This is a genomic window from Robertkochia aurantiaca, assembly GCF_020166495.1.
GTDB classification, from domain to species: Bacteria; Bacteroidota; Bacteroidia; order Flavobacteriales; family Flavobacteriaceae; genus Robertkochia; species Robertkochia aurantiaca.
This window is the reverse complement of the sequence record NZ_JAINZS010000005.1, coordinates 288,358-346,028: the sequence shown is the minus strand read 5'-3', so window position 1 is coordinate 346,028 and position 57,671 is coordinate 288,358. Positions and strand designations below refer to the sequence as shown.

Sequence of the window (57,671 nt, the reverse complement as noted above, 5' to 3'; positions counted from 1 at the left end):
CCGAGGTGGTTGTCAGCTCCCAGGAGATCGGAAAGCTGGTGGAAGGACTGGCCGGTGAAAGGATATTCATTCATTCCTGTATTCCGAACATAGATATTAACCTTTTATTCGAACGTCGCGTATGATGCGCTCCTTATTATGGGCCGAAACCTACAAACTCTTTAAACAGGAGCGAACCTGGTATGCCGTGGTTGCCATCTTTATCATTGAGGTGATCGTACTTATCGGTGCCTACTACCAGGGTAGTAACATTATCGATATCTTGTTAGACAATCTTAAGGAAAGCTTTTATTTCGAAGGAGAGCTGCTTAATGGAAATCTGCTGATCTATCTGATCCTTAATTCGATGTGGTTTAATTTTCCACTCATACTGATGATCGTGATCAGCGGCCTGTTGACCACCGAATACAAAGACAATACCCTGCAAGCCATTTTGCTGCAACCGGTCAGTAAAAGAAAACTGATCCAGGCAAAGTATATCATTGCCACCCTCTTTACGGTCGCAATGGTACTGTTTCTCTGTGTCAGTGCTTTTGCTCTTTCGTATCTCTTTTTTGGTTTTGGAGATCTGGTGGTGTATCTCGATGAGCTGAATTTCTTTACTCATCAGGAAGCCAGGAACCGGCTCATAAGTGCCTTTATCGCCGGCATGTTCCCTATGGTTTTCTATTCACTCAGCAGCCTTACCATTGCTGTCTTTTTAAAAGATACGCTCAAAACCTGGATCGTTTCGGTGCTCTTTCTGATCATATCAAACGTATTGCTTAAATTCGATTTCAAGGTGTCTGTGTTGAACAGGTTCTTCTTTGCCAAACTCAATGATACCTGGCAGTATTTTTTTCTGTACGAGATACCTCACTTGAAGATTTGGGTGAACTGTCTTGTATTAAGTCTTTACATAGCAGCACTGTCGTTTATTGGTATTCGTACCTTCATAAAAAATGATATAGGATGAAACGGTTGTTTTATTTTTTCATGTTCATGTGTTCAGTTACGACGCTTTCCCAGGAGATCGATAAAGATCTCTTAAAGGTCAGAGAGCGAATGACTGATATTTCCGGCTTTTCAGCAGAAGTGAAAATGAAGGTTGACATCAGTTTTATCAATATGCCGGAAAAGCAGGGCACACTTCATTACAGCAGGGGGAAGCCGGTTACCTTTGATTCAGATGACTTTATAATGATACCGAAGCGGGGGTTCGATTTTTCTTTGGATGCCTTGTTCAGTTATCCCTTTATCACGGTTGACCGGGGAGAAGAGATTCGTGATGGGCGTGCATTGAAACATATCAACGTTATTCCAACAGACGACAGGGCCGACTTTTCCATCGCCTCTCTTTTGATCGATACAGAAAGGCATCGTATCGTAGAATCTACCATAAACACCCTGAAAGAGGGAGCTTTTAAAGTGGAGATGCAATATGCCGATAATGAAGCGGTTTTACCCCGGAATGTAGTGGTATCATTTGAGGTTGAAAAAATTCGGATTCCCTTGAATTTCATGGGTCGTGATACCGAAATCGATCGTAAATCGATGAGACAGGACGGGCCTAAAGAAGGTAAAATATTTCTTGAATTCACCTCCTATGATATAGAGGTCAGGCCCTGAAAGGGGAAAAACCGCTATCGCTCAGGCCCGATCTGAATTCCCTGATTCCGCCGTATGAAGGGTGTCTGATAGCTAAATGATAAATGCCTGCTTCCTGCAGGGCTTCACTGGATTTTTTTCCTATGGTGATCACAGTTTTTATTTCGAAGATTTTCAGCAGCTCTTTACAAACGGTAAGGCCCTTTCTCAATTCGCTTTTCATAGGGGACCTGTTGCTTGATTTATTACCCTTTCGATAAGGATGAAAAGGAAAGATGTTCCATAAAAGGGGCAGTTTCTCATACCGGTTGAGCTCATTCCATACCACGCTGGCAGTGCGTTCTCCGGTGGGAAGTACCGGCTTCTTTCTTTGTAATGCGAGAGGAATAAAGAACCTGTGAGTCTTCAGTATTTCCGGACTGGTAAAGGGAATTCCTGTCAGGGCTGCACCTTTATACCCCGGGGCCTCCCCGATAAGCAGGGTGTCTGGATTCAGCGGATACATCTGTATGAGGTACCATTCCAGGTTTTGCAAGCGTTCTTTTGCTGACATATCACCTTGATATATCAGGTTAACCCGGCTTAATCCTTTTCCCTGTTTCTCAAGCTGTGAGAAAAGATCACTGAATGATTCACGCATATCTTAAAAGATACACAAATAATGGGCAATGCGTGTATAAAAAAAGGCAACCGCGAGGTTGCCTTTATATACTTCTCCGGATTTTTTACCTGTTGCCCACCATAAACAGGGCATTGGTGAATATGAGTTTTCCGTTTTCCCAGAATCCTCTGAAAAGCGGATTGTCGACCAGGTAGATCATCTGACCACTTCCCAGGCGCTCAGAACCATAAATAAGACTGTTCTTTTGCAGCTTTTGGGCTTTGTGACCTGCAAAGCCTGAAAGAGGGATCTCTGTTTTGTCGATATAAACAGCATTGTTCCCTTCAAGATATTCGTAGGCTCCTCCGCTGAGCTTAAGACTGTAGTAGGCGTCATCATAACCATAGGCAAGCGGATCGGTATTATCAACCCTGGCTTTGAATATGGCGCCCGTGATCATATTTTGAATGTAATCGCGTCGGCCTGAGTTATAGGCTGCCGGTTGCATAATACTATCGGCAGACTCCTCATGTTCTTTAGTCTTAATGCTCAGGCCGTCGGTGTCTGTGAAAAGACCAGCCGACCGACCGATAGTGATCAGTTTTCCACCGTCTTTCACCCAGGAGATCAGTTTGTCTTTGACTCCATCCTCCAGGCTGTAAGCCTCAGGAATAACGATTACCTGGTATTTGTGCAGATCGACTTCCTCGAAATATGACAGGTCGAGAACACTTACAGGGAATTCCAGCTGCTGTTCAAAGAAGTGCCACACCTCTCCGAAGTTCAGAGTAGATACAGAACCGCCGGCAAGTACTGCGATCCTGGAATCCGGAATCATTTTTACAGATTCAGAACCAAGGTCATGACCTTTATCTACAAAACCGGTACGGGCAGAATAGATGCTCTTACCAAACTCATTGGCTGCTTCTTCCAGCAATACCTGAAAGTCATCAATATTTCGATTGTCAAGTCTGGTGATAATCAGCGACCCTCGCCCGAACTCTTTTTCATTAAGAGTAAAAGGCTCTTCGTTATACCTCACCCTTAATCCTTCTTTCATTAGAAACGCCAGGAATCGAGCATCTTTCATGCTGTTCCAGTCTGTGATATAGGCATAGGCATCGCTGTCTATCTGAACATCAGCTTCAGGCAGAGATATATCAGAGCCGACATCGATAAGGCGTTCGCTTGCCACGGCATTTAATCCGTAAGCATAGGGCAGCGACCAGGCGGTAATATCATAGGTAAGAGAATCACTTAATTTGGTTTGTGGCTCAAAAAGAACCTTGACCAGGGTTCCATGTGGCTGATCTGTGCGAACTACCAGTTTCAGATCATCACCTTGCAACCTGCTGTCGGTACGGGTGTCAAAGGAAAATCCGCGTACGTTATCACTGTTGGTAAAGCCGTATTTGATCTCATGCTTATCAAGCAGGGAAGTAAGTGCCTCCAGCTTGTCTGAGTCTCCCTGCATGACATAACTTTTATATTGGTAGTTATCCTTTTCACGGTAGAATCGGTTGAACTCTTCATTGAGCCTTCCTGCATTCTGAGATGAGACCTCTACGGTAGATAATCCGGTAGTGTAATGATGGGCGATCCGGTCTTTCAGGGTCAGGGTATCACCATAAGAGGTAATAATTCCCAGTCCGGCCCTTCCGCTGCCTCCCTGCTCATAGGTCATGCCTATTCCACCGTTATAGGTAGGGTAGGTATCGCCATAGCTCGGGTATAGCAGGTCGAAAACTTCCTTGGTAAAATAAAACCAGCCCTTTTCGTCAAAGTAACGGGCATGATTCTTTCCTATGGTTACCTGGAATTCGCGTTGCCAATCGGTAATGACTTCGTGAAGGGGTTCTGCTGCCGGTGCAAAATAATAGGGTTCATTGACGCCCTGTTCATGGAAGTCAACGTGTATGTGAGGCAGCCACTGCCTGAAGAGTTGCAGTCTTTGCTGGCTTTCCACCTGAGTAAGCCAAACCCAATCCCGGTTAAGGTCAAACATATAATGATTCGGTCTGCCGCTCAGCCATGGCTCGTGATGTTCCTTGCTGTTGGGGTCGGTTTGGTATGGGTGGTTTCTGAACTGTTTGTACCAGTTTACATAGCGGTCACGCCCGTCAGGATTAATACAGGGGTCAATAACAACTACCGTGTTTTCAAGCCATTCGCTTTTTCCGGTAAGGAGTTCGTAGGCGGTGATCATGGAGGCCTCTGTACTTACACTTTCGTTTCCGTGAACATTATAGCTGAGCCATACGATTGCTTTATCTGAAGCGCTGCTGCCCTCAAGTGCCTTCATGTGTTCAGTACGGATGTCTTCCAATTGGTCCATGTTTTCAGTACTTGAGATAAACACGGCCATAAGCGGTCGCCCCTCGTAGGTTTCGCCATAGGGGACGAGCTTCACCATTTCCGGAGCCTGTTCTGCCAGGTGTTCGTAGTAGGAAGTCACTTTGTGATGACGGGTGAATTCGGTTCCCAGTTCATAACCGAGGAACTCGGCCGGACTTTGAAGTTGCTGTGCCTGAGAGCCTGCGGTGATTACCAGTAAGAAAAGGAATAAAAGTCTTCTCATGTGTTTGTTATTTGTTAGCCTTTCAAAACTACTAATAAATTTTTCTTGACTTTTATCTTAACGAATTTTTAGCAAGACATCTGATCGAAGGACAGTATCTTTAAAATTTTTATCAGGCCGGGGCACTCGCTGAAATACACCAGAAACCTTATTTTTGACCTCACCGAAGTGTGACCTGAAAAAGGCCCCGTCAACTATAAGCTGTAACGCTATGTCAAAAACCTTTATAGATCCCTGTAAAACGGGCTATTTTTCCAAACTGATCTGTGACTATATAGAGGAGAAGGACTCATTAAAGCCTTTTTATAACCGTTTCCCGGTGCTTTCCGGCTTCAGGCAGCAAATCGAAGAGAAACGGCAGAATTTCGACCATGCGAACAGGAAGGTGCTGGTGAGGGTGCTTAGGAATCAGTACAGTCACCTGGACCTGTCAGAAGCTACCGATGCCAACCTTGAAGCACTCCTGCAGGATAATTGCTTTACCATCACTACCGGACATCAGTTAAATCTTTTTACCGGCCCCTTGTATTTCCTGTATAAGATTGTCTCTACCATTAAGCTCACCGATCAGTTGCAAAGGGAATATCCCGATCAGCGTTTCGTACCGGTATACTGGATGGCGACCGAGGATCATGATTTTGAGGAGATCAATTTTTTTAATTTCCACGGAAAGACTTTCAGATGGAGCGGCCCGGGTACAGAGGAGGAAGGAGGAGCCGTTGGGCGACTCCCAACGGAAGGACTGGATAAGGTCAGCGAATTGCTTCGTCAGGAGCTTGGAAAAGGAAGTTCAGCCGAAAAGCTACTCGATTTATTCGAACAGGCATATATCAAACACTCGAATCTTGCTGATGCTACGCGTTTTCTGGCAGATGCGCTTTTCGGGGAATACGGTTTGGTAATAATCGATGCCGACAACAAAGAACTTAAATCGCTCTTTGAACCCTATATGGTAAAAGAGCTGAAAGAGGAGGTGACATACAATTCGGTCTCAGAGACTATTTCTGAGCTACAGAAGACCGACCCTGATTATACCATACAGGTAAACCCCAGAAATATCAATCTATTCTACCTGGAAACCGGTCTCAGGGAGCGGATTTTTCATGACGGAGACCGCTATGGTGTAACTGATACCGAAAAGGCCTGGAAGGAAGATCAGTTGCTGAAGGAAGTTCATGAGCATCCCGAGCGCTTTTCTCCCAATGTTCTCATGCGTCCTTTATATCAGGAGGTGATATTGCCCAATCTTTGCTATATCGGTGGTGGGGGAGAGCTGGCCTACTGGTTGCAGCTGAGGCACGCATTCAATGCCTTCGAGGTGACCTTTCCGGTATTGTTGCTCAGAAATTCGGCGCTGATCATGACAGATAAACAGCGGGATAAATTGAAGAAGCTACAGATCGGAGACCAGCAATTGTTTTTAGATCATCATGCCTTTATCAACAGGAAGGTGAGGGAGATCAGCGATATCAATATAGACTTTACGCCTCAGAAAGAACATTTGATCAAACAGTTTGAAGAGTTGTATTCCCTTGCCGAGAAGACCGATAAATCATTTTTGGGTGCGGTTAAAGCCCAGGAGGTAAAACAGCTGAAGGGTCTTGCCAAGCTTGAGAAACGGTTGCTCAAAGCCCAGAAACGTAAATTGTCTGACCAGGTGGAGCGAATGACCGAACTCAGAAATGAATTATTTCCGAATGGCAACCTTCAGGAACGATCTATAAACTTTTCGAACATTTATCTTGAACATGATCAGGAATTCATCAGGATACTGTTCAGAGAGTTGGAGCCATTGAAAAAGGACTTCACTATACTGTCCTTATAAAACCGGACAGGCGCCATAATAATACAGGAATTAAGGTACCATGAAGCTGCTTTGCCAGTCTTTGGTCGACTCCCGGTTAAATTGCAGTCGTATGTGATTGGGCCTCTTTAGCTGCAGGTATTCCAATTTTTTTGCCTTGATATACATGATGGTGAAATGATTGGTGTTCTCCAGGTATTCCACATTGTCAGGGTTGTCAATCTTGGTTCCCGGTTCCTTGCTGGTAATATAATCTTTCCGGCTTTTTTCTGAAATCGACTTCCATACCCGGGCTATCTTTTCTTTATCCTCTTCAAGGTAGGCGATACCTTCAATTTTGAGCTGTAGCAGCTCGTCGTGTTTGTAGAACAGCAGACATACCTCATTGTGTTCCTTGATATGGGTTACTTTGCGGGATCGTTTGTCGGTATAAATGGTGAATTTCAATTCGTCACTGACCTCTCGGAGCACCACCGTTCTTAACCTCGGAGTCTTGGTGATCCCTGTGGTTCCAAGGGTGAAATACCGAAAGGGATGGTCGTTGTTTTCGGTAGCTTCCTTCAATTCTGAAACAACTTTTTTAAAGAAATGGTCAGTCACGATAGTACTTTTTATAAAGATAAGAAATAAGCTAATAAATACATAAAATCATACCTTTGTCGGAAAGCTTCAGAATATGCATAATATCGATATAGATTTGGTTGAAATGACCCTTGATGTCATGAAGTATGCCATTAACAGGATCACCAATACCGCACCTGAACTGGGCCAGCCGAAAAAGGAGCAGGAATTGCAGAAACTGGTGGGTGAAACCATCACTCCTGAGGGTATCGGAGGTGAAAAAGCATTCCAGTTATTTCGCGATGTACTCATTAAAGCGACGGTCCCCATAGATCACCCACGGCATCTCGCTTTTGTGCCGGCATCTCCCACCCGGGCTGCCGTTATGTTCGATCTGGTTACTTCTGCTTCAAGTATACATGGGGCTTACTGGATGGAGGGTGCCGGAGGTATATTCTGTGAGAACCAGGCTATGAAGTGGTTGGTTTCACTGACCGGACTTCCTGAAGGAGCCTTTGGAGTTTTTACAAGCGGGGGAACGGCCGCCAATCTTTCCGCTATGGTTACCGCCAGGGAAAACTGGAGAAAAGACCCGGCAAATCGCGGTGAAAAAGGTCTTATTATCACCTCTATAGGGGCGCATTCCTCTATAAAGGCCATGGCTAAGGTGATCGATGCTGATGTTTTGCTGGTTGATACAGAAGATCGCATGACACGAGAGCTGCTGGCAGAAAAGATAGAGTCTCTCGACGACCATCAAAGAAAGCGCCTGTTCGCGGTGGTGGCTACAGGTGGCACCACCAATGCAGGGATCATCGATCAGTTAGACGGGGTAGCTGAGGTCTGTGAGCAGGAATCACTCTGGTTCCATGTGGATGCTGCTTATGGAGGAGGGGCATTGGCGGCTGATTCTGTCAGGCACCTGTTTAACGGGATAGAAAGGGCTGATAGTATTACTATTGACCCGCATAAATGGTTGTTTTCACCTTACGATTGCGGAGCCATCATTTATAAAAAACCGGAACTGGCCAAAGAAGCACATTCACAGGAAGGTTCTTACCTTGAGATATTTAAAGATGAAGGAGCGCAGGGATTCAATCCGTCTGATTATCAGATACAGCTAACACGACGGGTTCGTGGGCTGCCATTGTGGTTTTCCCTGGCCATGCATGGTACCGATAAATACAAATGGGCGATAGAACGGGGAATCGAACTGGCCGGTCTGGCAGGGGATATTATTCGCCGGGACGATCATGTAGAACTGGTTCGGGATCCCAGTTTATCGTGCGTGCTTTTCAGACGAAAAGGCTGGACCCCTGAAGATTATCGTGAATGGACTTACCGCAACCACCGTGATGGTTTTGCGCTTGTAACTCCGACCAAATGGAGAACGACTTCAGGCTATGAGACCGTGGCGCGGTTTTGCTTTATCAATCCAGACACCACCACTAAAGATATTGAGGCGATCATCTCATCGATGAAATAGCTTGCATCGGGATTAAAAATTATCTGGTTGGGATTATTGTTCCTTTTCAGGAGTTATCTTAAAGAGCTCTCCCAGACTGATGTTTAATCCGAGCAGGAATCTCCATCGTGCATTTTTGATGGTGAAAGAGTTTTGTGGTAGAAGATTGCTCAGAAAGGGAACATCCCGTGCCGGTTCGAATATCTGGCGTCCTACGCTATGTACCAAACCCAGCACGACATCCAGATTATTGAATCTGAAGTTCATTCCTCCACCAAAGTGATAATTGTCGAAAGCTATTGCATTCGAGATTCCGATTCCGCTTTGGTCACCAAGCAATTCATCTGCTTCCCGCAAAGGGGAAAAATCTGTGGAGAAGCTCAGGAAACCTGATGTCTCTTCGTTGAAAAAAATCTCAGCACCAGTGCCAAAATTGATTACCGTTCTTCTTTTTTCCCGGAAAAGGAGAACGGCATTGTTTCCCGTTTCACTACCGAGTACCGGAATATCGATCCGGTCGTAAATCTCCACAGGAGCATACCAGCTTGCATTGAGATGAAATTTATGCCGTTTCCATGGTATTCCTGCGCCTATGTTTATACTGAGAGGTGTTTTATGGCGACTTGAAAGATCGGCCAGGTCATCTATGATAATTCGATCTTCACCTTCGGTATTACTAAGAACTTCGTCAAAATAAAAGCTGCTCTTTTCATAAATCTCGAGATAAGGAAGATCGAGATTTATTCCTAATTCCCAGCCAGGTAAAATCCATGCAGCGCCCACTTTACCATAAATGCCATATGATCTCTGCGAAAAGTTCATGTTAGATTCGTATACAGATACCTGGTTATCCTGGTTTTGCCTGACCAGACGCAGAGCATCACCTCCGCTATAGCGATAAGAGGAGGCAAAGAGGGAGAAACCTATAGCGACATTTTCTGAGATAGGGTAGGCCCAGGTCAACCCAAACCAGTCTTCACGTAACTTGTTATTTAGACTCAGGGAAAGACTTTCCTGGTTGTCTTCGGGTAGGATTTCCTGGGCTTCGGTTTTTAAGAGCCCGGAATTGTAATTTAATGAAAGGTCTACGCGGTTTCGGGATATGGAAGAGTAATAAAAAGTGGTCCCTAAGATATCTATGCTTCCTGCCAGCATACCCGGCAATCCGTTAAAGTTAGAAGAGGTGAACCGCTGTTCCGGCACCAGATTTTCAATAGTGAGGTTGTTCCATTCATAGAGTTTTCCTTGTATTAAAAAGCCCGGATTTTCTATCAACGCCAGACGAGCAGGGTTATAATAAACGGCTCCCAGGTCATCAACACTGCCGGTGACATTGCCATTGAGCAATACAGATCTGTTTCCGAAATTCTCGTATTCGTAGCCTCTTTGAGCTGAAGCTCCCACTATGAATAACAAGAAGGTTACCAGGATAACCGATGTGGCAGTTCTTTTATAGTTATACATGCACCTTATTAAGTTGTCAGGAAGGCTAGAGCCGGAAAGAAGAGAGGGCAAGTGTTAAACGAGGATAAACTAATCTAAATACTTTATTGGTTTCACATGCGACGTCTTAACATGTCGTGTTACGGAATTGATAATCATAAATGTAAGAAAAACAAGCGAGTAATCATAAGGGTCAATTCGCTACCGGAATATTAAAGGCAATTAAAAATCTCCATCGGTCCACATCTACCCGAAAGCTACCATCACTTTCAATTGGGGCTGCGATAGGCCGTGATATCACTCTCTCGAATGTTTCGCTGGCAATGGTATATACCATCCCCAGACTTAATTCCACTATTGATGTTTTAATGATGAACCCGCCTCCGAAATGATAGTTATCAAGGGCCAGTATATTGGCTTCTCCCAGATTATTTCCGGTATTTATCAGATCATCAGAACTTTCCACTGGAGAATAATCGGTAGTGAAACTGAGGTGTGAAACCAGGCTGGGTGAAAGATCAATTTCAGTACCCACTCCAAAATTCAGGACATTTTTTAATTCGTCGATCAATTCTATATCAGTTGGTGGTTCGGTAGAAATGTTTATGGTTGGTATTTCTATTTGCTGATATGCGTCTATGGCTGCATGCCAGTCAATGTTCAGGTGAAGCTTGTTTTTTCCAATGGCATATCCGGCACCTGTATTAACCCCAAGAGGCACTTTATGTCTTGCCTGTAAGCCGCTGAACTGGGAAACGGTAAACTGGTCTTCCGAATTCTCTCCCGAGGTGCTGAACAATTGCAGGTTATACTGTACTTCACTGGAGGTTTCCAGATAGGGAAGGTCAAGGGTGACTCCAAGTTCTAGTTTTTTTTCTTTGTATGCAGCTGAAAGTTTTCCGTAGAAACCTCTTGATTTTTGCTCAAAGCCGGCCTCTCCCTGCCCGAAGATCCACTGGTTTTCGCTTAAAAAGGCCAGACTTAGCCTGTCATTCCCCGAATAGTTATAGGCAGAATAAAATAGTGAGGCCCCCAAGACTGAATTTCTCAGAAAGTTTCTTGGCCCAGCTTAATCCGAACCATTCTTCTGATAACTGTAAGTCAATATTTGCTTCAGTATTAAAGACATTTCCTGCGGTAAGAAATGGGTTGTTGTTAGCATCCAACAAACCTGTTTCAAAAGTAGTGCTGACATTAATGCTGTTTCTTGTAAGGAATGAATAGTAAAAACGCTCTTCCCCAAGCTTGAAAACTCCAGCCACCAATCCCGGTAAACCGTTAAAACGAGGGTTTTTCGATATTTATACCATCGCCCAGAAAATCCTGTATTTTCACATTCGACCTCTCGTAGAAGCGCCCCTCCACAGGAAATTTTGGGTTTTCTACCAGAGCCAACGGCCGGATTATAAAAAAAAAACGCTCCAGGATCACTTACGCTGCCGGTAACACTTCCATTCAGTAGAACGGATTTATTGCCGAAATTCTCTTAACGATAACTTCTTTGTGCCGGGAACAGGGGCGATGACAACAGGAAGGTAATAAGAAAAGTAAGCGCCGGGGTTTTCTGTAATCTCATCATAAGATGTTAGATAATCTAGGTAAATCATGCTTGTTATTTATGAAACACAGGAATTTCCGTTTTGAGTTAGCAGGGGCAGGAACCAAATAATTCCATATATTTCATAAATATAGCGGAATCTGCCTTTTCTTAAATTCTCAAATTATTATTTTTGCGCATGCAAAATAACGTACTCATTCTAGACTTCGGTTCGCAGTACACCCAGTTAATCGCCAGAAGGGTTCGCGAACTCAATATTTATTGTGAAATTCATCCCTACAATCATCTGCCTGATGATTTGTCTGAATTCAAGGCTGCGATTCTGTCAGGGAGTCCTTTTTCAGTTCGTTCAGAACAGGCGCCGCACCCCGATCTGAGCAATATCAGGGGCAAAATCCCGGTACTGGCTGTATGCTATGGTGCACAGTACCTGGCGCATTTTGGAGGTGGAAAAGTTGCACCTTCGAATACCAGGGAGTTTGGTCGCGCGAATCTGTCTTATATTAAAGATGATGAGAGCTTTTTTGAAGGGATAGCTGCCGGAAGCCAGGTTTGGATGAGTCATAGTGACACCATACAGGAACTGCCTGAAGGTGCCGTTCGTTTAGCGAGTACCGATGATGTAAAGAATGCGGCTTACAAGCTTAAAGGAGAAACCACCTATGGGATTCAATTCCATCCCGAAGTGTATCATTCGGTCGATGGGAAACAGCTTCTTGAAAACTTCCTTGTGAATATTGCTGAGGTTCCTCAGACCTGGACACCTGATAATTTTGTTGATATGACCGTTCAGAATCTGAAGGAACAGATTGGAGACGGGAAGGTTGTACTGGGGCTCTCGGGAGGCGTAGACTCTACTGTTGCAGCGGTGCTGCTCAACAAGGCCATTGGAGATAATCTGTATTGTATTTTTGTGAATAACGGTCTCTTACGAAAGCATGAGTTCGAAAGCGTTCTCAAACAATACGAGGGTATGGGTCTGAATGTGAAGGGAGTCGATTCTTCGGCACGTTTTTTGGATGCACTTGCCGGTATAGATGACCCGGAGGAAAAACGAAAAACGATCGGAAGAGTTTTTATCGAGGTTTTCGATGACGAGGCTCATGAAGTAAAAGATGTTGACTGGCTTGGCCAGGGAACCATTTATCCCGATGTGATTGAATCGGTATCGGTAAAAGGACCCTCGGCTACTATAAAAAGTCACCACAACGTGGGTGGCTTACCCGATTTTATGAAGCTCAAGGTGGTGGAACCACTGAATATGCTTTTCAAAGACGAGGTCAGAAGAGTAGGAGCCAGCATGGGGATCGATGCTGAATTGCTGGGAAGACATCCGTTTCCGGGCCCCGGACTGGCCATCAGGATACTGGGAGATATTACCGCTGAAAAAGTACGAATACTCCAGGAGGTAGATGATATATTTATCGGCGGCCTCAAAAAGTGGGGACTATACGATAAAGTATGGCAGGCAGGAGCTATATTGCTGCCTGTTAATTCAGTAGGTGTTATGGGAGATGAGCGAACCTATGAGAAGGTGGTTGCCCTCAGGGCTGTTGAAAGTACAGACGGGATGACTGCAGACTGGGTGCACCTGCCGTATGAATTTTTACAAAAAACATCTAACGATATAATAAATAAGGTTAAAGGCGTTAATAGAGTAGTGTATGACATCAGTTCCAAACCGCCTGCAACCATAGAATGGGAATAAATTATATGAAGCAGCTTGCCCTTACAGTAGTATTTTCAGTTTTTTTCAGCGTATTGACCTATGCACAGAATTTTAAAACACATGCGGTCAAGGAAGGTGAAACTCTTGAAAGTATTGCTCGTCAGTATAGTATTACCCCTTATAATATCATCAGGTTAAATCCCGAAGCGAAAAACGGGGTGAAACCCAATACCATACTGATCATACCCGGTGACAACCAGGCCGGCCTGAGCCGGGAGGAAAAGCAGGAAAAGGCAGCTCAACCTGAGCCCCAGGAAAAAAAGGTGGAACGCTTTATCAACCATAAGGTCAGGAGGCAGGAAACTTTATACAGCCTGGCTCAGAAATACGATATCACCGAGGCCGAAATCAAAAGATACAATAAGGAGCTCTACAGCAGACTGCCTCAGAAGGGAGAGAAGCTTCAGATTCCTGTTTACGAAAAGGTCACAGCTGAATCTGACGAGATACCCGTGTTTGGGGAAACTGTGCCATATTATGTGAAGCCGGCCGAAGGTACCTGGCGAATTGCGTACGAGCATGGTATTTCAGAGCAGCGGCTGAGAGAACTGAATCCTGATATGAATGATGTTCTGCAGGAAGGAGATACCCTGATGGTTCCCTTTGTTCCGGGGAATGATAAAAAACTGGTTGAGAAAGATCGCTACAACTATTACACCATCAAACCCAAAGAAGGTTTTTTCAGGCTGAATAAAAAATTCGGATTAACCCAGGAAGAGATTGAGCAGTTGAATCCGGAGGTAAAGGCCCTTGGGCTTCAGGCTGGAATGATCATCAAGCTTCCAAAAGAGATGACCGGTGATCTGAAGGTGACCGATGGTCGATTGGTAGAGCCATTTTCGCTGCTAGACAGCATTAATCGCGCTGAACCTGCCACTTTAGCCGTGGTCTTGCCATTCAGACTGGAAAAAATGGAGTATGATTCCCTCGAGCTTGCTCAGAAGATCCTCGACAGGGATCGTTTGGCAAGTGTGTCCCTTGATTTTTATACCGGGGTATTGGTAGCGGTCGATTCGGTAAAGGAATTGGGACTCTCTGTTAAACTTAAGACCTTCGATACCGACGGAGACTCTGATCGTGTTTTCCAGATCCTGGCAAATGAAAAGCTAAAAGACGCCGACGCGGTAATCGGGCCCATACTTCCTGACGCATTTAACCGTTTGGCCAGATATGCTGCGGTAGACCGGATCCCGGTTTTTGCGCCTTTTTCAAACAAGGGTATCGATCTGAAAGATAATGTTTTTCAGACCTTGCCTCCTGATGATTTGTTGCGTTCACAAATGATCTCTTATCTGGAATCGCATGCAGCCGACAAGAATATTATACTTATTTCTGATAATAAGAACGTACCGGTACGTAATCTCTTGCAAACGCGTTTTCCCGGGGCTAAAATCATTGCTCCTGAGGAAAGGGAATTTATCAGGCTTGACGATATCAATCCTTTCCTTTCTGCAGAAAAGGAGAATTGGGTGATCGTCGAATCGAACAGTGTTCCTTTTTTGAGCAATGTCACCGGGGTGGTGAACTCTGCCGTCACCGACGAATACGATATTAAATTACTCACTACGCTTAAGGGTAGTGCTTACGAAAGTGAGAACATATCAAACATGCATTTATCGAATCTTGAGTTTCGTTTTCCTACCGTAGATAAGGGGTCTGATGTGAGTAACCCTTTCAGCCGACGCTATGAAAAGCGGTTCAATACCACGCCGAACCGCTATGCTACCAGAGGTTTTGACCTGGCAATGGATATTCTCCTGCGTCTGGGCTATGACAAGAACCTTTACTACGTGGCATCTCGTGTGAGTGAAACCAGTTACATAGAGAATAAGTTTGATTATGTCAGAGATATGGAAGGCGGTTTTTACAACCAGGCCGTTTACCTCGTGAAATATGATGATCTTACCATTAAAGAAATAGAAAACGATGCCAACCTCCAAAGTGAAGTATCTGGGCAATCTTCGAACGGAATGCCTACACCTCAAAAGCGGTAATACCTTTATTACAGACGCACCTGTTGATAACAACGGAAAAGGCGAAGCTTTTTCACCTACCGACACTGTAGCCACAGCCCTTGCCAGTTGCATGCTTACCGTGATGGGAATCAAGGCTGCTGACCTCGGGGTGGACCTGAGCGGGAGTGAAGCAGAAGTTGAAAAGATCATGGCTTCAGGGCCCCGGCGAATTTCAGAGATCAGAATACAACTTGTTCTTCCCGAGGAGATCAATGATAAAAACCGAAAGATTCTGGAGCATACAGCCCGCACTTGTCCCGTACTTTACAGCCTTCACGCTGACATAGTAAAAAAGATCGAATTCATTTGGGGTTCGTAACGCTGGTTGTCTTCGCAGTAAACTCATCAAGTCATAGCGGAAGGCGCAAATTTTCTGAATGGTTGCAGGCATCCACCTGTCTTCAGAGTTCATTTCCGGGTTTATGCAGCCCTTTGAGGGGTCTCCTGGCTTTCGCTTAGAACATCTTTAATTATATGGAAACAGACCCGAAAATCTTTCTTTTAGAGCTCTCAAAGGCACGTATGCCTTTCGGGAAATTTAAAGGTTTGAAGCTGGTCGATATTCCTGAGCCGTATTACGTTTGGTTCAGGAAGAAAGGCTTTCCTCCGGGAAAACTGGGTAAGCAGATGGAAGCCATGCTCGAAATTAAAATCAACGGTCTGGAATACCTTGTACGCAGAATCGGAGGGTAGCTCAATTCACCAATTCGCAACGATGCTGTTGATTGGAAAAGGAAGTGACTTGCCGTCAAGCTTTTATATGATGTAAAATTAGCATGGAGCCTTCCTTAATTTTTAATTCTTATTTGTATTTTTGGCCCGAATTTTTCAGTAATCCGCCTGCTTGATTCAGGCATCAATACGCATTCGCTTCATGGCAGATACCAAGTACATTTTTGTTACCGGGGGAGTGACTTCTTCACTCGGAAAAGGAATCATTGCAGCTTCCCTTGCCAAGCTATTACAGGCCAGGGGTTATAAAACAACCATCCAGAAGCTGGACCCTTACATCAATGTAGATCCTGGAACCCTTAACCCTTATGAACACGGAGAGTGTTTCGTGACCGATGACGGGGCTGAAACAGACCTGGACCTGGGGCATTACGAACGTTTCTTAAATGTAAACACTTCCCAGGCCAATAACGTTACTACCGGGCGCATTTATCAAAGTGTGATCGAAAAGGAGCGAAGAGGCGAGTTTCTGGGCAAGACGGTACAGGTGGTTCCGCATATCACCAATGAGATCAAGGAGCGTATCCAGATACTTGGAAAGAGCGGAGAGTATGACATTGTAATTACTGAGATCGGGGGAACGGTCGGTGATATTGAGTCACTACCCTATATTGAAGCTGTAAGACAATTGGTCTGGGAGTTGGGTGAGAACAACGGAATCGTTATACACCTTACCCTGGTGCCCTTTCTTTCCGCCGCAGGTGAATTGAAGACCAAGCCAACCCAGCACTCTGTAAAGACTCTGATGGAGAGCGGTATAAAGGCCGATATTCTGGTTTGCAGAACGGAGCACGAGCTCTCTGAAGACCTTAGAGATAAACTGGCACTTTTCTGCAATGTTAAACGGGAAGCGGTGATCCAGTCTATCGATGCTTCGACCATCTATGATGTGCCGAATATGATGTATGATGAAGGTCTGGATACGGTAACGCTGAAAAAGTTGGCGCTGCCTGATGATACGCAGCCGGATCTCACTCAGTGGAACGCCTTTCTGAGCCGACACAAGAACCCTAAGAATGAGGTGCGTATCGGTTTGGTTGGGAAATATGTGGAACTTCAGGATAGTTATAAATCCATACTCGAATCGTTTATACATGCCGGAGCAGAGAACGAGGTGAAGGTGCACGTGGAATTCATTCATTCAGAGCATATCGATGAAAAGACGGTAACGGAAAACATCGCAGGACTGGATGGGATTCTGGTGGCGCCCGGTTTTGGTGAACGGGGAGTGGAAGGAAAGATCAAGGCGATTCAATATGTCAGAGAGCACAATATTCCCTTCCTGGGGATTTGTCTCGGGATGCAGATGGCGGTGATAGAGTTTGCCAGAAATGTACTGGGGCTGGAGCATGCCAATTCGACCGAAATGAACTCTCAGACTCCACATCCTGTCATAGATCTGATGGAGGAGCAGAAAAACATCACTCATATGGGTGGTACTATGAGACTGGGAGCATGGAAATGTAATCTGAAAGAAGACAGCCAGGTACGTAAGGTGTATGATAGCGAACAGATTTCAGAGCGTCATCGTCACCGTTATGAATTCAATAACCAATACAAGACACAGGTAGAGGAGGCAGGTATGATCTGCACCGGACTGAACCCTGACACCGGGCTGGTAGAGATCGTCGAGATTCCTGAGCATCCTTGGTTTGTGGGAGTTCAGTACCATCCGGAATATAAGAGTACGGTTGCCAGTCCGCACCCGCTTTTTGTGGCCTTTGTGAAAGCCTCCCTGCAGTACAAGACCAATAAAACCAATGCCACATTGGCGTAAATTGAACATTTGGGACTATCTTTGCAGCCTGAAATGAAAGGCTTTACCCGGCATCAACCGGGTGGAAAACCGAATGTTAATGCCCTAAGTGTAAAGAATAATTAATACATGGAAGAAAAGAAATTTGACGTGAACTCGCTGATCGGGTTTCTCCTTATCGGAGCCATCCTGATCTGGGTTATGTACAACAACAAGGCTGAAGAAGCTTCGCAGCCTGAGCAAACCAGCACGGAGCAGGTTGTTTCACAGGAGGAGCCTTCTGAAACCACCACAGCTGTGCCGGCTGATACAGTCGAGGTGGCAGCTGATTCTGCCGCTCTGGCAAAATATCAGAGTGCCCTTGGGCCATTTGCCTATTCGGCAGGCTTGCCTTCAGCTAAAGATAATGTCACCAAGCTGGAAAATGATCTTCTTGAGATTCATGTCAGCAATAAAGGAGGACAGGTTGTATTTGCACGTCTGAAAAACTTTGTCACCTACGATTCAGTTCCTGTGTATTTGGTGAAAGACGGTAATGCAAGTTTTAATTTACAACTGAACACCACCGACAACCGTACCCTCAATACCAAAGACCTGTTTTTCGAGCCTCAGCTGAGTAAGAGTGGGGAGAATACGGTGCTGAGCATGCGCCTGAAATCGGCTCCGGATCAATATCTGGAATACCGATATGTGTTGAAGCCGGACGATTATTTGATCGACTTCAGCATTCGTACCGAAGGTTTGGGACAGATCCTGAACACCACCAGTCCTGTTCAGCTTCGCTGGCAGCAAAAAGGCATCAGGCACAATAAAAGTATTGAATACGAAAACCGCTATACCCGTCTTACTTATATGAGCGACGGTTCTGTGAGCAAGCTTTCGCAGACCGGAAGCGATGATGAGCAGGAAGAAGAATTGAAGTGGATTTCTTTCAGGCAACATTTCTTCAGTACCATTCTGGCATCGGAGGCACCCTTTGAAAAGGCTCAGCTGGTATCGAACGACCTGGTGGAGGAAGAAAGCCCGGAAGCGAAATATACTAAGGAATATGTGGCTGAGATTCCATTGGAATTTCAGGGGAGTGAATTGAATAAAGTGATGGACTGGTATTACGGTCCGACCGATTTTAAGGTGCTCAAACAATATGAAGATTACGACTTTGCTGAGTCAGTGCCGTTTGGATGGGGAATATTCGGTTTTATAAACAAATATGTTTTTACACCGCTCTATGATTTCCTGAGCTCTATGCTTCCTTATGGTATTGCGATCATCGTGATGACCATACTGGTGCGTATCGCTCTTTCTCCTGTGACCTATAAGTCATACCTGTCGCAGGCAAAAATGAAAGTACTCAGACCTGAGATCACAGAGATCAACGAAAAGTATAAGGATAATGCCATGAAGCGCCAGCAGGAGACTATGAAGCTTTACGGTAAGGCAGGGGTGAATCCCATGAGCGGATGTATACCTGCGCTGTTACAGTTGCCGATTTTCTACGCCCTGTTCATGTTCTTCCCGACAGCCTTTATGCTGCGTCAGAAGCCGTTTTTATGGGCCGAAGATCTTTCTTCATACGATACTATCGCAGAACTGCCGTTTACTATTCCGTTCTATGGAGATCACGTGAGTTTGTTCCCGATCCTGGCCTCAGTAGCTATTTTCTTTTATATGCGAATGACTACAGGGCAGCAACAAATGATGCAGCAGCCTTCTCAGGAAGGAATGCCTGATATGCAGGGAATGATGAAGATCATGATCTATATTTCTCCGCTGCTGATGTTGTTCTTCTTTAATAACTATGCCAGTGGTCTGAGTTTGTATTACTTCGTTTCCAACCTGATTACGATCGTGATCATGCTGGTGATCAAGAATTACATCCTCGATGAGGATAAGATCCATGCGCAAATACAGGAGAATAAGAAAAAGCCTAAGAAAGAAAACAAGTTCCAGCGCAGAATGCGTGAGATGATGGAACAGGCTGAACAGCAGAAGAAGAAATAAACAATGCTGAAGAGATATATAAGGAAGGAGTCGTTTTACGGCTCCTTTTTTTTGCATCAGTCTTCCGTTTTCCTATATAGGTTGCTCTCAAAATAGTCATCCGGAACGCAGTGAAGGATCTGCCAAGTGGTTAAGGGGTAGTGTGGTCGGTGGTCCGTGATCCGGGGTTGGTGGTTTTTGTCAATGTTAGAAGTGTAAGTGCTTACTTCAATTAAATTGTAACTCCATACCCTCATACCTTCATACCCACCTACCTCCTTCGCTCCTTCGCTCTTTTAAGGTTATCGGCTATTTGTTTCTTGCAAAATCATCCGGAACGCAGTGAAGGATCTGCCAATTGGTTAAGGGGTAGTGTGGTCGGTGGTCCGTGATCCGGGGTCGGTGGTTTTGCTCATATTAGAAGTGTAAGTACTTACTTCAATTAAATTGTAACTCCATACCCTCATACCCTCATACCCTCATAACCTCATCTGAACCTGGGTTTCCCTTTTTTGTGCAAGAGTAAGGGATAAAGCGGGTGGTTCATTTTTTCCTTTAAAAAAGTGACTTTATAAAAACAAAAAGGGGCATGTTAAATGCCCCTTTAAAACCTGTATATTAAACAGTTATATTAATTAGTGGTATCAGGAACGAGCACCCCGTCAATTACATGAATCACTCCGTTCCAGGCCTGCACATCTACTGCGATAATGGATTGCGTATTTCCGGATCCATCGACAATATTAGCAATTCCTCCCTGGGTTGGGGGTAGAATGATATCGAGTTCATCTCCCTCCAGTGATACGACTGTGTTGGTTCCTTCTGTAAGGTCAGCCGAACGAATGTTTGCTTCTCCTACAACGTGATGGTTCAGAACCGCAGTCAGGGTTTCTCCCTCAGGAACAGCAGCCAGTTCACCGAATGCTGCATTGGTTGGAGCAAACACGGTAAAGGTGGCTTCTGTGTCGCTTAGCACACTTACAAAATCAGGTTGTCCTTCAGTTGTCAAGGCTCCTACAAGAGATTCAAAGGTAGGGTCGGCGGTAGCGAAGGTCACAACAGTTGGCAATCCGATCACTACATCAACAGCATGAATAACCCCGTTGACAGTTGAAATATCCGGCATGGTCACGGTGGAAACACCATTAAGTGTTACACCGTTGTCGACGTTGATATACAGGCTAAGGTTGTCACCATCTGCGTTAGTGGCCCTTGTATTAGCATATGTATTTGAGAGCATATCTGAGGTTACTGCTTCGTCTTGCAGTAATACGTGGTTGGCCAGGATGTTTGCTAACAAATCATTAGGTACTTCTTCAAAGGTCAATCCTGCATTTTCCAGGAATGCTGCAAAAGCATCGTTATCGGGAGCAAAAACAGTCAGGCTTGCATTAGGATCATTAACCAACTCATCAAGTCCGGTTCTTTCAAGTGCCAGACCGAGTGTTGAGTAATCTCCGTTCAGATTTACCAATTGTCCTATGGTAGCCTCGGCAGTTACGGCATCTACCACTTCTTGTGGTAATAATACACGGTTTACAGCATGAATTACACCATTTACTGCCTGTACGTCAGCTGCGACAACATCACCCGGTATTCCGGTTGCGTCTACTACTTCCACATTTCCGTCGGTTCCGACATTTACACTCAGGTCACTTCCCTGAAGCGTGGTTTCTGTTTGGCCGTCCACAAAATTGTTGGCCGATAAGTTTTGTCCGGCGATCACGTGATAGGTCAATACTGTTTCCAGAAGTGCGTCTGGAATTTCTTCCAGTGTCATTCCCAGGGTAGCAAGCAGCTCATCGAAGGCGGCGTTAGTAGGCGCGAATACGGTAAACGGACCATCTCCGGAAAGTGCGTTGGTATAGGTGTCCCCAAATCTTCCAAGAGCGGTTACTAAGGTTGAAAAATTGGCGTTGGCTGCGGCATGAGTTACTATGGTTGGTGGTAAAACAACAGCATTTACAACGTGTATAATACCGTTTGATGCTTCCACGTCAAAATTGTCGGCAACCGGGTTGGCAACACCATTAAAGGTGATTCCTGAACTGGTGTCAACATAAAGACTCAACGCATTCTGATCAGGTCCCTGTCCTAGTGTTTCATAATACTGTGTAGTGAAGTCGGAAGATCGAAACTGATTTTCAAGAACATGATTTAAAAGGATGTTTCTTAATTCTTCATCTGAAAATGCATCAAGACTGGTAACACCGGCATCTGTAAAAGCCTGGTTGGTAGGAGCTAAAACCGTGAAGTTTCCATTCTCGTCTGCCAGCGTTGCGTCCAGGCCGGTTCTTTGCAGAGCGGCGACAAGGGTAGATAAGTCGGGATTAGATGCGGCCAGATCGGTGATGGTTTCACCTGTTGGATCAGGATCGGGATCTGTACCGATATTATCGTCATCGTTAGAGCAGGCTGTTCCCAATACTAACAGGAAAGCCAGGCTCAGAAATTTGAGTGGTTTGAAAAATTTTTCCATTGCTGATTGATTTTCTATGTTTAATGTTATTAAAATAATGTTGAACCAAATTACAATTTAACTTAAACAAAATAGGTCATTTATTATATTTTTAACAAAAGAGTCGTTAAATAACCGATAATTAAGTAATTATATAAATGATTATTTATGTATGTCTTAATAATATGTTATTAATCAGATGTTTCTGAAATGCCGTTGTATTTCTTCTGTTTAACTTGTGATATAAAATTATGAAACATAACTGTCAAATCTTAATCTTGTCGACGTAAGGTTTTAAAAGTACTACCGACTTATGGTGTCTGTTGAAATTTTGTAATTTTGCAGGGTTTATCTCAAAAAAGCATCAGGAGATTTATGAAAAGAGTAGTTGTAGGTTTATCGGGTGGCGTCGATAGCAGTGTAGCAGCTTATTTGCTGAAGGAGCAGGGGTACGAAGTGATCGGTTTGTTCATGAAGAACTGGCACGATGATTCCGTAACCATATCTAATGAATGTCCCTGGCTCGAAGACAGCAACGATGCCATGATCGTAGCCGATAAACTGGGTATTCCTTTTCAGACGGTTGACCTCAGTAAAGAATATAAGGAGCGTATCGTGGATTATATGTTTAAGGAGTATGAACACGGGCGAACGCCGAATCCTGATGTACTTTGTAACCGTGAGATCAAATTCGATGTTTTTCTGAAGATCGCTCTCGATCTGGGAGCGGATTTCGTGGCGACCGGTCATTATTGCCGCAAAGACAGTATTCAAAAAGACGGACAAACCGTTCACCGTTTACTCGCCGGAAAAGATGGTAATAAAGATCAGTCTTATTTTCTCTGTCAGTTGTCTCAGGAACAATTGTCCAAAACACTTTTTCCCGTAGGAGAACTTACCAAACCGGAAGTGCGGAAGATCGCTGCTGAAAACGAGTTGGTTACCGCTGATAAGAAGGATTCTCAGGGACTTTGCTTTGTGGGCAAAGTGAGACTGCCGGATTTTCTCATGCAAAAACTACAGCCGAAAGAGGGGAATATTGTAGAGGTTCCTGCAGAGATGGTATCAGGAAAAAAGACCGTGCAGTCATTCAGGGATAAGGAGGAGGAGCTGGCATTTCATGCTTCCAAATACGAATATTCACCCGATGAGGGAAAGGTCGTAGGTAAACACCAGGGCGCACACTTCTTTACGAAAGGGCAGCGGAAAGGCCTGGCCGTTGGAGGAACTCCTGAGCCTCTTTTCGTTATCGAAACCGATGTGGAGACCAATACGATTTATACCGGACAGGGGAAAGATCACCCGGGCTTGTTTCGAAAAGCACTTTTTGTCAAGGAAGATGAATTGCATTGGGTAAGAGAAGATCTTCAGCTTGCCGAAGGACAATCTCTGGAATTGAAAGCCAGGATCAGATACCGGCAACCTTTACAAACCGCCATGCTCCATAAAGTGGAGAATGGATTGTATGTGGAATTTAAGTTGCCGCAGAGCGCGATAACTGAGGGACAGTTTGTCGCTTTCTATCAGGACGATGAGCTTATAGGGTCAGGTGTCATCTCTTAAATCTTCGCTATATTAGCGATATGCAAAACAGAATTACCGAACTTTTTCAAACCAAACATCCCATTGTTCAGGCAGGAATGATTTGGGCAAGCGGATGGCGATTGGCTTCTGCTGCCTCTAATGCCGGTGCACTGGGACTTATAGGAGCCGGTTCCATGTATCCGGAAGTGCTGGAGGAGCATATTATCAAATGTAAAAAGGCTACCGACAAACCATTCGGGGTGAATGTACCCATGTTGTACCCTGATATCGATAAGATCATGAAAATCATCATTGATCAGGGCGTAAAGGTGGTATTTACTTCTGCAGGAAACCCAAAAACCTGGACTTCCACGCTAAAGGAGAACGGAATTACAGTGGTTCACGTGGTAAGCAGTGTGAAATTTGCCATGAAAGCCCAGGACGCCGGTGTTGATGCGGTTGTGGCTGAAGGATTTGAAGCCGGGGGGCATAACGGAAGGGATGAAACCACTACCTTCACCCTGATTCCCATGGTGCGGGAACAGATCGATATTCCTCTGATAGCCGCAGGGGGTATCGCCACCGGCAGTGGGATGCTTGCCGCCATGGTGCTGGGAGCTGATGGGGTCCAGGTCGGGAGTCGTTTTGTGGCCAGTGAAGAGGCTTCCTCTCACATAAAATTCAAGGAAATGGTGGTAGATGCCCGCGAAGGGGATACCATGCTTACCCTTAAAGAACTTGCTCCGGTTCGCTTGCTGAAGAATAAATTTTTCTCTGATATCCAGGAACTCTATAAAAAGGGACCTTCGACAGATGAACTGAAATCCCTGCTGGGCAGGGCAAGAGCCAAAAGGGGAATGTTCGAGGGAGACCTGGAAGAAGGCGAGCTGGAGATCGGTCAGATCTCCGGTCTTATACATGATATCAAGCCTGCAGCAGAGATCATCAAAGATATGGTGAACGAATTTGAAGAAGCCAAATCACGGGTAAAGACTCTTTGATCAGATAAGGTTCTTCAGACGTCCGTACTGAAGCAGCATAATAGTCTTGGCGTCCCTGATCTTCCCCGATTCCACCCATTGGATGGCTGTTTCAGCTTCTACTTCCAGAACTTCGATATTTTCGGTTTCCTCCGGATGACCGCCCCCGGGGTGAATTTTTTCAGCCTGGCTGTAGTCAGCGGTGAAAAAATGTAATATTTCGGTTACCGCTCCGGGCGACATATATGACTCAAAGACCTTATCGGCTTTTTTGATACGGTATCCCGTTTCCTCCTCGACTTCCCTGATCACACATGCCTCGGGATCTTCTTCTTCCAACATTCCTGCAGGTACTTCGATCATCATTCCGGTGTCATGCTGGTTGATATAGGTCGGAAACCGGAACTGCCGTGTAAGGATCACCGTTTTTTTAGTGCTGTGATACAGCAATATGGCAACGCCGTTTCCCCGATCATAGGCTTCCCGTGATTGAGGCTGCCATTCGCCGTTTTCGAGCCTGTAAAGAAACTTTCCCCTCTTAAGGGTATACCATTCATCTGAGAGTATTTCAATTTCTTTTATTTTGATTCGGTCATTTTCCATTGATCTCTATCCAGTATCCGTCCGGGTCCTGTACATAGATTTGCCTGTAGCCATCCGGACGATCATTAAAAGTGTTTTTCTCACCCTGCCAGTTCCGGAAGGGAATATTCTTATTCTTTAAGGTGGTCATGAGTTCGTCAAGGTCTTTGGCCCTGAGTGCGAAGTGAATTCCGATTTGCTGCTCCCGGGTAAAATCTTTGTCTTCTATAAGATGCAGGCTCTTGTCCCTCCCAAGAGAAAACCACCTGATATGTGGCTGACCGGTTCCGTCTTCAATTTCTTCAAGGCTGAGTACCTCTGTATAAAAAGCAACTGACTCGTCAAGGTTTTGCACCAGCAAAGCCTCGTGGTCAAAAGTCAGTTGGTTTTGTGCGTGGGTACTGGTGATCGCTATTGTGAAAAACAAGAAGAGAATGAGTTGTCGCATAATATCATATGTTTTCTACGTAAATTTAAGTTAAATGATTCAAAATGAGATTAGGAATAAAAGAGATTCATCCGGTTTTACCGGTTCAGGATGTTGCCGAAGCTCTGCGATTTTACACCGAGGTATTGGGTTTTAAAATTCTTTTTCAGGATAATGAATTCGAACCCAGGTATGCAGGGGTCAGACTTGAGAAGGTCGAAATTCATTTGCAGTGGCATGATGACACTGAATGGGATTACCCGGTAGACAGACCCCTTATCAGGATTCTTTGTGATGATCCTGATAGGGTATATGCCCGAATCCGGACCGTCAGTGGAGTGGAGTCGCTGGCGCCCCCAACAGATACCTCCTGGGGAACAAGAGATTTGGGACTCTATGATGATTATGGAAATGGGATAATTTTCTACAGAAATATTAAGAATGGCTAAACTTTAGATCGGTGAAAATCAATATATTAGTTATAAATATTCAGTATGAGAATTATATTTTTACTTCTGCTTACTTCTGTCTGCTCCTGGTCTCAGGAACATCACGACGAGCATTCAATGGGGGAACACCATCGCGAGTACAAGCATTCGATCGCGCTTATGCTTGGTCATTCCCATATTTTTCAGGGTAGGGATCAGGAAGGGGCAAAGGTGCTTAATCTGCCCTCAATTGCCATCGATTATAATTATGAATTATCTGTATCATGGTCCATTGGCTTACATAATGATCTCATCTTCGATACTTTTTTCGTCGACAGACATTTGAGTTCAGGAGATGAAGAAGTGCTGGAAAGGGAGTACCCGGTCACATCGGTACTAATGGTAGGATATCGTCTAAAACATTTTTGGCTCCTGGGAGTCGGATTCGGAGGCGAATTTGCCGCCGGTGAGAATCTTCTTGTTACCCGAATCGGTACTGAATTTGAGTTTCCCCTTTCTGCCCACGGCTGGGAACTTATAACGGGAATCAATTATGATATAAAGTGGGATGCCTATGATGTATGGAACCTCACTTTAGGTGTTGCAAAAAAATTCTAATAAAAATGGCCGCAATATTTCTACTGCGGCCTTTACAATTTCAAATTTTTTCTAAAGCTTACGGGCAAGCTCAGCCTTACTGCTGCTTACCAGACTTTGATATTCCTGCCAGATCTCCTGAGCTTTTTCCTGGCCTCCTGCCAACTCTGCCATGGCTTTAAACCATTCCACATCATCTGCGGTGGTTTTCCAGTTCATTTCATCAAGACCATCTTTCATATGCCAGATATACATGGCATCGTAAGTTCCGCTGTTCATCTCCAGGGCCATGACCGGTCCGGAGGTTCCTGCCTTTTCTGAGGCTTTTATAAAATAGTCTTCTATAAATTTCTTTGCCTGATCGTATTTACCAGGCGCGTAATCGACAGAAACGATATAGTACCACTGTGGATTATCGTACTTCTCAGCTTTCATAGGTTCTTGTGCGTAGAGCATCCCGGCCATAAAGATCAGGCCAAGACTAAGGGTCAGTGTTCGTAATGTTTTCATTGTAATTGAATTTTTGGTGTTATTTAGTATTAATTTACAATAAAAACCTGACAATCAGTAAATTAAACTTATAAGTGACTTTTAATTTATTTATCGTGCTTTTCGAACCAGGCCAGGATTGCAGCCACCTTAGCGATCAGGTTGCTGGGCTTGCTGGCGATTCCGTGTGAAGCACCGGGTATGCGTACCATGGCCGTTTCAACTCCCTCTAGCTTTAAAGCTGCATAGAACTGCTCTGACTCTGCGATCGGTGTTCTGTAATCTTCTTCTCCAGTGAGTAACATTGTAGGGGTGGTAACGTTAGCGACATAACTCAAAGGCGAGCGATCCATATAGTGTTGCGGATCTTCCCATGGTTTTGACGGGAACCAGTATTTATAGAAGAAACCGGGATTATCTGCATACAGCACAAAGCTGTACCAGTTGATCACAGGCTTGGCCACCACTGCTCCCGAAAAACGATCTGTTTTTCCTACGATCCAGGCGGTCAGAACGCCTCCTCCGCTTCCCCCGGTCACAAATAAACGCTCCGGATCCACAAATCCTTTACCGATCACGGCATCTACTCCCGACATCAGGTCTTCGTAATCGTGATTCGGATAATCATGATGTATGAGGTTCGCAAATTCTTCTCCATAACTGGTACTGCCTCTCGGATTTGCATAGAGTACCACGTAGCCCTTGGCTGCCATCAGCTGTAATTCAGCAGAGAAGACCGAGCCGTAACTGAGAAAGGGCCCGCCGTGAATTTCAAGGATCATGGGGTATTTTTTTGACGGATCAAAATCGGGTGGTGTAATGATCCATCCCTGAACGTCCCTTTGATCGTATGATGACTTCCACCAGATCTCCTGTACCTGCCCCAGTTTACGATAGGAGAACAGATCTTTGTTCAGGTGGGTGATTCGTTTGACATCTCCACGGTTCCAGACAGCAAGGTCTGCAGGATGTTCAGGAGTTCCAAGGGTAAAGGCGATCACATCGTTTTCAGAGACATGGTAGTCTCCCTGGTTATAAGGTCTGCCCAGGGATAAGCCTCCAAGGTTTCCGACTAGGGTTCTGGTCTTTCCGTTCAGACTGACGTAACCGACCTTGGTTTCTCCTTTTTCGGTATACTGAAAGTAGACTCCGTTACCTTTTTCATCCCACTGCGGATCACTTACGCTGAAATCCAGATCGCCGGTGAGTAATTTCGGCTCTGATTCCTCCTGAATGACATACAATTCGCTTTGCTGATGCCCCTGAAAACGGTCGTCAAAACCGATATAAGCGATACCTGCACCTGATTTCGAAACCGCCGGATCGCTGTCGGGTCCGAAACGGTCGGTAAGGGCAGTAATTGTTCCATCAGAGAGATCGTATGTGTAAAGTTCGCTGTTCAGAGGCTCCATCTCCTGATTTTCGTGAAGGTTAGCGCTGAAGATAAGGCTGCTGTCATCCCGGCTGAAAACCGGTGTACCATGATCAAAGGCACTATGGGTAAGCTGCCGCGGGGATCCTCCCTCGGCATCGATGATAAACAACTGCGAATGACCGGCTTTTACATATCCCGCTCCGTCAGAACGATAATTCATCTCATCGATGTATTTCGGGTCTGCCTTCCACTCAGCGCCTGCAGGTTTTTGAGGCATGCTGAACAACTTTGCACCTTCCTCGGGAACAAACATATTAAAGGCGATCTTCTCGTCGTTCCAGGACCAGCTGTAAGATGAAGGGGCCCGGGTGGTTTGGGTGATCGGATACATCTCCCTGCTGTCGACCCACATAAGAAAGATCTTCATTTTCTCATCCTGCATATTTGATTTAAACAAAAGTTTGGAGCCATCATGGGACCAAACCGGCTGAACAGCCACATGGTTTCCCGTGGTTAGCGGTCTGTTATTGGTGCCGTCACTGTTAACCATCCATAGGTTTGACAGGTTTTGATCGGTCATGATATCTTTAAAATTCCTTACATACACGATTTTTTTTCCGTCAGGTGAAATTTGGGGGTTGGAAACATACTCCAGGTCGTAGATGTCGGTGAGTTGCAGTTTCTCTGCGGGTTGGGCCCCAACTGAATAGGAAAGGGTTAGAAATAAGAACAGGAATGCGAAGGTGGTCTTCATACAGCGTGATTTTTGATTAGTTCTTTTAAATTTAAGAAAAATCTGCACCTAAGTCGCTTCACCTCATACAAAAAGGGAGGGTAAATTCCCTCCCTTTGTCAAATCTGTTAGGTAAAAGCTACAGTTCTTCGATCACCCGAAGGCCTACGTGTTCAGAATCTTTCATCTTTTGTTCGGCTGAGTCGAAATAGTCATAGGCGCTGAGATCATAAATCCCATCGGAATAAAATTCAGCAAGATTTCCACCCAGATCATAAACGGTGGCGTCTCCGATTTTTCCTGCTTTGTACTTACCGACTTTCTTGAGCAATTCAACATTGTGTTTTTTGACCTTTGCTTTCAGGGCTTCGATCTCGTCATAGGTAATGTCATAACCGGCCCAGTAATTCAAGGTGTTGGCCTTTTTTGCGGCGGCCTTCATAGCCTTTTTGTGAAGATCCTCAGCTTCACCGGCAGAAGGCATACGCCAGGTTTTTCCTGTGAGTTCCGAAAGCCAGTTCAGATAATCCCCGGCTTGTTCCCTGCTGAGTTCAACAGGGTAGTTATCCAGTCCGGCCGGGAAAGAATGATCACTGTCAAAAGCCTGATATTGTGCATGGGTCAGTTCGAAAACACCAATTGCTATGGAATCTTTTTTGACCGCCTGAGTTTCCGGTATCAGTGTTCCTTCGAAGAGCAGCCCGTAACGACCGCCATCTGATTTAAATTCGCTCACCTTGATGGCCTGTGCCAGCGGACTGTCTTCCTTAAAAGCTTCATTTTCTTCTTTCTCTTCTTCGAAGAGATAGGTTTCTATCCACCTGAGCTCTTCCTTCATTTTTCGCTTCTGATGGGTGATCTTCTGAAGACCGTGAGGTTGTCCCGGAAACCAAAGGAAGCGCACAGGGGCTTGTCCTATCTGTTGCAGGGCTCTGTAATATTCCCATCCCTGGTCACGTGGTACAGCACGATCTTCGCTTCCATGGAATATGATGGTCGGTGTTTTGACCTTTTCCATTTCGAAAAGGGGAGATTTGATGATATAATTTTCGTTATAGGTTTTACCTTCGGTGTCATCCCACGGAGCACCTCCGAAGTAACTTTGATCAAAGCTTACCCCGAAACTACAGGTGCCATAATCAGAGGTCCAGTTCACATCACCGGCACCGGCAGCGGCTACCCGGAACATATCCGGATAACGAACTGTGAGCATGGTGGTCAGGATCGCTCCGTTCGACCAGCCCATGGTTCCCAGTTTATCGGTGTCGATCATTCCTTGTTCAGAAAGGTGTTGTATACCTTTGGTGATGTCTTCCAGTTCCGGTTCATAATAGTTTCCTTTGATCGCTTCCACATAGGCGAGACCGTGATTGGCTGAGCCATGATAGTTCGGTTTGAGTACGAAAGCTCCCTTTTGAGCAAGGATATTCGGATAGGTGCTCCAACGCTCGCTCCACGAATCGGTATCCTGGCTGGAAGGCCCGCCATGAATGGAAAGAACCAGCGGATAACGCTTTCCTTCTTCATAGTCAAGCGGATAATATAATATTCCTGTAACTTCCTCATCCCGGTATCCCTTCCAGGTGATCACTTCACTTTTGGTGCGTGGTTTTTTCTTCAGCGACTCATTCAGTTCTGTAAGCGTTCTTTCATTTCTGAACCTGCTTCCTTTCATTTCTGCAAGATAATATTCAGGCAGGGTAGAAGCCGTTGAATACATATATGCTACCTTGCCACCATCTTCTGATACCGCCATTACCCCGATATGCTCATCAGAATGAGGGGTATCCAGTTCATCCAGGTTCCAGGAAGAACCCTTTCTGGAAAGCAGCATGGTCTTGTTGGTTGCCCGGTTAGCCAGGGAAACAAGCAGGTTTTCGCCGGCCAATTCGAAACCTCCTCTGCTAAGCCCGTATTCCCAGTCAAGTGGAACCTTCTGAAGTTCCATGCCTTCCAGGCTGAAATAGTATAATTCATTGATGCCCGCACCGTTCCACTCGGGATCATTAGCAAAGGAAGAGATGAAGTAAAAGCCTTCGTTTTCATGATCGAACTCGAAAGAGTAGGAGGGGAACTCGAGATTTTTAAGAATTTGAGTGACCTCTCCGGTTCTGAGATTCTTCAAAAAATAGATCGGGTCTTTGCGTGCGTCTGCTGCGAAACTTATTCCCTGTTGAACTTCATAGATCATCCATTGTCCGTTATCAGATACCTGGTAATCACTTACGGGTTTGTCGTTTTCGGTCAGTCTTGAAATCGATTTGCTTTTCAGGTTAAAGCTGTATACCCTTTTCGGTTTCCAGGTGGCAGTGTCTTCCACCACGATCACATTGTCTTTTTCCTCTTTTAACTTTTGCTCTCTCAGCGTTTTTCCTTCAGAACTGATAAATAAAAAGGTGGAGTCGTTTAAAAATCTGAGCGAGGAGATCCCGTTCTCAAATTCATGTACTTCTTCGGCCTCTCCGCCCATCAGAGATATTTTCCATAATTTTTTTCCTTCATCTCGTGATGAAAGAAAGAATACCGTTTGATCATCTTTAGAGAAAACCGGGTTGTAATCATTTTCATCCCTTGAAGTCATTCTGGTGGTAACCGGGTCTTCTCCCAGGCGTGTGAGATAGATGTCATTGACGAACTTATCTTTTTCCTCAGCAGCCCTGCGTTTTGTCCAGATGATCTTCGCTCCGTCATGGGAGAAGCTTACATCAGACATGTATTCTGTGTTAATGATGTCTTCGGGAGTCCATTTGTCCTTATCTTCGGTTTTGTCCTGTGCCTGCAGAAAGGGCATGGTGAAAATGGCAAAAAGTAGAATGCCAAAACGAGATCTTTTCATATGTGGTATTGCTATAGTTTTAGGTAGCAATAAAGCTATGAATTTATTCTGAAGTTCGTGGCTTTCCCCGGGGAAGAAAAGGCTGAGCAGATTTACATATTGACGAATTCAAAAGGAGCTGACTCATCATCACTGAGGTCGACATGGGTTTCGTTGAGCAGAATGCCATGCTCCATGTAAGCTTTCAGATTGGTAAGCCAGAAAGTCCAGCCATTACTGCAGCCTGTAAAGATATCCTGTTTGCTTTGATCATCGGTCGGGATGTTGAATTGATGCAGGGTAAGTAATACCTTACCATGTTCTTCCTTCAGGTCAATGGCAACCTGGCAGCTATCAGCAAATGAATACACCAGATGATCGGTCTGGTTTGCTGCTAAGACCTTTCCGTTTTCACTCCCGTCCCAATTGTACCACATCCAGGTATAGGTGTCGCCTTCCCTGACCGGTTCATGCGGTTTCAGACGTTTATCGTTTCTGGTAAAATCGGCTGCTCTCAGAAACCAGGAGGTGATACCCTCTTCGGTAGACCATGACCAATAGATCTTTGGCAGTGGAGCTTTTATGTAGATTTTTTTGGTGAAGCGAGTAAAATCAACGCTGCTCATTGGTTGGATGCTTTTCCCCTGAAGATACGAAAAATACCAAAGATCAGGTTTTTGGAAATATTATTTTTTTGAATAGAGACTTCGGTTTGTTAAGATTTATCTTTCTGTATTTCAGCCTGGTGTATCTGTCTTCCGAGTTCGGCAAAGAAAGGTTTGCCAATTGAATCATACTGGTAATTGTTATCGTTGTAAATACGATTTTCATTTACGTGTATGGTTGCAGATAAAATAAATTCCACCCCGTTTTTTGTGTCTTTGATGTAGGCGATATCGGTGAGGTAACCATAGGCGTCCCCTTCCTTATTATAGATTTCGATATGATCGGGGATGTCTTCCTTGCTGTCACCGTATAAGAAGAATTTAACATAACTGTCATGGTATTCATCTTTTGAATAACCCAGGTCTGAGGGAGTGGAACGCATCGTTCTTTGAAGAAACAACATGTCTTCTTCCGATAGGTGAAATCTTTCAGAAGAATCGAACTGTGTGGGGAAGAACAGCCTCTTCATAATGGCATGTGAACTGCCCAGGGGTAAATAGTTCTTGGATGAAAAATCCATAGGCTCTGTGATCAGGGAGTCTCCCGACATATACCCTTTTCCCTTGAATACAGAGGTAAGGGCAGGTTTTTCGGGTATGTTATTGAAGGATCCCGGAAACTCTGCCAGGGTGCTGTCGTTTTTTTGAAATATGAGGGTTCTTGTATTGGGATTGTCGGCGTCTGCTACAGAAAGCCTGTGTACTATACGCACATCGGAGATACCTTTTTCCCGGAGTTTTTGATTCATGACCTCCGGACCGACGAATTCATATAAAAGATTAAACGAATCATTGTCACTCACAGCAAAGATCTTTTCTATTTCCCTCCCGATGGTCGTTTGAACAGTATCGCCTTCCATATAAAATGGCGTGTTGCGATCATACGATTCCAATTCTTCCAGCTTTTCAAGAGCAAGAATGGCTGCAGGAAGTTTGACTGTACTGGCCGGATAGAAATAACGGGAGTCATCTACTCCAAAATTATGATCGGTGAGAATTACCGAATCACCTTTTCGGTCGACCGTGGTAAGCAGGATCTGGAGTTCGTATTTTTCAGGTTCCTGCATGACTTCCTGAATAACGGGGGATTCGGTTTCCAGTGCAGTTTCCAATGAGTTTTGTGTTGTTCGTTCCTGGCATCCCGTCTGTAATAAAAGGATGGCAGCTAACAGTGCATAGGTTGGTTTCATGTAAAGGGTGGTTATTGGTCCAGGGATGCCTGATATTCATCCCATTTGGTGGTCTTGTAAATATCCTCTCCGAAATAACGGGCGATAGGTATGAATTGTTTTGGTTTCATATAACCGGGTACAGGTGAGAGCATCTCCTGGTTTTCATTCAAAAATACTACAGTAGGATAGCTGAGTTGCCCCTGCAGAAGTGCTGCAGCCAATTCATGATAGCCTCGGCGTCCTTGCGGTACGTAGCTGTAAGTACGGCCTTTATAGGTGACGTCTTCCTTTCCTTCAGCGTCAAATTTCACCATATAAAAATGCTCTTTCATATATGCGGCAACCTCGGGATCATTGAAAGTGTCTTTGTCCATACGTTTGCACCATCCGCACCAGTCGGTATACACATCGATGAATATCTTTTTCGGATTTTCGCTGGACTCCGATGCAGCAACGGCCTCATCCCAGCTCATCCATTTGATTTCCTGGGAATGGGCGGTGACAGCTGTCAACATCGTAAGAAAGGTAATCAGGGCGTATTTCATAATAATGAGAATTAGACGTAAATATAAGGAATGATTCAAATATCATGCCTCCTTATGCCTGCGTCTGTTCTTTACAGCATACCGGTTACCTATGAATTAACGAGTTGGTCCTTCTTTTTTTTTACCGGCCAGGTCTACTTCGATCATATTCCGGGTAATATCTTCCATGGTTTCACGGCGTCTGATTAGATGAGCCTCTCCTTTGTGCCAGAGTACCTCTGCCGGACGATATCTGGAATTATAATTACTTGCCATGGTAAAGCAGTATGCTCCCGCATTTCTGAAACAAAGCAGATCTCCTTCAGAGATTTCATTAATACGACGGTTGCTGCCAAAAGTATCGGTCTCACATATATATCCCACCACCGAATAGAAGCGCTCCTTCCCCTTCGGATTCGAAAGGTTAAAGATCTCATGATAGGAGTTGTACAGCATCGGTCTGATCAGGTGGTTGAAGCCCGAGTCCACCCCGGCAAAAACCGTAGAGGTGGTTTGTTTGACCACATTTACCTTGGTGATAAAATAGCCTGATTCGCTGACCAGAAATTTGCCCGGCTCGAAAGCCAGGGTGAGGTCTTTCCCGGTTTCTTTGCAGAAAGCGTTGAACTTGTGAGTAAGCTTTTTGCCGAGTTCCTCTATATTCGTTTCGATATCCCCTTCTTTATAAGGAACCTTGAATCCGCTACCAAAGTCGATGAATTCAAGATTTTCAAAGTTCTTGGCTGTTTCAAAGAGGATCTCCGAAGCATAGAGAAAGACTTCTACATCCAGAATGTCGCTTCCTGTGTGCATATGGATCCCGTTTACCCTCATACCGGTGTTCTTTACGATTCGTAAAAGGTGGGGTATCTGATGAATGCTGATCCCGAATTTGGAATCGATATGACCCACAGATATATTCGAATTTCCTCCGGCCATGACATGCGGATTGATTCTTATACAAACAGGGACATCAGGATGTTTGGTTCCGAATTGTTCCAGGATGGAGAGATTGTCAATGTTGATCTGCACACCGAGTTCGGCAACCTCCTCGATTTCTTCCAGAGAAACCCCGTTCGGAGTATATATGATATCAGAAGGATCGAATCCTGCCATAAGACCCAACTGCACTTCCTGCCAGGATACGGTATCCAGGCCGCTTCCAAGTCCGTTAAGCAGTTTGAGTATGCTGATATTCGAACAAGCCTTTACGGCATAGTTCAGTTTAAGGCTCTTCACATTTTTGAACGCGTTCGATAAGCGGTTATATTGGCTTACAATCTTCTCGGCATCATATACATATACCGGAGACCCATAGGTTTCGGCTATTTTGATCAGGTCACTGTTCTTCATCACTGTAATTTTTTAACGGTTGTAAAAGTAGTTTGGTTCATGGTTTCGGGCAAAAATAAAGCGGATACTTTTCAAAATAAAACAAAAAGTTTCATTTATAACAATTCGTTTTCGCCTCTTGTTTTCATAATTCCGTAAATTTATACAAAATCGCAGATGAGTCAACCATTAGCATTATTTCCGTTACAGATTGTCGTATTTCCGGGGGAAAAGGTTCCATTACATATATTTGAAATGCGATACCGCGAATTATTGAAGGATTGTGAAGAGCAGAATATGACCTTTGGTATTCCTACCTACATCAAGGGGAAGCTGGGTTACGGAAGTGAAGTGTCGCTTCACAAGGTTGCCAAACGCTATGATTCGGGAGAACTTGATGTGATCTGCCGAGCAAGCCGCGTCTTCAGAATTACTTCCTTCCATAACCCTTTACCCGGGAAGCTTTACAGCGGTGGAGACGTGGTCTTCCTGGAAAATATAGATGACGGTGTTGACAGTCAGCGTATACGGGTGATCGATCTTATCGAAGAACTTTACAAGCTGATAGGTGTAGGTTTTCAGGCTTTGAGCGTTGAGGGCTTCAGAAGTTATGATCTGGCACATAAAATCGGTCTTAATCTGGAACAGGAGTACCATCTCCTGCAACTGGAAAGGGAGTCAGAGCGCCTGCGATATGTCGAAAGACATCTGAAAAAAGTGATCCCGATCATCGAGCAGGTGAATACCACCAAAAAACTGATACAAATGAACGGGCATTTCCGAAATTTTGATCCGCTTGACTTTAAGGACTTTAAATTATAAAAAGGCGATGTGTCTCAGGGATCAGATTTTGTTTTTCTGCCAAATTCAGATCTTCCGAACATGACCGCCATCGCGAAGGTATCTCAGCCTGTTGATGAACCGGAATTAATTTGGGTATATTAAACTCCATTTGTTACTTTTGTTTCGCTTTTAAAACATTGAACACATCGTTATGAATTTACACGAATATCAAGGAAAGGAAATACTTGCAAGTTTTGGCGTTCGCATTCAAAGAGGAATTGTGGCTCATAATGCCAAGGAAGCTGTTGATGCAGCGAAGCAACTTACCGCGGAAACCGGAACCGGTTGGCACGTGATCAAAGCACAGGTACATGCCGGAGGACGTGGTAAAGGCGGAGGTGTGAAACTTGCCAAGAACCTCAAGGAAGTAGAAGAGATAGCAGAGCAGATCATCGGGATGCAGCTTGTTACACCTCAGACTTCCAAAGAAGGGAAAAAGGTACACCAGGTCCTTGTTGCAGAAGATGTTTACTATCCGGGAGACAGCGAGCCTTCTGAATTCTATATGTCCGTATTACTGGATCGCAGTAAAGGACGAAACATGATCATGTATTCTACCGAAGGAGGTATGGATATTGAAGAGGTGGCTGAAAAAACCCCTGATCTTATCTTTCATGAAGAAGTAGACCCTAATGTAGGTTTACTTCCATTCCAGGCCAGAAGAATTGCTTTTAACCTTGGATTGAGCGGAACCGCTTTTAAGGAGATGACCAAATTCGTAACAGCCCTTTATAAAGCTTACGAAAACTCTGATTCTTCACTTTTCGAGATCAACCCTGTACTGAAGACTTCAGATGATAAGATCATGGCTGTTGACGCCAAGGTGACCCTTGACGATAATGCCTTGTATCGTCATAAGGATTATGCCGAGATGCGCGACCTGAGAGAAGAAGATCCGATCGAAGTGGAAGCTAAGGCTGCCGGATTGAATTTCGTAAATCTTGACGGGAATGTAGGTTGTATGGTGAACGGAGCCGGACTGGCGATGGCTACCATGGACCTGATCAAAATGGCAGGTGGAGAACCGGCCAACTTCCTTGATGTAGGAGGTACGGCAGATGCAAAAAGGGTAGAAACTGCCTTTCGTATCATTCTTAAAGATGAGAACGTAAAAGCTATACTGGTAAATATTTTCGGAGGAATCGTTCGATGTGACCGTGTAGCGCAGGGTATCGTTGATGCCTATAAGAACATGGGTGATGCCATCAATGTTCCGATCATCGTACGTCTGCAGGGAACCAATGCTGAGATCGCTAAGGAACTGATCGATAATTCAGGCCTTGCGGTGCATTCGGCTATTGAATTCCAGGAAGCGGCTGATAAAGTTCAGGACGTGCTTAAATAAGCATAACGACATATTTCATACAGGCCCGGGAAAAACTCCCGGGCTTTTTTTATATGTAAAGTTTAGGTTAGCCTGTGCCGGTGTACACGGGGTATTATGTGATCTGTAATAAAACAGACTTTTTGTTGCTAAGTATTCATCATTTAGCTTCAAACAGGAGGGTTATTTACTATAAAAAAGCGCCATTCATTAACTTATCTTCATTATGAACGGGCAAACTTAATTTGTCCTCTTGTGACTTCAGATCTCCCTGCCTCAAAAGCTTCATCGGTGAGTGGATCGATTAGTGCGTCAGGGATACGGAATTAATGCATTGTTATCAAAATTATGAATGGGTTAAGTGTCTGGTATGTAGTTGTATAAATGACATTCTGCCTGTAATTTTGGGATCAAATCAAAAAAACGAACAATCATGAAAATTTCAAAAATGCTTCTGGTTCTTGTACTGCTCATCTCAGGACTGACCAATGAACTTACGGCCTCAGAGCCAAACCCTGTTGATCCTCAGATCACCGACCTTATTTCCAGGCTCCTGGAAAAGCCTGCCTTTACCTTCGCAGAAGGTGATATTCAGGCCAGAGTACAGATCGTGATCAATGACAAGCAGGAGATCGTCGTTCTCAATATCGAGACCAATGATCTCAGGGCCGAACAGTATATCAAGAATCGTCTGAACTATCAGAAGATCGGCAAGGATATCGCGCCGGGTAAAAGTTACGTGCTACCGGTACGTTTTACCGTCAGATAGACCACATCAGTATTCATCAGTAAGCTCCTGGCTCAATGTCCGGAGCTTATTTTTTTGTTCCAAAGCCAGGAGATGGCCTTAGGAAACTCTTTCGACCAAAAGGCTTCATTATGGGCGGCTCCCGTAATCATTTCGCTTCGCAGATGGTCGGGATTCATTCCTGATCTCAGCAGGATGCCTTTCATTCTTGACTGGTTTATCCCGGTGCTTTCCTCTTCTTCTGTGCCGGAGGCCATATAGATCAACAGATCTTCCGGTATACCTGTCTTTTGAGGTAACTCAAATATTTTATCGTTAAACCAGAAACTCGGAGAAAATACGATGCCTGCCGAGAAAAGTGGCGCCTGTTCGAACATGGTGTAGAAAGACAGCAGACCTCCCAGCGAGCTTCCGCCGATCCAGGTATGCTCGCGATCCGGCAGGGTACGAAAATGGCTGTCGATATAGGGCTTTACCTCCCTGGAGAGAAAATCGAGGTAAGCGTCTGCTTTTCCACCCCCATACTCAGGATGCGGATAAGGGGTGAGCTCGTCAATGCGTTTCCCTTCACCATGCGAGATGCCTACAACGATCAGCTGCAGATCAAGACTGTCGATGGTCTCATCGACCTTCCATTCTCCTGCGTAGGATGTGGCATCATCAAAGAGGTTTTGTGCATCCTGCAGGTATAGTACCGGATATCTTTGTTTCTCGTTCAGTTCATATTGAGAAGGAAGATAAACGCTTATGCTCCTAATGGTATCAAGTTGGGGAGCTTCCAGGTTGAAGGTATGAAGTCTTGTTGTCTGTGACTGACCGTAACCTGTCCAGGCCAGACTTGCGAAGATGAAAATTATAAATATCCTGTTCATATGTCGATAAATTTTTAAAAATAGGCTTTATTTGGTTATTTTCACACAAAATGCTCCCGCATGAACCATAAGAAAGAACGTTTAAGTCTCCTGTCGGAAATGATCCATCTGGTGCGGTCTGATCACGACATCAACCCCCGGGAATATGAATTCATTTACCGGGTGGCCAAACGTTTGGGAGTGAAAAAGGAAGAATTCGATCATCTTTTCAGACAGCCAAATACACCATTTATCCCTCCGCGAGAGGAGTCAGGGCGAATTCTTCAGCTTCATCGCCTGGTGTTACTCATGAATATCGATGATGAAATTCACCCTAATGAGATCGTAACTCTCAAGGAATTCGGTGTGAGAATGGGGCTTAGCCCGTATGCGATTGACCGGGTGCTTGAGGTGATGGATGATTTTCCCAATAAAGTAGTCCCGCCTGACGTGCTGATCGATATCTTTAAAGCATACTACAACTAAGGTCTCAGATACGCCCTATCCCGGTGGCCATCAATACCGAAAGAACCGGAATAAATAGCAGCAGTATCAGTTCCAGCCTGACAATGATAATGATATAGCCGGGTGTGGTAACCGCTTCTCCTTTTTTAATTCTTTTACGGCTTTTCAGGTAGAATAAGGTTGGAAATATCGAAAGCACACCTACCAAAATAAAAAGACCTATTTTAAGATGAAAAAGCCAGTTACGGTTATAAAATTCTCCCGGTTTACCTACCCAGAACCAAAGTGTTAGTCCGATCAAAGCTACCACGATGGCTGATATACCGTAGATCGTATCACTCAGTACCATTCTGCGTATTCGGTGGCTGTCAAAATTTTTCGAGATCAGAAATTGCTGAGATATCACACAGCCTACCATGATGAACAGGCTGAGGAAATGCAGGTATCGAAAAAGAAGGTATTCGCTCATGATATTGAATTTAGTTGAGCAATCAGGTTCCTGATCACCTTTTTATCGGCCTCATTGCTGATGCTGTCAAGGGCATCGCGTTCAAGTAGTTGAATCTCTTTTTTGATGGTTTTCTTATAACTGTCAGATTCGCTGTACTGGTAAAGAAGGTATCTGAACATTAACAGAAGTTTTTGAACGATGATCACATCATGCTTGCAATAACAGCGAAATGCGGCCATTATATTATAAGTCAGATGTCGAAAGGAGACGGTCGCCAGTTTAACGGTGGGTTCATCGTCGTCATTGAATAAATAACTCTCGTCTGACTTCTTCATCCGGTAAGAGAACAATTCTGTCAGGTAATCGATGGCGCTCAGGGCTGTGCCCGGATCATTGATACCCGGTGACATGGCTTTAATCGCGATCTCAGTGATCTGTTTGAAGGCTAGCACATAGTTGTCTCGTAGTAATTCGCTTTTGGAATAAATCAGCGTATTGAGTGCCTTGTCTATTTCTTCTTCCTCCAGCTCTTTTTCGCTTTTAATGATGGGAACACCTGATAAAATAAAAGTGCCTTTGGGAACGATTACGTGAATTTTAGTTTCCTTTTCTTTTGCGAGTTTCAGTAATTCGCCTTCTATCACATCCTGAAAGTACCCCGTCCGGTTAGCATGAGAGGTGAACCATTCATCTGATTTCGGAAATTCCTCTGATTTCCCCTGATTCTTTTCGAGTATATTTTCCAGCCTTTCCACGGAAGTATCATGGATGTTCTGAAGAATTTGGTTGACCTGAATGGAAAGCGAAATGGAATGTATGAAATAGATAAAGGTGGCCAGGCACATAAGCGTCAGTACGATCGCCAGAAAAACAGAGAATCCGGGTATCTTTTCTTCTGGTTCCTGGGTTTCGATGGATACCAGGATAAAGATACAATATATAAGCACTGACAGAAAGACTCCCAGAACGAACTGATGTCTGCGGTTGGAGACAAGCCCGGGAAGCAACCTTGGCGAAAAATTACTGGATGCCTGGTTTAGCAGTATCATCACCATCGAAAAACTGAAAACCATCAGCGAAATAAGTCCTGCAATAAATGTACTGAGCAAGGTGCGTGCTGTATCGGGATCTCTGATCACCAGAATTGGAAAGTTGTCCCGGAAAAAAGCTGAAATACCCGCTTGTTCCAGGTAGAGAATCACAATGCTGAATATAAGACCGGCCAATGCAATGAGTGAAGGGTAGAAGGCGATCTGACTTCTCAGTTCGATAAAAATATGGTTGATCCTGTTAAACAGTTTTCTCATAGCAGGTGAAAATCTTACTCTTTCTAAGGTAAGCAAAAACCTGCCAATTCATGAGTTTTAACCATTGAAAGATATGGATTCTGCGACAACAGCAACTGTCATATTGTCGCTATCTGTTTGATTTTTAGCGACATATTGTCTTGGAGGTCTTGTTGGAATCAATTTTGTTTTATATAAAGTGAATTTTAAAAAAGTTATTTAAACCAATAAATATAATAGCTATGAGTCTGATAAGAAGATCAAATGCAAACACCTTTCCTTCGGTTTTCGAAGAGTTCTTCAGACCGGACTGGTTTGGAGGAATGAACGATATGAACAACAGGGTTCCTGCTGTCAATATCAAAGAAAAGGATAACGGTTTTGAACTGGAACTGGCTGCGCCGGGAGTGAAAAAGGAAGATTTCAATATCGAGGTCGATCAGAACGTATTGACCATTTCCACCGAGCAGCGTAATGAAAAAGAAGAGACTGGAGATGACGGAAACTACAGCCGTCGCGAATTCAGTTATACTTCTTTCCAAAGAAGTTTTACCTTACCTGATACCGTGAACAGCGATAAGATAGATGCCTCTTACGAGGACGGGGTTTTGAAGCTTTCCATTCCAAAAAAGGAAGAAGCTTTACCCAAGCCAAAGCGCATGATCGATATCAAATAAGGTAAGAGCTGTAGTAGTTTTTCAATATGTTAAGTTAGTTTAGTTAGTAGTAAAGCCTCCTGAATGTTCAGGAGGCTTTTTTAGTCTTATACCTTCTCCTGTAAGACTTTGATTTCGTCTCTCAATCGGGCTGCTTCCATAAAATCGAGTTCCTTGGCGGCTTTCTCCATGGCCTTGCGTTTTTCCCTTATGAGCTTTTCCAGTTTATCTTTACTCATATACTCCACCTCCGGTTCAGCAGCCTGCTTTTTGATCTCTTTTTCCAGGGCATAAGTGGCAACCGAATACTTGGCCAGGGCACTGTCCAGGTTCTTTTTAAGAGCGGTAGGGGTGATATTGTGTTCTTTGTTGTAGGCTATCTGTTTTTCCCTCCGGTAGTTGGTTTCGTCTATGGTCGATTGCATGCTGTCGGTAATTTTATCAGCATACATAATGGCCTTTCCGTTAACATTTCTCGCTGCCCTGCCAACGGTCTGGGTCAGCGATCTGTTACTTCTGAGAAAACCTTCCTTGTCTGCATCCATAATGGCTACCAGGGAGACTTCCGGCAGGTCCAGACCTTCTCTTAAAAGATTTACCCCCACCAGCACATCGAAGCGACCTTTTCGAAGATCCTGCATGATTTCCACCCGCTCCAGGGTATCCACATCGCTGTGAACATAACGACAACGTATGCGAATACGTGTCAGGTACTTGGTCAGTTCCTCAGCCATTCGCTTGGTAAGGGTGGTCACCAGTACCCGTTCATCCTTTTCCACCCGCTGTTGTATCTCTTCCACCAGGTCGTCGATCTGGTGTTTGCTGGGCCGCACTTCGATCACCGGGTCCAGCAGTCCGGTGGGACGAATCACTTGTTCCACGTATACACCGCCGCTTAGTTCCAATTCGTAATCTGCTGGGGTGGCGCTCACATAGATCACCTGGTTCTGCAAGGCCTGGAATTCCTCGAATTTCAAAGGTCTGTTGTCCAGGGCAGCCGGCAGCCGAAAACCATATTCCACCAGGTTTTCCTTCCGGCTTCGATCTCCACCGTACATCGCATGCACCTGTGGAATGGTAACATGGCTTTCATCGACCACCATCAGGTAATCGTCAGGAAAGTAATCGAGCAGGCAGAAGGGGCGGGTTCCCGGCAGACGCCCATCTAGGTACCTGGAGTAATTCTCGATCCCGCTGCAATATCCCAGTTCGCGAATCATTTCCAAATCAAAGGTGGTCCTTTCTTCCAGCCTTTTGGCTTCCAGTGGTTTTCCGATCTCCCTGAAATAATCCACCTGTTTAACCATATCCTCCTGTATCTCGTGTATCGCGTTCTGAAGCACATCCGGAGAGGTGACAAACATATTGGCCGGATAGATATTCACCCGGTTATAGGTTTCAATTATGTTGTTGTTAACCGGGTCAAAGGCTTCGATCTCTTCGATCTCATCACCAAAGAAATGAATCCTGAATGCCTCATCGGCATAGCCGGGAAAGACATCCACCACGTCACCCTTCACCCTGAAATTCCCGTGATTGAATTCTGCTGTGGTCCGGGAGTACAGGCTTTGCACCAGCCGGTGAAGAAACTTGGTTCGGGATATCACCTGATCCCGTTGCAGGGAGATGACGTTCTTTTGAAATTCAATGGGGTTACCGATACCATAAAGGCAGGAAACCGAGGCCACAACCAGAACATCCCGCCGTCCGGAAAGCAGGGAAGAGGTAGTGCTCAACCGTAATTTTTCGATCTCTTCATTAATCGACAAATCCTTCTCAATATACGTTCCCGTTACGGGGATATATGCTTCTGGCTGGTAATAATCGTAATAGGATACGAAATATTCAATGGCATTTTCCGGAAAGAACTGTTTGAACTCCGAATACAGCTGTGCAGCCAGAGTTTTATTATGAGCCAGCACCAGGGTGGGTTTTTGTACCCTTTCCACCACATTGGCAACTGTAAAGGTCTTACCTGATCCGGTTACCCCCAGCAGGGTCTGGTGTTTCTCGCTTTGTTCTATCCCTGAGACCAGTTGCCTGATGGCTTCGGGCTGGTCACCGGTAGGTTGAAATTCTGATTGTATTTTAAATCGCATGATACAAATCTACTAAGAATCGTACTTCGGGGAGTTATGGATCTTCCGGAATTATTCCTGTTCGGTTAACGTTTCAGGCTGAAATGTCCTTTTTTTACACTATCATCACTGTAGGTGGCCAGGTACCAGTAATCAGCTGATGGCAAGGCTCTTCCTTCAAGGGTTCCATCCCAGCCCGCAGATCGTTCATCGATTTCAAACAGCAGCTTCCCAAAACGGTCAAAGATGGCGACACGCTCCAGGATAATATCACGATCCCGGCTGAAAAGCGGTTTCCAAAGGTCATTGATCCCATCATTATTTGGGGTGAAGAATTTTGGAAAATCTATTTCCAGCAGGGCGATTTCAACGAGTCCGCAGCCGTTGATGTCTCTCACATAAATAATCGCTCCCTCGGTTTCAATGTTCAGGAATGTTCCCGTACCCTGGAAGGGGCCGTCGGGCGCATTCAGTGAATACTCATATGTACCCGCACCCACAGCGGTTACAGTAACATTTCGTCCGGTAATGCCATCGGTGATTTCAACATCGGTAATAAGCGGCAATTCTGAACGTACCACTTCGAATTCTTTTTCACTGCTGCATTGGAATTCTTCTCCGTCAATAAGGTATTGACGGGTTACTTCCACTCTGTAACGTCCTTCTTCCTCAAAAATAACAGTGGAATTATCTGCTATAAGTTGTTGTTGTCCGTCTTCCAAAAAATACCAATTTACCTGATCACCTTCCAGACCTGCCGAGAAACTTTCTTCAGGACCATTGCTGCAGATCACCACCCGGTCAGGGAAGTTCAATTCGGGGTTACGGTCAGTCAGATCACCTGTTTCAGGGTCCAGGAACGGACCGCAACCGGCCGCTGTCGAAAAGCTCTCCTGTATGCAATCCAGGGCTTCACCGGCTGCGTTATAGGGAGTGATGATCACGAAAACCGTGGTATTCGGTAAAAAGTCGATCACCGGGGTTTCCGTAACATCTCCAAAGTCTACATTGTCCAGGATGTCAGCCACAAAAGGTGTGGTGCCCATGGTCAGGCGGTATCCTTCCGCACCCGGAGATTCGTTCCATTGAACTATGGGGGAAAGGGAAACCCCTACCTCCCCGTTTTGCGGGGTGATCAGACTGGTGCATTCAGGTATGGGGTTGAATTCTTTGGTGGTAAAGTTGAAGGTGTTACAAGACGTGGCTTGTCCCAGATCATTATATGGGGTGATTCTCACATAGATGGTTGTGTTTTCCGGAAGGTTTGCCGGAGGCTCGTAGCGAAGCACGTTCCCTACATCGATGCCTCCTTCTATCTCGTTGGCTGCCGGACTGGTCCCGTAAGAAAGCAGATAGCCTGTAGCTCCCACTGCATATTCCCAGTTCAGGCTTGCATTGACCTGTACCCCTTCAGCTCCGTCTGCAGGGATTGTGAGTTCATTACAATCAGGAATAAAATCGACAGGGCCGGTGGTGAAACTTTCCTCAGGGCAGTTAATAGTGGCGCTATTGATCAGAAATAGTGAAATACGCACGTAAATGGTTGTGTTGGCTGGCAGGCCGGTCGGTGGGGTAAATGAAGTTGCAAGTCCCAGAGAACGGTTATTCACGATATCATACACGCCCGGTTGCGTTCCTATGCTGATAATATATCCGTTCACGCCCGTAACAGGTGACCACTGAAGAGTGGTGTTGATCGCTACCTGGGAGGAACCGTCTAGAGGGGTTAGCAATGAAGTGCAATTCTCCTGAGCCATACCTTTGGTAAGCAACAGCGGAAGTATAAAGAGTAACAGGAACCGTTGCATGGCAACGCAATTTTTATCCTAAGATACTAATAATTAACGGGGTATTATCGCTTTAGTGAGAAGTGACCCTTGAACTCCCTGCCGTTTCTCAACTCGGCCCGAAACCAGTAATCAGAAGAGGGCAGAGGCCTGCCGTTAAATGTTCCGTCCCAGCCCGGGTCTGAAGGGTGAAGCTGGGTGATGAGTTTTCCGTAGCGGTCATAGATGCGTATCCTTGAACCTTCCTGCACCATCTTCCCGATACCCTGTACCTGCCAGCGATCATTGATCCCGTCTGCATTGGGAGTGAAAAATTCCGGGTATCCCAGAACAGCGATCTCTTTTGAGACAAGGCCACAGCCGTTCTTATCCCTGACATAGATCGTTGAAAAACCTGCGGGGACCCTCTCAAAGGTATTTTCAGAGCGGTAGGGACCTTCCGGGTCATTCATGGCATATTCATAGTCACCTTCTCCCTGTACAAAAACTACAATACGGTTATTGTCAGACAGGTCAGTGACTTCGGGTTCCCGGGTGAAGATGGCTGTTTCAGATGCCGAAACCGTAAAAACGGTATTTGCTTCACAACTTCTTAAGACTCCAAGATCGTTGTGAATTTTACTGACACTCAGCCTGTAATCGCCGGGGCTTTCCAGGATGACCTCTCTGCCTTCTGCCACCAATTCCCAGGTATCTGAAGATACTTTTTTAAACCAGCTGAAGGTGTCTGCCTCTGTATCGGCAGAAAGCGGAAGAAAAGGCTCATTCAGGCAGATATAGGGGAGGTCATCAAAAATCGGCGGAAGGGGAGGCTCATCTACGATGAGTGTGGTATAACGTATATCAGTACAGGCATTCTCAGATTCAATACGAAGGTAAAGTCGGGTGTTATCAGGCAAGAGTAATTCACCTGATAGTTGATTCACTTCCTGCAGGGCATCCTCAAGGCTGGCGTATAATGCCACTTCTTCTGAAACGGATTCGGCCTTTATCTCGTCCATACTGAACCATGCCTGGTTCTCAGAACTTTCCGGTACAGCACAGTTAAAGTAGTAGGGAACATCGGCCGGTGCAGGAACTATGGGTATCGACTCCAGAAGGAGTGTTCCGGTGACCCGGCATCCCTCAGACCGGATAGCATAGATGAGCGACTGCTGTACAGACCGGTTTTTATAATTTTCCGGATTGACTATTTCCGTATTGTTTTGCAATGCCGCTTCGTTTTCGTAAAACGACAACAGATATTCGGTGTCGGGCAGCTGTAGTTGGGCGGAAAGCTGCAGCAGGTTAAAGGTGGTGATCCCGTCCAGTGGGTCTTCGTCGGCATCACACTGGGTCAGTATTTGTTCGCCGTTCTCCGGCAGGCTGATGATTTTTAAGAATGCCTCCCCGAATACAGGGCATTCGACCAGTTCACCCGGATCGATCTCTACCCGGTATTTTCCTGCTTTTTCCGGTTGATCCGCGATCACCTCCAGCTTCCAGGTATCTGCTCCCTGGATAAGTTGATCGTTGAGGTACCAGTTATAGTCCGCTCCGGTAATTTCAGGAGCAGTAAAAGTAAAACCCTCACCTCTGCACAGCTGAAGTTCAAGGTTGCCATCCTCACTTTCGGGTGTGTTGATAATGTCAACCTTATCGAAAAGGGATTGAACAAATGGGGGAAGTCCCTGGTTCCCCCAGGCACCACTTCCGAGAAAGACGGCATTATGATCGTAAACCGCTTCCTGAGAATCAGGGTTTATGATCACACCGAGGTATGATGAGCCGCGCTGATAGGTGGCCGGGGTAGTACGGTAGATGCGGCCGTTGGGACCCAGTTGCAGGGCACCCCGGAACATATTGGTATTATCCAGTTTTCTTTTGGGAATATTCGCAGCTGTGGCATTATCCAGGTCGAACTGAACCAGTTCGGAAAGATAAGGGGGCTCAAAACTGAAATTCGAGGTGTGCACATACAGGAACCGGTTGTTCGATGAGAATTCTATCCCATAGGGAAAGAGGTCTGTGGGCAGGTTCATGAGGTTGCTGACCTGTCCGCTCGTAATATTAAAATCAAAAAGTTGCAGGCCATTGGCTCCATTGGCTGCAGCCAGTCTGGTTCCATCGGGAGATAATTTCAAATACCCCCTTGGGTCTTCGACTGCAAGTCCGTTAAAGACTGATCTGACAGGAGGCTCTATACCCGAGGCATTGATCTCATATGCGTAAAAGGTGTTCATAAAGGGGCCTCCTGAAAATGCCGGAGCGAGCGTGATCACCCAATAGGTCTTCTGGCGGCAGTCTTTGACCACTGCGGAGATCTTTTCGGAACTGTCAGCCAGCAGGTTGATATTCTTTTCGACCACAGCTCCAAGACCGTTATTCGCATTCATATCAACAACTGAATAATTGAACCCGAAATCAGGATCCTGTTCGTTTACTGAGGTGTCTACAGTAAAAACATAATAATAGCCCGGGCGGTCAGGCCAGGGAACGATAATGGCAGACTGTGTACTGGAATTATCTCCCCAGAGTCCGCTGCCGTTTTCCATGACCGTATGCTCACGGTTGTAGATCACCCGACCATCGGTATAGAAGAGCAGGTTGCCAAAACTGTCAGATAATGTGGCACAACCCTCCAGCGTATTGAGCTTTCCGTCAGACAGTGAAGAGACCGAGCCATCCGGATTAAACCGCAATCCCGCTTTTTCCCCGAAGTACCAATGGTTGGCTTCCCCCTGGGAAAAAAGCAGGGCAGTGTTTAAAATGAGTATCAGTAAGGGTATCAGTCTGTTGTTCACAACAGCTAAAGATACTATAAATCCCGTTTTTTAAGCAAGAGGTAAGAAAAATAAACAAAGGCAAAGGTCCATGCCAGAACGATAAGTATCTCGTACCAATGCACGGCATAATCACGTGCGAGTTCTTCACCCAGCTGGCTGGCTACCGATTTCACCGCCCCGAGACGGGTAAAGGGCTCTTTGATCAGGTTGCTCATCGAGTCTAACGGAAAAAAGCGACTGATGCCTTCTGCCAGCGAACTGTCACTTCTGGAGCGTATGAACAGGTATAAGATACCTTCAAATACCTGCCAGAGAATCAGGAAGCCCAGCGCGAAAGCAGACCTTTTAACCAGGACTCCCAGGAAAAGACAAAAGGAGAAAAAGCCCATGAGTTTGACAAAGAAGGCAATGAGGAACTCCAGGTCTGAAAAAATGATGCCGATTTCATCGTAGTCTGAAAAGGCGAGTCCGAGTATCATTGAAACCACGAAGATAAAAACCGTGGATACCCCGGCAAAGACGACCACCGTGAGGAATTTTGAAAGAACGAACTCCTTTTTGCTTAAACCATCGATAAGATTTTGCTTCAGGGTTTTATTGCTGTATTCGTTCGACATCATAGAGACGATGACGATAGCTAAAAAGAGCTTAAACAGCGCCGCTACATAGCTGTTGAAATGCCATATGTACGGAAAATTAAAGATTCCCTGGTCTGCCAGGTGAAATTCTATGGGGCCTATATCAAATTTTATGGCCGAGATCAGTGCAATGGATATCAGCAAGGCGAAATACGAGATGATCAGCACCCGACTGATCTTGCTGTTCCAGAGTTTAATGGCTTCTATTTCCAATAATCGTATCATGAGATGGTAGTGTTCTTAGCGGTTAAACGGTTTGTTTGTTGGTGAGGGTCAGGAACTGTTCTTCGAGACTTGCCTGACGTTTTACAAGGTGAGATAAAACGATTCCCTTCTGAAACATCATTTCATTCAGGCTGTTCGCCTCGAGAGGTTCCTTCAGAAATGCCCTGATCAGGCCGTTCTCGGTTTGTATGTTCGTGAAATATCCTGAATTTTCCAGGATAGATTCCAGGGCTTTGGGGTCTGAGGCCTTCAGTTCAAAAAAGCCATGACTCGCAACCATCTGGTCAACTCTTCCGGAATACAGTTTTTCACCTTTGCGCAAAATGACCACATGAGAGCATACCTTTTCCACTTCATCGAGCAGGTGGGAGGCCAGCAGGATGGTGGTTCCCCCTGCGGCGATCTTTTTTATGATCTCCCTGATCTGATGTATACCCTGAGGATCCAGGCCATTCGTGGGTTCATCCAGGATCAGTATTTCCGGGTCGTTCAACAGGGCAGAAGCGATAGCCAAACGCTGTTTCATTCCCAGGGAATAGGTGCTGAAGTTACTGTCACGACGATCCCATAAACCAACCAGTCTCAGGGATTCTTCGATCTTATTTGTTTTCACTTCCTTAATCTTGCAGACTAGCCGCAAATTCTGGATGGCACTCATGTAAGGATAGAAGTTCGGTCTTTCTATGATGGCACCTACTTTTTTAAGGGCATCGTGGGTAGAAACATTTCCGTCGAACCAGTGAAAATCACCACTGGTTTTATTTACCACGTTCAGTACGATTCCCAGGGTGGTTGATTTTCCACTTCCGTTAGGTCCCAGCAAACCGTAGACATTTCCCTTTTCAATGGTAAAGGAAAGGTCTTTAACGGCTGTAAGAGCACCGAATTTTTTGGTCAGGTTGTTAATGGTTAGTATCGTTTCCAAATTGCTTTTCAGATTTTTTGGTTGTATTAATTTGACGAATATGAAGAAAATTTGTTACAATATAGATTAAATTTGAGATTAAAGAGCTGAGATTATGAGTCAGAAATTAATGTCGAGGAAGAAACCTTCTTACAAAATAGGAGAGCAGTTGCTGGCTTACCTGGAAAGGTATAACCGCACCACCAAGATCCCTATTTCGTACGATGACCTGCTTCGGTTTTCAGGTTCGGTGGTAGTCTATGACGAAAACGATGAAGATACCATGTGGATCAGGGTGTATTACTCGGAATTCGAAAGACCGGAGATCGATTACCACCTGAAACAGGTCTATACCCTGCTTTTCTCAGATGGGAATGAAGAAATATTTCAGTACCTGAACATCGATGCCATCGATTATTGCACCTTCGGGAATTCAAAACCCTTTCGTATCAAAGTGCGAAATATTCTCAATGATAATTATACCTATCTCTATGTGAAGAAGGCTGATGCTTCCAGGGTTTACGGACTGGAACTCGAACATATACTCTCGCCCAACCGTATCAATTTTGCGGTGTATGAGGATACCCTCATCGAAGAGCATATTTCGGGTATACCCGGCGATGAATTTATCAAGGAATCACTGGCCGATTGTACTGACAATCAGAAGAGCCAGATAGCCAAGGAATTCGTGAAATTCAATGAACGCTGTATGATCAGATTACTGGGCGATATGCGATCGTATAACTATGTGATCATTCCGGTACACGATTTCGATAATGTGATTTACAAGATCAGGGCCATCGATTTCGATCAGCAGAGCTATGAAGGGAATTTCAAGGTGTATAAACCCCAGTTCTTCAAGGAGAATTATCAAATGGTGAAACTGGTTTCAGAAAAGCTGAAACCTGCTTCTATAGAGCAATACAAGAAGGAGGAACGTTCGGTTCTGGCAAGGCGTATCATCACTTCCAGAAAGCGTCTTAAACACTTGATGCGGTGTATGACCAAAGACCATATCAGTACCCGTGAAAACCTGCTTCAGCTGCGAAAACAACTTTATGATTATACCCTTGATATGAAATTCAAGCGATGCCGGAGCATGGGCCAGGTGGTAAGAGTGGCACTTGATTTTGTCAAGCGTAATTATGAAGATATCAGTATGAAAAAGTGGGTGCAAACATCACATTTGTAAAATTTTTCCTATTTTAGGTTTTCTAAAGACCTACAAATTTGAAGATCAGATGTTTGTGTTTTCTGCTGTTTCTTTCCCTGGGATCCATGGCTCAGTCGGGTTCTCAGCTGATAGAATCTTATTTTCTTGCCGTTGGCGGTAAGGAAAAACTCAGGGCGCTTGAAAGTCTGTCTGCAAAACAAACCATGAAGACCATGGGTACGCGCATGACAGGTAAGATCTGGTGTCAGAGTCCTGATAAGGTGTATTCTGAATTCACCGTGATGAATATGCCCATGATCTCTGTATATGACGGAACAAGGGGGTGGGTCATCAATCCATTATCAGGGTCAGACAAACCCATACCGATGGAAACTCATGAAGTTTCTGATATCAGGCGCAGTGCACTGCGGCCATTACTGCTTGAGTACACCGATCACCAGGTGTTGGAAGATGGGTTGGTTGAAATAAACGGGAAAAAGTATCATGCAGTTCGATTAGTAGTCAGTGGGTTTCCGGAGGAGATCACGTATTATTTCGATCCTGAATCGAAGCTTATCAGTTATGAATCGGTCATGCGGGAAGGGCAGGGGCTTGTTTTCAGGCAATATGACAAGTATCTGAATGTTGATGGCTTACTGTTTCCAACGGTGGTAACCACCTTCCTCTCCGATGATTTTGAGAATTCCCTGATGACCGTTACTCTAAGCGATATAAGACTGAATGAAAAGATTGCCCCGGAGAGATTTCGTCTAGACTCCCGTTAAAATAAAAAAGGCCTTTCTTTCAAGGCCTTTTTTGCAAATAGTGTATTTGAACACTAGCTTTTCTGTTCTTTATTGAAGTAAACCAGGTAGTAATACATCTGCCGTTCTTCATCCCAGCCTTTCTCCACGTATTTTTCAGCTGATTCAGGATTGATGAAATCCATCTTAATCTGGATATTGGTGTCGAGCTGTATCAGGTTCTTTATTTTCTTTCTTGCATCAGAAACCGCTTTGTTCGCAATAGGAAAGTTTGAAACGTCTTCTATGCTGTACTTGGGTCCCTTTTCAGTCTTATAGTGTTTGAATTCAGGGATAAGGTCAGGATTGCTGATGACCTCGTTAAGGAAATTCGTTTCCTCAAAGTCATCGTTTTTTGCAAAATGGTTCACAGCCCGATTCATGAACATCACTTCTTCCTTTTTATCTTCGGCCGGCAATACCACATCCTTTGCAAAATCCTGGCAGAATTTCAGGTATTTTTTAGTGTAAAAGTTCTCATCGGTGGTTGCTTCCACGTCTAGGAACTTCTCCAGCCAGTATTTCGTGTCGTAGCGATTGCTGTCGACCGAAAGTATTCTGAAGCCGGCATCCTTCTCCTGGTTCAGGATCAGACAACCTTTATCCAGTTTGTTTACATTGATCCCCTGTCTCAGAATGATCTCCAGGTTGCTGCCTGATTCTCTGAAATCAAGAAAGTCATGTTTAAGTTCAGATTTGAAGATCCCGATCGCATCGATCTTTTCATTATCAACCACCACATCGGTGAAATAGGCCACATAAACCTCACCGCTTTTTATATGCGGGTGATTTGACTGATCGAAAAGGTGGGTGGCGATCTGTTTGGAATATTTGTGTATGGCGGCAGGTTCCTCAAAAACCGCTGAAGCGATCTTGTGCAACTCATTAAAGGTTACGTCGACCTCATGAGAAAAATGCATGTAGTTCTCCTCCTTTTCACGGAATGGCTTGAAGAAGTATTCTTTCAGTACCGCAATGATCTCGTCTGTAAGACGGTAGGGTTCTTCAGAAAAAAATACATTCTCGTTCTTACTCTTGTTACCTACCCGGTGAATGGAAAGGCTTTCTATTTGCGTGGGATACAGGTTAATCATGGTGTGTTTTTGTTAGCATCTGTTACATTGGGGAATACTCAGTTCCAGTTCTCATCGAAATCGAACTCATCATAGTCATCAATATCAAAGCTGATATTTTCTTCATCTTCGCCTCCTTCTGCCAGGTTTTCAATCTCGAAATTTTTTTCCGGGGGTGAGTCAGGTAACTGCCCGTGGGCAAACATCAGATTCGGGTAGGCTGCTCCGTCTTCTTTTTCCGCGATATCAGCCAGTTCAACGAAGAAGGTCCACATGCTTAAAAAGTCATATACATAGATGAGGTTTCGGTTATCCTCATCCAATAGTTCTTCGATAGGGGTTTCTGACATGAGTCGTACCTCGTTGCCGCCCTCACTCATATCGAACAAGGCGATTTCTTCACCCTGTTCCCAATTCTCGTTGCTCATATAGAAGGAAGCCATCTCGGTTCCATCAAAGCCAAAGGCCTGCGATATGGAATTGTGAAGGTCTTCCAGGGAATTATTTCCCTCGATTTCTATGTCTCTGAACACATCTTCTTCCGCGTCAAGGATTACCCTGAATTTATAGATCATTTCAATTAGATTTTGGGTTCGCAAGTTACAAAGATTTGCGCTTATAGCCAGTGGCATTAACTTCCTGAAGCAGGTAGAACTGGACCCCGAACAATATGGAAGCGATAACCAGGTGCAGCGACTGGCTTCCGAACGGGAAGTCGACATAATACATAATGATTCCTGAAAAGATTTCCAGCAGGAGCAGCATCATAACAATATTGATCTTGCTGTAAATATGAAAACGCAAACGGTTAAGGTAGAACAGGTAGGCATTGACCGCAAAAACAAGAATAGAGAAGGTGCGGTGTACATAAAAGCTCAATTCTGCTTCCTGCAGCCAGAGGTTTTTGTTCTCACTACCCAGTAAGGCCACCTGTTCGTCTACGAACTGCCGCACCTGGGTTCCCAGAATAATCTGAACCGCAGTAAGCATCAGGGAAATGGCAACCAGTATTTTGAAACCGGAATGTTCACATTTCGGTAATTTGTTTTCTTTGCTGAGGTAGATGAGCCGCAGGAGCAGGGCCACGATGATAAGAGCCATGATCATATGCATGGTAATACGTACCGGCGCCAGTACTGAATATACGACGGTAGCTCCGAGCCACGCCTGGAAGCCCATGCCGAAAACGGTTAACCAGGCAAGGATGGGGAGCCAGGGATCCGATTTTCGATATTTCAGCGAATAGATAGCCAGGGCAAGGGTGAGCAAGCCACCAAGAGCACCGATTAACCGGTTTATATATTCCACCCAGGTATGAGTGGCATTGAAAATAGCATAATCATGTTTGGTGTACGGTTCCCAGTTCTCTTCTGAAAAACGATTCCCGGTAGTGAAATCAGCTTTGGCAACCAACAGGGCCTGATCCTTGATGATGACCTGTCCTTCTTCAAATGATCGTTCCGGTTGCCACCATAATTTTTCTTCAGAAACGGGGGGAACATAATAGCCGAAACATTTCGGCCAGTCAGGGCATCCCATACCGCTTCCGGTCATTCTTACCACGGCTCCGGCTACGATAATCAGATATACTACAACCAGGGTGATTTGGGCAAAAGTTCTGAAGTTTTTCTTACTTGTCATGAATGGCTTTAAGCTGCTTACCAGAGCATGTAAAGATACAATTACTCATTTAAATTCGTAAACATGTTGAAAAGTCTTAACGTATTGATCTCAGATCTCGATTTATGCGGGCTTCAATCCAAGACTTTTACCCTTTTCCAGCATAAACTTCCGTGCCGCTTCATATTCGTTAGGTATTTCCCCCTCTAAAATGGCTTCTTTGATAGCATCTTTGATAATGCCGATCTCCCGGGAAGGAGGGATGTTAAAGGTGTCCATGATTTCTTGTCCGTCAACGGGTGGCTGAAAGTTTCTTACATGGTCCCGGGCTTCAACTTCTGCGATCTTATCCCTGACGATCTTAAAATTATGATGATATTTTTTAAATCTTCTCGGATTCTTGGTGGTAATATCTGCTTCACAGAGCGTCATCAGGTCGTCGATATCTTCCCCGGCATCATAGATCAGTCTTCGAACAGCCGAATCGGTCACGATATCCTGAGCGAGTACAATGGGACGGGAACTAAGCAATACCATTTTCTGTACGAACTTCATCTTCTCGTTCAGGGGCATGCGCATTCTTTTGAAAATACGATAGACCATCTTAGATCCGACAAATTCATGACCGTGAAAGGTCCAGCCGGCATTGTCATCAAATCTCTTGGTGGGTGCCTTTCCGATATCGTGGAGCAGGGCAGCCCAGCGCAGCCAAAGGTCATCGGTGTTTTGAGAAATATTATCTACAACCTCAAGCGTATGCCAGAAATTGTCTTTATGCCGTTGTCCTTCTTTTTCCTCGATACCCTGCAGGGCCGTTAATTCAGGAAGGATCAGTTTCAGCAAGCCTGTTTTATAAAGAAGGGAAAGACCAACCGACGGTCTGTCGCTTAACATGATCTTGTGCAATTCATCAACGATGCGTTCCCTGGAGATGATCTTGATGCGTTTTTTATTGTCTTTGATGGCTTTCAGGGAGGCCGGTTCAATCCTGAAGTTCAGCTGAGAGGCGAATCGTATGGCGCGCATCATTCGCAGCGGGTCATCAGAATAGGTGATCTCGGGATCCAGGGGCGTTCTTATGATCTTTTTTTCAAGATCCTTCATGCCGTCAAAGGGATCTAAAAGCCGGCCGAAATCTTCTTTATTCAATGATAATGCAAGAGCATTGATCGTAAAATCACGGCGGTTCTGATCATCTTCCAGGGTTCCGTCTTCCACCACAGGCTTCCGGCTGTCAAAATGATAGCTTTCCTTACGGGCACCCACGAATTCCACTTCCAGATCCTGGGTTTTAACCATGGCAGTTCCGAAATTTTTGAATACCGACACTTTGGGTTTTTCATCCAGCATAGAGGCAAATTCCCTGGCCAGGTCGATCCCGCTGCCAACGGTAACCACATCGATGTCTTTAGGTGTCTGTCTTTCCAGAAAGAAGTCTCTGACAAAACCACCAATAACATAGCTGCTTACTTCTTTTTTTGAAGCTGCTTCAGCGATCATGTGAAATACGGGGTCCTGTATGGCTTCTTTAAAGGTCATAATACGCTTGAGTAATTTCTGATTCAGGGAGCGCACACACCGGTTTTCGGTTCGGCGATGCAAATTTACTATTTACCGACGTGCTATTAAAATTTACTTTTGTTTCATCCGGGGAGGTGCAATGGCTTCAGAGCCTCCGTGTATTTTTAACCTATATTTGCGCAAACTTTAGCGACCGTTATGAAGGTATTGCATTTGTCAGGAGCAGACGTCTGGGGAGGTAACGAAAACCAACTGGCTCATTTCATACAGAATTCTCAGCTACCGGAAATTGAGAATCAGGTCTTTTGTTTCGAAAATACTCCTATTCATCGCTTCGTACAAAAGCAAGGCATTGGTGTTTGTGGTGTTCCCAAGTCCGGTTCCTTCTCTATCAGAACCTCCCGCGCTCTCGCCGATTATGTTAAATCACAAAAGATAGATGTAGTACACATACATACCAGTAATTTCCTTTCGACCTATATGATGGCCGACCTGCTTTTTAAGATACCGGCCAAAGCGGTTTTTTCGAAAAAGGGGATAAGCGATGCCTCCACATGGTTGAGCCGGCTG

General features: G+C 44.9%; 50 protein-coding genes (2 of these 50 only partly in view). 23 read left to right on the top strand and 27 right to left on the bottom strand.

What is annotated here, in order from left to right; all coding sequences use genetic code 11:
- The 3 genes in view from K7R10_RS10225 to K7R10_RS10215 are tightly spaced (each overlapping or abutting the next) and all read left to right on the top strand, a layout consistent with a single transcriptional unit that may run on beyond the window.
- Positions 1-125, top strand: the final stretch of a protein-coding gene (locus K7R10_RS10225; RefSeq protein WP_224484612.1) for an ABC transporter ATP-binding protein. The gene continues 733 nt to the left of window position 1, outside the view; 125 of the gene's 858 nt are visible here — the last part of the coding sequence; its start codon lies off the left edge, out of view; its stop codon occupies positions 123-125.
- On the top strand, positions 122-955 hold the full coding sequence (locus K7R10_RS10220) for a DUF2705 family protein (RefSeq protein ID WP_224484611.1): 834 nt from the start codon (positions 122-124) through the stop codon (positions 953-955). The genes K7R10_RS10225 and K7R10_RS10220 overlap by 4 nt, the downstream gene beginning before the upstream one ends.
- Positions 952-1,608, top strand: a complete 657-nt coding sequence (locus K7R10_RS10215; protein ID WP_224484610.1) for a hypothetical protein — start codon at positions 952-954, stop codon at positions 1,606-1,608. Before K7R10_RS10220 ends, K7R10_RS10215 begins: the two co-directional genes overlap by 4 nt.
- Here the strand turns inward: K7R10_RS10215 and K7R10_RS10210 are convergent.
- Together K7R10_RS10210 and K7R10_RS10205 are read right to left on the bottom strand one after the other, a co-directional pair.
- On the bottom strand, positions 1,598-2,140 hold the full coding sequence (locus K7R10_RS10210; RefSeq protein WP_224484609.1) for a uracil-DNA glycosylase: 543 nt from the start codon (positions 2,138-2,140) through the stop codon (positions 1,598-1,600). The genes K7R10_RS10215 and K7R10_RS10210 overlap by 11 nt on opposite strands.
- 172 nt (positions 2,141-2,312) lie before the next feature.
- Positions 2,313-4,766 carry a M14 family metallopeptidase gene (locus K7R10_RS10205; protein ID WP_224484608.1) on the bottom strand — a complete coding sequence of 818 codons (2,454 nt, stop codon included), beginning with the start codon at positions 4,764-4,766 and terminating at the stop codon, positions 2,313-2,315.
- Positions 4,767-4,977: 211 nt separating this feature from the next.
- On the opposite strand from K7R10_RS10205, the gene bshC reads away from it, so the two are divergent.
- The gene (gene bshC, locus K7R10_RS10200; RefSeq protein WP_224484607.1) at positions 4,978-6,591 is read left to right on the top strand and encodes a bacillithiol biosynthesis cysteine-adding enzyme BshC; all 1,614 of its coding nucleotides are present in this window, start codon (positions 4,978-4,980) and stop codon (positions 6,589-6,591) included.
- A 30-nt stretch (positions 6,592-6,621) separates the two neighbouring features.
- Here bshC and K7R10_RS10195 read toward each other — a convergent pair whose 3' ends face one another.
- Positions 6,622-7,170 (bottom strand): pyridoxamine 5'-phosphate oxidase family protein, encoded by a 549-nt coding sequence (locus K7R10_RS10195; protein ID WP_224484606.1) that lies wholly within the window; start codon positions 7,168-7,170, stop codon positions 6,622-6,624.
- A gap of 76 nt (positions 7,171-7,246) precedes the next feature.
- Here K7R10_RS10195 and K7R10_RS10190 point away from each other — a divergent pair, with 76 nt between their 5' ends.
- Entirely contained in the window at positions 7,247-8,617 is a 1,371-nt protein-coding gene (locus K7R10_RS10190) for a pyridoxal phosphate-dependent decarboxylase family protein (protein ID WP_224484605.1), read from the top strand.
- A gap of 33 nt (positions 8,618-8,650) precedes the next feature.
- Here K7R10_RS10190 and K7R10_RS10185 read toward each other — a convergent pair whose 3' ends face one another.
- Entirely contained in the window at positions 8,651-10,060 is a 1,410-nt protein-coding gene (locus tag K7R10_RS10185; RefSeq protein WP_224484604.1) for a porin family protein, read from the bottom strand.
- 172 nt (positions 10,061-10,232) lie between these two features.
- Positions 10,233-11,075, bottom strand: a complete 843-nt coding sequence (locus tag K7R10_RS10180; protein ID WP_224484603.1) for a hypothetical protein — start codon at positions 11,073-11,075, stop codon at positions 10,233-10,235.
- Positions 11,076-11,775: 700 nt separating this feature from the next.
- On the opposite strand from K7R10_RS10180, the gene guaA reads away from it, so the two are divergent.
- The 6 genes from guaA to yidC all read left to right on the top strand — a co-directional run bounded on the left by guaA (position 11,776) and on the right by yidC (position 19,830).
- Positions 11,776-13,305 carry a glutamine-hydrolyzing GMP synthase gene (guaA, locus tag K7R10_RS10175; RefSeq protein WP_224484602.1) on the top strand — a complete coding sequence of 510 codons (1,530 nt, stop codon included), beginning with the start codon at positions 11,776-11,778 and terminating at the stop codon, positions 13,303-13,305.
- Between the two features lie 5 nt (positions 13,306-13,310).
- On the top strand, positions 13,311-15,320 hold the full coding sequence (locus K7R10_RS10170; protein ID WP_224484601.1) for a PBP1 and LysM peptidoglycan-binding domain-containing protein: 2,010 nt from the start codon (positions 13,311-13,313) through the stop codon (positions 15,318-15,320).
- The gene (locus tag K7R10_RS10165; protein WP_224484600.1) at positions 15,253-15,660 is read left to right on the top strand and encodes an OsmC family protein; all 408 of its coding nucleotides are present in this window, start codon (positions 15,253-15,255) and stop codon (positions 15,658-15,660) included. Before K7R10_RS10170 ends, K7R10_RS10165 begins: the two co-directional genes overlap by 68 nt.
- Positions 15,661-15,815: 155 nt before the next feature.
- Positions 15,816-16,034, top strand: a complete 219-nt coding sequence (locus K7R10_RS10160; protein ID WP_224484599.1) for a DUF3820 family protein — start codon at positions 15,816-15,818, stop codon at positions 16,032-16,034.
- Between the two features lie 181 nt (positions 16,035-16,215).
- Positions 16,216-17,850, top strand: coding sequence for a CTP synthase (gene pyrG / locus K7R10_RS10155; RefSeq protein WP_224484598.1), 1,635 nt, complete (start codon positions 16,216-16,218; stop codon positions 17,848-17,850).
- Positions 17,851-17,958: 108 nt separating this feature from the next.
- Complete coding sequence (gene yidC / locus K7R10_RS10150) at positions 17,959-19,830, top strand: membrane protein insertase YidC (protein WP_224484597.1); 1,872 nt, start codon at positions 17,959-17,961, stop codon at positions 19,828-19,830.
- 610 nt (positions 19,831-20,440) lie between these two features.
- Here the strand turns inward: yidC and K7R10_RS10145 are convergent.
- A complete protein-coding gene (locus tag K7R10_RS10145; protein WP_224484596.1) occupies positions 20,441-22,288 on the bottom strand; it encodes a fasciclin domain-containing protein in 1,848 nt (615 codons plus the stop codon).
- Between the two features lie 354 nt (positions 22,289-22,642).
- On the opposite strand from K7R10_RS10145, the gene mnmA reads away from it, so the two are divergent.
- Both mnmA and K7R10_RS10135 read left to right on the top strand, forming a co-directional pair.
- Positions 22,643-23,830, top strand: coding sequence for a tRNA 2-thiouridine(34) synthase MnmA (mnmA, locus tag K7R10_RS10140; protein ID WP_224484595.1), 1,188 nt, complete (start codon positions 22,643-22,645; stop codon positions 23,828-23,830).
- 20 nt (positions 23,831-23,850) lie between these two features.
- Entirely contained in the window at positions 23,851-24,792 is a 942-nt protein-coding gene (locus K7R10_RS10135) for an NAD(P)H-dependent flavin oxidoreductase (RefSeq protein ID WP_224484594.1), read from the top strand.
- On the opposite strand, the gene K7R10_RS10130 is transcribed toward K7R10_RS10135, so the two are convergent.
- Both K7R10_RS10130 and K7R10_RS10125 read right to left on the bottom strand, forming a co-directional pair.
- Positions 24,793-25,374 (bottom strand): NUDIX domain-containing protein, encoded by a 582-nt coding sequence (locus K7R10_RS10130; RefSeq protein ID WP_224484593.1) that lies wholly within the window; start codon positions 25,372-25,374, stop codon positions 24,793-24,795.
- Positions 25,364-25,801, bottom strand: a complete 438-nt coding sequence (locus K7R10_RS10125) for a VOC family protein (RefSeq protein WP_224484592.1) — start codon at positions 25,799-25,801, stop codon at positions 25,364-25,366. Before K7R10_RS10125 ends, K7R10_RS10130 begins: the two co-directional genes overlap by 11 nt.
- A gap of 44 nt (positions 25,802-25,845) precedes the next feature.
- Between K7R10_RS10125 and K7R10_RS10120 the strand changes: the two genes are divergently transcribed.
- Together K7R10_RS10120 and K7R10_RS10115 are read left to right on the top strand one after the other, a co-directional pair.
- Positions 25,846-26,229: a VOC family protein gene (locus K7R10_RS10120; RefSeq protein ID WP_224484591.1), complete on the top strand. Its 384-nt coding sequence runs from the start codon at positions 25,846-25,848 to the stop codon at positions 26,227-26,229.
- Between the two features lie 45 nt (positions 26,230-26,274).
- Positions 26,275-26,826: a hypothetical protein gene (locus K7R10_RS10115; RefSeq protein WP_224484590.1), complete on the top strand. Its 552-nt coding sequence runs from the start codon at positions 26,275-26,277 to the stop codon at positions 26,824-26,826.
- A 51-nt stretch (positions 26,827-26,877) separates the two neighbouring features.
- On the opposite strand, the gene K7R10_RS10110 is transcribed toward K7R10_RS10115, so the two are convergent.
- The 7 genes from K7R10_RS10110 to lysA form a co-directional block, all read right to left on the bottom strand.
- The gene (locus tag K7R10_RS10110) at positions 26,878-27,315 is read right to left on the bottom strand and encodes a hypothetical protein (protein ID WP_224484589.1); all 438 of its coding nucleotides are present in this window, start codon (positions 27,313-27,315) and stop codon (positions 26,878-26,880) included.
- 86 nt (positions 27,316-27,401) lie between these two features.
- A complete protein-coding gene (locus tag K7R10_RS10105) occupies positions 27,402-29,423 on the bottom strand; it encodes a S9 family peptidase (RefSeq protein ID WP_224484588.1) in 2,022 nt (673 codons plus the stop codon).
- Between the two features lie 118 nt (positions 29,424-29,541).
- Positions 29,542-32,238, bottom strand: a complete 2,697-nt coding sequence (locus K7R10_RS10100; RefSeq protein ID WP_224484587.1) for an alpha/beta hydrolase family protein — start codon at positions 32,236-32,238, stop codon at positions 29,542-29,544.
- A 92-nt stretch (positions 32,239-32,330) separates the two neighbouring features.
- Positions 32,331-32,843 (bottom strand): SRPBCC family protein, encoded by a 513-nt coding sequence (locus K7R10_RS10095; RefSeq protein ID WP_224484586.1) that lies wholly within the window; start codon positions 32,841-32,843, stop codon positions 32,331-32,333.
- Positions 32,844-32,932: 89 nt separating this feature from the next.
- Entirely contained in the window at positions 32,933-34,072 is a 1,140-nt protein-coding gene (locus tag K7R10_RS10090) for a serine hydrolase (protein ID WP_224484585.1), read from the bottom strand.
- An 11-nt stretch (positions 34,073-34,083) separates the two neighbouring features.
- A complete protein-coding gene (locus K7R10_RS10085; protein ID WP_224484584.1) occupies positions 34,084-34,599 on the bottom strand; it encodes a thioredoxin family protein in 516 nt (171 codons plus the stop codon).
- A gap of 96 nt (positions 34,600-34,695) precedes the next feature.
- The gene (gene lysA / locus K7R10_RS10080; RefSeq protein ID WP_224484583.1) at positions 34,696-35,931 is read right to left on the bottom strand and encodes a diaminopimelate decarboxylase; all 1,236 of its coding nucleotides are present in this window, start codon (positions 35,929-35,931) and stop codon (positions 34,696-34,698) included.
- A gap of 156 nt (positions 35,932-36,087) precedes the next feature.
- Here lysA and K7R10_RS10075 point away from each other — a divergent pair, with 156 nt between their 5' ends.
- From K7R10_RS10075 to K7R10_RS10065, 3 genes are all read left to right on the top strand, one after another.
- Entirely contained in the window at positions 36,088-36,732 is a 645-nt protein-coding gene (locus K7R10_RS10075; protein WP_224484582.1) for an LON peptidase substrate-binding domain-containing protein, read from the top strand.
- A 172-nt stretch (positions 36,733-36,904) separates the two neighbouring features.
- Positions 36,905-38,098 carry an ADP-forming succinate--CoA ligase subunit beta gene (gene sucC / locus K7R10_RS10070; RefSeq protein ID WP_224484581.1) on the top strand — a complete coding sequence of 398 codons (1,194 nt, stop codon included), beginning with the start codon at positions 36,905-36,907 and terminating at the stop codon, positions 38,096-38,098.
- 412 nt (positions 38,099-38,510) lie between these two features.
- A complete protein-coding gene (locus K7R10_RS10065) occupies positions 38,511-38,846 on the top strand; it encodes a hypothetical protein (protein WP_224484580.1) in 336 nt (111 codons plus the stop codon).
- Positions 38,847-38,878: 32 nt separating this feature from the next.
- Here K7R10_RS10065 and K7R10_RS10060 read toward each other — a convergent pair whose 3' ends face one another.
- Positions 38,879-39,697 (bottom strand): alpha/beta hydrolase, encoded by an 819-nt coding sequence (locus K7R10_RS10060; RefSeq protein ID WP_224484579.1) that lies wholly within the window; start codon positions 39,695-39,697, stop codon positions 38,879-38,881.
- A 60-nt stretch (positions 39,698-39,757) separates the two neighbouring features.
- Here K7R10_RS10060 and K7R10_RS10055 point away from each other — a divergent pair, with 60 nt between their 5' ends.
- Positions 39,758-40,162 (top strand): TerB family tellurite resistance protein, encoded by a 405-nt coding sequence (locus K7R10_RS10055; RefSeq protein ID WP_224484578.1) that lies wholly within the window; start codon positions 39,758-39,760, stop codon positions 40,160-40,162.
- 4 nt (positions 40,163-40,166) lie between these two features.
- Here K7R10_RS10055 and K7R10_RS10050 read toward each other — a convergent pair whose 3' ends face one another.
- Together K7R10_RS10050 and K7R10_RS10045 are read right to left on the bottom strand one after the other, a co-directional pair.
- Complete coding sequence (locus K7R10_RS10050; RefSeq protein WP_224484577.1) at positions 40,167-40,610, bottom strand: DUF2214 family protein; 444 nt, start codon at positions 40,608-40,610, stop codon at positions 40,167-40,169.
- Positions 40,607-41,899: a DUF2254 domain-containing protein gene (locus K7R10_RS10045; protein ID WP_224484576.1), complete on the bottom strand. Its 1,293-nt coding sequence runs from the start codon at positions 41,897-41,899 to the stop codon at positions 40,607-40,609. The genes K7R10_RS10050 and K7R10_RS10045 overlap by 4 nt, the downstream gene beginning before the upstream one ends.
- 221 nt (positions 41,900-42,120) lie before the next feature.
- On the opposite strand from K7R10_RS10045, the gene K7R10_RS10040 reads away from it, so the two are divergent.
- Entirely contained in the window at positions 42,121-42,555 is a 435-nt protein-coding gene (locus K7R10_RS10040) for an Hsp20/alpha crystallin family protein (RefSeq protein ID WP_224484575.1), read from the top strand.
- Between the two features lie 86 nt (positions 42,556-42,641).
- On the opposite strand, the gene uvrB is transcribed toward K7R10_RS10040, so the two are convergent.
- The 5 genes from uvrB to K7R10_RS10015 all read right to left on the bottom strand — a co-directional run bounded on the left by uvrB (position 42,642) and on the right by K7R10_RS10015 (position 50,952).
- Entirely contained in the window at positions 42,642-44,633 is a 1,992-nt protein-coding gene (uvrB, locus tag K7R10_RS10035) for an excinuclease ABC subunit UvrB (protein WP_224484574.1), read from the bottom strand.
- Positions 44,634-44,698: 65 nt separating this feature from the next.
- Positions 44,699-46,420, bottom strand: a complete 1,722-nt coding sequence (locus K7R10_RS10030; protein ID WP_224484573.1) for a T9SS type B sorting domain-containing protein — start codon at positions 46,418-46,420, stop codon at positions 44,699-44,701.
- Positions 46,421-46,464: 44 nt separating this feature from the next.
- Positions 46,465-49,182 carry a T9SS type B sorting domain-containing protein gene (locus K7R10_RS15345; RefSeq protein WP_224484572.1) on the bottom strand — a complete coding sequence of 906 codons (2,718 nt, stop codon included), beginning with the start codon at positions 49,180-49,182 and terminating at the stop codon, positions 46,465-46,467.
- Between the two features lie 14 nt (positions 49,183-49,196).
- Complete coding sequence (locus tag K7R10_RS10020; protein ID WP_224484571.1) at positions 49,197-50,027, bottom strand: ABC transporter permease; 831 nt, start codon at positions 50,025-50,027, stop codon at positions 49,197-49,199.
- Between the two features lie 22 nt (positions 50,028-50,049).
- Positions 50,050-50,952 carry an ABC transporter ATP-binding protein gene (locus K7R10_RS10015; protein WP_224484570.1) on the bottom strand — a complete coding sequence of 301 codons (903 nt, stop codon included), beginning with the start codon at positions 50,950-50,952 and terminating at the stop codon, positions 50,050-50,052.
- A 94-nt stretch (positions 50,953-51,046) separates the two neighbouring features.
- Here K7R10_RS10015 and K7R10_RS10010 point away from each other — a divergent pair, with 94 nt between their 5' ends.
- Positions 51,047-52,123, top strand: a complete 1,077-nt coding sequence (locus K7R10_RS10010) for a hypothetical protein (RefSeq protein WP_224484569.1) — start codon at positions 51,047-51,049, stop codon at positions 52,121-52,123.
- 38 nt (positions 52,124-52,161) lie between these two features.
- Positions 52,162-52,869 (top strand): LolA family protein, encoded by a 708-nt coding sequence (locus tag K7R10_RS10005; protein WP_224484568.1) that lies wholly within the window; start codon positions 52,162-52,164, stop codon positions 52,867-52,869.
- A gap of 53 nt (positions 52,870-52,922) precedes the next feature.
- Here the strand turns inward: K7R10_RS10005 and K7R10_RS10000 are convergent, their stop codons facing one another.
- The 4 genes from K7R10_RS10000 to K7R10_RS09985 all read right to left on the bottom strand — a co-directional run bounded on the left by K7R10_RS10000 (position 52,923) and on the right by K7R10_RS09985 (position 57,119).
- Positions 52,923-53,981: a nucleoid-associated protein gene (locus K7R10_RS10000; RefSeq protein ID WP_224484567.1), complete on the bottom strand. Its 1,059-nt coding sequence runs from the start codon at positions 53,979-53,981 to the stop codon at positions 52,923-52,925.
- 38 nt (positions 53,982-54,019) lie between these two features.
- The gene (locus K7R10_RS09995) at positions 54,020-54,535 is read right to left on the bottom strand and encodes an IS1096 element passenger TnpR family protein (protein ID WP_224484566.1); all 516 of its coding nucleotides are present in this window, start codon (positions 54,533-54,535) and stop codon (positions 54,020-54,022) included.
- 25 nt (positions 54,536-54,560) lie between these two features.
- Positions 54,561-55,601: a COX15/CtaA family protein gene (locus tag K7R10_RS09990; protein WP_224484565.1), complete on the bottom strand. Its 1,041-nt coding sequence runs from the start codon at positions 55,599-55,601 to the stop codon at positions 54,561-54,563.
- Positions 55,602-55,703: 102 nt separating this feature from the next.
- Entirely contained in the window at positions 55,704-57,119 is a 1,416-nt protein-coding gene (locus K7R10_RS09985) for a CCA tRNA nucleotidyltransferase (protein ID WP_224484816.1), read from the bottom strand.
- Between the two features lie 180 nt (positions 57,120-57,299).
- On the opposite strand from K7R10_RS09985, the gene K7R10_RS09980 reads away from it, so the two are divergent.
- Positions 57,300-57,671, top strand: partial view of a glycosyltransferase family 4 protein gene (locus K7R10_RS09980; RefSeq protein ID WP_224484564.1) — the start only. It continues 717 nt past the right edge of the window; 372 of the gene's 1,089 nt are visible here — the first part of the coding sequence; it begins with the start codon at positions 57,300-57,302; its stop codon lies off the right edge, out of view.

Coding starts and splice junctions, on each gene's coding strand:
- K7R10_RS10220 (WP_224484611.1), top strand. CDS start 122: ATGATGCGCTCCTTATTATGGGCCGAAACCTACAAACTCTTTAAACAG.
- K7R10_RS10215 (WP_224484610.1), top strand. CDS start 952: ATGAAACGGTTGTTTTATTTTTTCATGTTCATGTGTTCAGTTACGACG.
- K7R10_RS10210 (WP_224484609.1), bottom strand. CDS start 2,140: ATGTCAGCAAAAGAACGCTTGCAAAACCTGGAATGGTACCTCATACAG.
- K7R10_RS10205 (WP_224484608.1), bottom strand. CDS start 4,766: ATGAGAAGACTTTTATTCCTTTTCTTACTGGTAATCACCGCAGGCTCT.
- bshC (WP_224484607.1), top strand. CDS start 4,978: ATGTCAAAAACCTTTATAGATCCCTGTAAAACGGGCTATTTTTCCAAA.
- K7R10_RS10190 (WP_224484605.1), top strand. CDS start 7,247: ATGCATAATATCGATATAGATTTGGTTGAAATGACCCTTGATGTCATG.
- K7R10_RS10185 (WP_224484604.1), bottom strand. CDS start 10,060: ATGTATAACTATAAAAGAACTGCCACATCGGTTATCCTGGTAACCTTC.
- guaA (WP_224484602.1), top strand. CDS start 11,776: ATGCAAAATAACGTACTCATTCTAGACTTCGGTTCGCAGTACACCCAG.
- K7R10_RS10170 (WP_224484601.1), top strand. CDS start 13,311: ATGAAGCAGCTTGCCCTTACAGTAGTATTTTCAGTTTTTTTCAGCGTA.
- K7R10_RS10165 (WP_224484600.1), top strand. CDS start 15,253: ATGCCAACCTCCAAAGTGAAGTATCTGGGCAATCTTCGAACGGAATGC.
- K7R10_RS10160 (WP_224484599.1), top strand. CDS start 15,816: ATGGAAACAGACCCGAAAATCTTTCTTTTAGAGCTCTCAAAGGCACGT.
- pyrG (WP_224484598.1), top strand. CDS start 16,216: ATGGCAGATACCAAGTACATTTTTGTTACCGGGGGAGTGACTTCTTCA.
- yidC (WP_224484597.1), top strand. CDS start 17,959: ATGGAAGAAAAGAAATTTGACGTGAACTCGCTGATCGGGTTTCTCCTT.
- K7R10_RS10145 (WP_224484596.1), bottom strand. CDS start 22,288: ATGGAAAAATTTTTCAAACCACTCAAATTTCTGAGCCTGGCTTTCCTG.
- mnmA (WP_224484595.1), top strand. CDS start 22,643: ATGAAAAGAGTAGTTGTAGGTTTATCGGGTGGCGTCGATAGCAGTGTA.
- K7R10_RS10135 (WP_224484594.1), top strand. CDS start 23,851: ATGCAAAACAGAATTACCGAACTTTTTCAAACCAAACATCCCATTGTT.
- K7R10_RS10130 (WP_224484593.1), bottom strand. CDS start 25,374: ATGGAAAATGACCGAATCAAAATAAAAGAAATTGAAATACTCTCAGAT.
- K7R10_RS10125 (WP_224484592.1), bottom strand. CDS start 25,801: ATGCGACAACTCATTCTCTTCTTGTTTTTCACAATAGCGATCACCAGT.
- K7R10_RS10120 (WP_224484591.1), top strand. CDS start 25,846: ATGAGATTAGGAATAAAAGAGATTCATCCGGTTTTACCGGTTCAGGAT.
- K7R10_RS10115 (WP_224484590.1), top strand. CDS start 26,275: ATGAGAATTATATTTTTACTTCTGCTTACTTCTGTCTGCTCCTGGTCT.
- K7R10_RS10110 (WP_224484589.1), bottom strand. CDS start 27,315: ATGAAAACATTACGAACACTGACCCTTAGTCTTGGCCTGATCTTTATG.
- K7R10_RS10105 (WP_224484588.1), bottom strand. CDS start 29,423: ATGAAGACCACCTTCGCATTCCTGTTCTTATTTCTAACCCTTTCCTAT.
- K7R10_RS10100 (WP_224484587.1), bottom strand. CDS start 32,238: ATGAAAAGATCTCGTTTTGGCATTCTACTTTTTGCCATTTTCACCATG.
- K7R10_RS10095 (WP_224484586.1), bottom strand. CDS start 32,843: ATGAGCAGCGTTGATTTTACTCGCTTCACCAAAAAAATCTACATAAAA.
- K7R10_RS10090 (WP_224484585.1), bottom strand. CDS start 34,072: ATGAAACCAACCTATGCACTGTTAGCTGCCATCCTTTTATTACAGACG.
- K7R10_RS10085 (WP_224484584.1), bottom strand. CDS start 34,599: ATGAAATACGCCCTGATTACCTTTCTTACGATGTTGACAGCTGTCACC.
- lysA (WP_224484583.1), bottom strand. CDS start 35,931: ATGAAGAACAGTGACCTGATCAAAATAGCCGAAACCTATGGGTCTCCG.
- K7R10_RS10075 (WP_224484582.1), top strand. CDS start 36,088: ATGAGTCAACCATTAGCATTATTTCCGTTACAGATTGTCGTATTTCCG.
- sucC (WP_224484581.1), top strand. CDS start 36,905: ATGAATTTACACGAATATCAAGGAAAGGAAATACTTGCAAGTTTTGGC.
- K7R10_RS10065 (WP_224484580.1), top strand. CDS start 38,511: ATGAAAATTTCAAAAATGCTTCTGGTTCTTGTACTGCTCATCTCAGGA.
- K7R10_RS10060 (WP_224484579.1), bottom strand. CDS start 39,697: ATGAACAGGATATTTATAATTTTCATCTTCGCAAGTCTGGCCTGGACA.
- K7R10_RS10055 (WP_224484578.1), top strand. CDS start 39,758: ATGAACCATAAGAAAGAACGTTTAAGTCTCCTGTCGGAAATGATCCAT.
- K7R10_RS10050 (WP_224484577.1), bottom strand. CDS start 40,610: ATGAGCGAATACCTTCTTTTTCGATACCTGCATTTCCTCAGCCTGTTC.
- K7R10_RS10045 (WP_224484576.1), bottom strand. CDS start 41,899: ATGAGAAAACTGTTTAACAGGATCAACCATATTTTTATCGAACTGAGA.
- K7R10_RS10040 (WP_224484575.1), top strand. CDS start 42,121: ATGAGTCTGATAAGAAGATCAAATGCAAACACCTTTCCTTCGGTTTTC.
- uvrB (WP_224484574.1), bottom strand. CDS start 44,633: ATGCGATTTAAAATACAATCAGAATTTCAACCTACCGGTGACCAGCCC.
- K7R10_RS10030 (WP_224484573.1), bottom strand. CDS start 46,420: ATGCAACGGTTCCTGTTACTCTTTATACTTCCGCTGTTGCTTACCAAA.
- K7R10_RS10020 (WP_224484571.1), bottom strand. CDS start 50,027: ATGATACGATTATTGGAAATAGAAGCCATTAAACTCTGGAACAGCAAG.
- K7R10_RS10010 (WP_224484569.1), top strand. CDS start 51,047: ATGAGTCAGAAATTAATGTCGAGGAAGAAACCTTCTTACAAAATAGGA.
- K7R10_RS10000 (WP_224484567.1), bottom strand. CDS start 53,981: ATGATTAACCTGTATCCCACGCAAATAGAAAGCCTTTCCATTCACCGG.
- K7R10_RS09995 (WP_224484566.1), bottom strand. CDS start 54,535: ATGATCTATAAATTCAGGGTAATCCTTGACGCGGAAGAAGATGTGTTC.
- K7R10_RS09990 (WP_224484565.1), bottom strand. CDS start 55,601: ATGACAAGTAAGAAAAACTTCAGAACTTTTGCCCAAATCACCCTGGTT.
- K7R10_RS09985 (WP_224484816.1), bottom strand. CDS start 57,119: ATGACCTTTAAAGAAGCCATACAGGACCCCGTATTTCACATGATCGCT.